Raw genomic sequence first — 44,179 nt, 5'->3', positions numbered from 1 at the left:
GCCGCCGCGCCCGCGCAGCGGGCGGAGCCTGCGCAGCAGGCTCAGGCGCCGGCAACGGCGCCCGGCGGCGGCGCGCACGATCGCCTCCCCACAGCCGTTCCGCCTCTCGTACCGCCTCTACCGTCATCACCAGGTTCCGGTGCGCCAGCATGTCGGCAACGTTCAGGTACGGCGCCGACAGCACGTCGACCTCCGGCAGGTTGCGCGCACTCGCGAAGACGTTCCTGTCCGGCGCCGCCGTCACCAGCAGCGTCGAACGTTGCAGCCCCAGCTTCTCGAACAGCGACACGACCTCCTTCGTGCGCGGCTTCCCCAGCTCCAGGCCTTTCACTACCTGGAGCGATCCGTCCGATGCCTTCGCTGAAAGCACCGAGCGGATCGCCAGCCGTCGCATCCGCTTGGGGATGCGCTGCTTGTAGTCCCGCGGCTTCGGCCCGAATACGACCCCGCCGTGCCGCATCAGGGGCGAACGGATGCTGCCCAGCCGGGCCCGTCCGATACCCTTCTGGCGTCGCATCTTGGCGGTGCTGCCCGCCACCTCGCCGCGGGTCTTCGTGCTCGCCGTGCCCTTGCGCCGGTTGGCAAGCTGCGCCAGCAGCGTCTGGTGCACCACAGCGCCGTTTGGCTCGAGGCCGAACACCGACGCGTCGACCTCGATTCGCTCGACCTCTTTGCCCTCGTTGTCGCGGACCGTCAGCTCCATCTCTCTCTAACGTACCCCTACGATATGCACAGACCTTCGGCCGCTCAGGACGCCGCTTCCCGCGAAACGGCGAGCCCCGCCCATTCCGACGGCTTCTTGCTCGACTTCCGGATCCGAAGGAGGCCGTTCTTCGCTCCCGGCACCGATCCTTCCACAATGAGCAGCCCCCGCGCCGGATCGCTTTCCAGCACCCGTAGGTTGCGTACCGTGACTTGCTCGCTGCCCATGTGTCCCGCCATCCGCAGCCCCTTCAGCACCCGTCCCGGGGACGTTCCCGCGCCGATTGATCCCGGCGCCCGAAGCCGGTCGGACTGGCCATGGGTGCGCGGCCCGCCGCGAAAGCCGTGACGCCTCACGCCTCCCGCGAACCCCCTTCCCTTCGATACGCCCGTCACGTGCACGAACTCGCCCGGACTGAATATCTCAGGGCCCACTTTCTGCCCCACCTCGTACTGCGACGGGTCGTCGACTTCGAACTCCCGTAGATAGCGGAACTCACCCAGCCCCTTCAAGTGACCTTTCATCGGCTCGTTCACCCGCTTCGCCGCGCCGAAGCCGAGCTGCACCGCGCTGTAGCCGTCGCTTTGCCGGGTCTTCACCTGCACCACCGTGCACGGCCCCGCCTCGATCACAGTCGCTGAGTGGACCTCGCCCTTGCGGTCGAAGACCTGGGTCATGCCGATCTTCTTGCCCAGAATGCCCTTAATGCTCACTGTAGTTTTATCTCTATGTCCACGCCCGCCGGGAGTTGCAGCCTCATCAGTGTGTCCACTGTCTTCGACGTGGGTTCCAGGATGTCTATGAGTCGCTTGTGAGTGCGGATCTCGAACTGCTCCCGCGAGTCTTTATCGATAACGGGGGAGCGAATCACCGTGAACTTCTTGATGTCGGTCGGCAGAGGAATCGGGCCGGCCACCGCCGCGCCCGTCCGTTCGGCCGCCTCCACTATCTGGCTCGCCGACTGGTCTAGCAGGCGGTGGTCGTAACCTTTGAGTCGAATCCGGATCTTCTGCTTTGTTGTCATCTTGCGGGTTGATTCCAGGTTGCTGGACTTCCACTCCTCTCCCGTCGCATTTGCCGGATCAAGACCTCACCGGGCGTCTTACCCTCAGCCCCAGCTTCTCGACCACGTTCGGCGGCACCTCCTGGTAGTGGTCGAACTCCATGTTGTGGCTTGCCCGCCCCTGCGTCAGCGAGCGCAGGTCCGTGGCGTAGCCGAAGGTCTCGGCGAGCGGCACCAGTGCGCGCACTATCTGCAGGTCGTCGCGGGCGTCTATGCCAGTAACGCGGCCCCTTCGGCCGTTCACGTCGGCCAGAATATCGCCGAAGAACTCCTCCGGCGTGATGATCTCCACCTTCATTATGGGCTCCAGCAGGATCGGCTCGTCCTGCTCCAGCCCCCGCCGCGTCCCAATCGAAGCCGCCGTCCGAAACGCCAGGTCCGACGAATCGACCTCATGGTAGCTGCCATCCACGAGGTTCACCTTCAGGTCGATAACCGGGTACCCCGCCAGCGGACCATTCTCCAGCGCCTCCCGCACACCCGCCTCGATCGCGGGGACGAACTCGCGCGGGATGACCCCGCCCGTCGTCTTGTCCGCAAACTCGAAGCCCTGTCCGCGATCGTTCGGCACCAGCTCAAGCCAGACGTGACCGTACTGGCCGCGCCCGCCGCTTTGACGGACGAAGCGGCCCTCCGTGCGCACCGGCGACGTTATCGTCTCCTTGTAGGCTACCTCCGGCCTCCCCACGTTCGCCTGCACGTGGAACTCGCGCAGCATGCGGTCGACAATCACCTCGAGGTGAAGCTCGCCCATGCCCGAAATGACAGTCTGGCCTGTCTCGGCATCATAGCGCGTCCGGAAGGTCGGATCCTCTTCCGCCAGACGGTTCAGCGTCTCGCCCATGCGGTCTTGGTCTTCCTTCGTCTTCGGCTCAATGGCGACGGAGATGACAGGCTCAGGAAAGCGTATTGCCTCCAGCACTATGGGGTGCCCTCTGTCGCAGAGCGTATCTCCGGTGAAGGTGTTCTTGAGGCCGACCGCGGCCGCGATATCGCCGGCAAAGACCTCCTCGACGTCCTCGCGATGGTTGGCGTGCATGCGTAGCAGGCGTCCCAGCCGCTCCTTGTCATCGCGGGTCGCGTTGTAGACGGTGGCGCCGCTTCGAAGGTGGCCGCTGTAGACCCGGAAGTAGGCCAGCCGGCCGGCAAACGGATCGGCAACGATCTTGAAGGCGAGGGCAGTGAACGGTTCCCGTTCTTCCGCCTTTCGCTGCACTTTCTCATGAGTCTTCGGGTTGGTGCCGGTCACAGGAGGGACATCGGAGGGGGCAGGAAGGTAGTCGACAACGGCGTTGAGGAGCGGCTGAATGCCTTTGTTCTTGAGGGCGGAGCCGCACATCACGGGGGTGATAGAGCCGGCAAGGGTGGCCCTGCGCAGCGCCTTCTTCAGCTCCGACTTACTTGGCGTGCGGCCCTCCACGTAGCTGATGAGCATCTGGCTGTCCACTTCCGCCAGCTTCTCGATCAGCTCTTCGCGCTGCCGCGCGCACACTTCCGCGAACTCGTCGGGAATCTCGCGAACCTCCGGGTTTTCGTGACGCTCAAGCGGGAAGTACCACGCCCGTTCCTCTATCAGGTCGACAACGCCTTCGAACGAGGACTCGATGCCGATGGGGACCTGAATGGCGACCGGCTTCGCGTTGAGGCGGTCCCGTATTGCGTCGATGGTGCGCTGGAAGTCCGCGCCCACCCTGTCCATCTTGTTGACAAAGCAGATGCGGGGCACATGGTAGCGGTCTGCCTGCCGCCACACCGTCTCCGACTGGGGCTCCACGCCGGCCACGGCATCGAATACGACGACGCCCCCGTCGAGAACGCGGAGGCTGCGCTCCACTTCCACCGTGAAGTCGACGTGACCCGGCGTATCGATGATGTTGATCTGGTGGCCTTCCCAGTGGCATGTGGTGGCGGCGGCGGTGATAGTGATCCCCCGCTCGCGCTCCTGCGTCATCCAGTCCATCACGGCCGTCCCCTCGTGCACCTCCCCGATCTTGTAAGTGCGGCCGGTGTAATAGAGGACGCGCTCGGTGACGGTGGTCTTGCCGGCGTCGATATGGGCAATGATGCCAATATTGCGAATGCGTTCTATCGGAAACGCCCTGTCCATGACAATTGTTCCGGCTGGAACGGTTTCTACGGTCAATGTTCTCAGCTAGTCTATATCTATTCTACAAAGTCCGGCGGCGCCCGGGGTGCACCGGATGCGCCGGAAATCTCCCTACCAGCGGTAGTGCACGAATGCGCGGTTGGCCTCGGCCATCCGGTGGGTGTCTTCCCTCTTCTTGACGGTCGCTCCCTGCCCGGCGGCCGCATCCATTAGCTCGGCCGCCAGCTTCTCCGCCATCGACTTTCCCTTGCGGGCGCGGGCGGAGTTGATGAGCCAGCGAATGGCGAGAGCGGAACGCCTCTCAGGCCTGATATCGACGGGCACCTGGTAGGTGGCGCCGCCCACCCTCCTCGGCTTCACCTCCACCACCGGCGTCACGTTGCGGAGAGCCTGTTCGAAGGTGTCGAGCGGGGCGCGGTGCGTCTGAGCGGCCACGAGGTCCAATGCCCGGTAGACGATGCGCTCGGCGATGCTTTTCTTGCCCTGCATCATCACCTTATTGATGAATTTGGCCACTTCTTCGCTCTGATACTTTGCATCAGGCTGAAGTTCTCTCTTTATCACTTTCGCCCGTCGCGGCATCCTCGTCCTCCGATTGGCCTTAGCCGGCCTTCGCGCTCTTACGAGTGCCGTACTTGCTCCGTCCGCGGTTGCGGCCTTCCACCCCCTGAGCGTCGAGCGCGCCGCGGATGATGTGGTACCGCACCCCCGGAAGGTCTTTGACGCGGCCGCCGCGTATGAGGACGACCGAGTGCTCCTGAAGGGTGTGCCCCTCGCCGGGGATGTACGCGGTGACCTCGATGCCGTTGGTGAGGCGGACGCGCGCGATCTTGCGAAGGGCGGAGTTCGGCTTCTTCGGCGTCATTGTGCGCACCTGAGTGCAGACGCCCCTCTTTTGAGGAGCGCCGTCGCCCCGTTGGACGCGGTTCCTCAAGGCGTTAAAGGTGAACCGAAGCGCCGGCGCCTTCGTCTTCTTGACCAGCTTCTTCCGGCCCTTTCGCACGAGCTGGCTGATTGTCGGCAATAGACTTTCCCCTTCTTCTTCACAGTTGAATTGGATTCGACAGACAACGCAAAAGGTCGAAATCCCTAGGCTGAGCCAGTACGGCGTAGGGCTTGCGCCCCACTTGTGCCGACCGTAGTCACTTTCAGGTCTTTCGACCCTGCGATGGGCTGATTATGGAACGCTCAGCACCAAATGATAAGTTTACTGGAATCAGAAGAGAGATGTCAAGCAAATACGCGTCGCCCGGAAGGATTCGAGCAAGGTCAGGAGGAAGATTGGAGAAGCTCGCGGACAACGGCGTTGATCTCGCGTCCCTCGGCGCGGCCGCTCAGCTCCTTCATCAGCACCGGCATCACCTTGCCGATGTCCTGCGGCCCGCTCGCGCCCGTCTCGGCGATCACCTTGCGGGCGGCCTCCGCTATCTCCTCGCGCGACATGGCCGGCGGCAGGTACTCCTCCAGGACTGCCGCCTCCGCCTCTTCCCGCTCCACGAGGTCGGCGCGGCCTCCCTTGCGGAACTCCTCCGCGCTCTCGCGCCGCTGCTTCGCGTGCTTGCTGATCACGGCAAGCGTCCCCGCATCATCCAGCGGGCCGCCCTTCTCGATCTCGGCGTTGTGGACGGCGGAAAGAAGGTAGCGAAGCGTGCGCTTGCGGACGTCATCGCCTTGCTTCAGCGCCTGCTTGAGGTCGTCGGACAGCTTGTCTCTGAGGGACATGGGCATCCTTGTGTGAGGGAGGAAGGCGTTCCTAGCGCCTGCTCTTGCGCCGCTTGGCGGCAGCCTTCCGCTTTCGCCTGACGCTGGGCTTCTCGAAGTGCTCGCGCCGCCGCGCCTCCGAAAGGATGCCGTGTTGCTGCACCTTGCGGTTGAAGCGCTTGAGCGCTGTCTCGAAGCTCTCGTTCTGGCCTACTATTACCTCTACCACCTGGCGTCCTCGCTTGCGCAGTTACAGGAGGAAGGCGGCCGCGCCCTGAGTCTTCGGGATTATAGTTAAGTCCGCGTTTTCGTGTCAATAATTCTGCCGCCGCCCGCACAGACGAGCCTATTCGTCCGCCCGCCACGCGACCTCGCCGCGAACGATCGTCATCTCGACACCGATGTCCGCGATTTTATCGGCAGGAACGGCTGTCGGGTCCGCGGAAAGGACGACGATGTCCGCGTCGCTCTCCGGCGCCAGGCTCCCGCGGACACCCTCCTCGAACGCCGCTCGCGCCCCCGACAACGTGTGCATTCGCAGCGCTTCTTCCACGTCCACCCCTTCTTCCGGCGAAAGCGCGCGGCCCCCAGCGCTGCGCCTCATGACCGCCGAGGCAACGGAACGGAGCGGAGCAGGCGGCGTGACCGGCGCGTCCGACGAGGCCGCGACCTCGACGCCGGCAGCGCGCAGGCGGGCCAGCGGATAGAGATGCGGCAGGTCTTCCGGCGGGACCTGAGAGAGGTAGCGGTCGCCGCTGAAATGAAGGAACGACGGCTGCGTGACCACGATTACGCCCGCTGCCCCCAGACGGCGCGCAAGCTCCGGCGGACAGACGCTGCAATGCTCGATGCGGTGGCGGTGGTCAGAGCGGTACAAACGGCTGAGCGCCCGCTCGATGGCGCCCAGCGTGGACGCTATTCCCCGCTCGGTGACGGCGTGAACCGCTACCTGCCGTCCGCGACGGTGCGCCTCCCACACCATCTCGTCGATCTCCTGTTCACCGGGATATATCTCATCGCCCAGTTCGCTCAAAGCTATCTTTATGGGGCCGCGTCGCAGCCGCCCGTCGAGCTCTTCCTCGGGCACCCAGCCTAGCGAGTCGATCGATTCCATCAACGTAACGTTGAGGGGAAGATGCCTTTCTCCGATCAGGCTGCGAAAGAGGTGCCACTCGCGGATGCCGTTAGTCGCGGTGGCGTCCTGAACTGAGGTCACGCCCTGCGCGAGGAAGCGGGCGGCCGCCTCCCGCACTCCATGGGCGAGCTCCTCCTCCGAGATCGGGGGCACGACTTCCTCCAGCAGCGAGTCCATTTCGAGAAGGAGGCCCGTCGGCTCGCCGGTCTCGAGATCGCGGTCGATGCATCCTCCGGCTGGCTCCTCCGACTCGATGGTGATTCCGGCGAGCGACAGCGCGAGGCTGTTGAGCACCGATGCGTGGCCACTTTGGTGGACCAAGCGGACAGGGTGGTTGGGCGCCGCGGCATCGAGGTCGCGTCGCGTGGGGTGCCGCTTCTCGGCGAGGGCGGTCTCGTCGTAGCCGACGGCGCGTATCCAGTCTCCCGGCGGCGTCTTCGAGGCGCGGTCGCGAAGAATGCGCTGGATGTCGGCTACGGAGGCGACAGACCGAGGGCTGACGTCAAGCGAGAGGAGAGAGGCGGCGTAGGCGAGCAGGTGGCAGTGGGCGTCGATGAAGCCGGGAATGACAGTGCGGCCGCCGCAGTCGATGACGCGGGTCCCTTCCACCCTGTGCCGCCAAACATCCGCGTCATCCGCGACAGCGAAGATGCGGCGTCCCTGCGCGGCGACCGCCTGAGCCCGGGGCCGCGCACGGTCCATGGTGATAACGTTAGCGTTGTGAAGGATAAGGCTTGCCGGGCGCGCCATCGCCTTTGTCTCAGGTCTACTAGAAAAGTTAGCCCCTCCGGTCGGGAAGGGCGCTACGGAGAGGACTCGACGGTTCGGTTAATCGGCGGAAGGGAGGACTTTGGGCTGCAGGAGCTTCATGGGAGCGCCGCAGCACTCGACTCCGCCCTCGCCCGGCTTGATGCAGAGCACCTCCGTTCCACACTTTTCGCACTGAAAGCGCTTGCCAAGCTGGTTCGCCATCCTGATACCCCCTGCTGCTCTAGCGTTGCTGCATAGGCTGGCCGCAGCAGACGAGCTGCCCTTCGCCGGCCTTGGTGACGATAAACTCCGAGCCGCACTTGGTGCAGTAATAACGCTTGCCCACCTGGTTTGCCACGTCACATCACCCCGAATCTGAGGGAGTCTCCACGAGCAGTTACCCCGAAAAAGTGTAATGCAGCCCGATTCTATTCGTCAACCGAAGAAGACAGAACGGCCCGGTACCGACGCCGCCGCTCAAAGCAACTACGGGGTGCGCTCCAGCCCTTCCCAAAGCGCGGCCGTCTCGCGCGCCATCGCTTCGATGTTCACGGTCTCATAGCCGATGAGGCTCGTCTTCAGGGTGTTGTTGAGGCGTCCCGTCCAGCTCGAGGGGACGTTGCGCGCGCCCAGCATCATCCCCATCAACGAGCCCACGGTCGCCCCGTTGCAGTCGGTGTCGAAGCCGGGCTGGACGGCGCGACAGACAGACTGCCCGTAGTCGCCTTCGCCCCACAAGAGGGCGACGGCGCAGACCATGGTGTTGGAGTTGGCATGGCACCAGTGGTGCGGCAGACGTTCGTCCCACCGCTCATGTATCCGGGCAATCGCCTCGTCGTAGCCGAGGCCGGCGGCGCGCCAGGCCAGCGCCTGCCCTGTATCGGCGTAGAGGCGGCTCGTCGCCGGTATCCCGCGCCGTCCCGCCTCCAGGAGCTCGACCGCGTCTCTGCAAAAGGGCGCGGCGGCGAGCATGGCCGCGACCAGCATCGCGCCGTAGATGCCGTTCTTCACGTGGCTTATCGAGGCGTCGCGCCAGGCGAACTCCGCCGCCCTTTCGGGGTCGCCGGCGCAGACGTAGCCGTAGGCGTCGGCGCGGATGCGCGCCCCTATCCACTCGCGGTAGGAGTTTCGGAAGGAAGCGCTCTCCGGCGGCTGCACCTGCATGGCGAAGTTGCGGTAAGCGACCCGCTCCGCCGTGTAAGTGCGGAGCAGCGGCAAGTTGAGCAGCCAGAAACGCGCCACGTCGGCGGGGGTGAAGGCGGCGCCCTTTCGCTTGAGGAGGAGGGTGCAGGCGACCGTGTAGTCGGTGTCGTCGTCCGACGGCATGTGGTCGAGCGCATCGAGCGCCTTCCTGGCGACGAAGTCGGGGTACGCCGCCGCCGTTCGCGCGTCCACGTCGAGCCGGATGTAGTCGCGAAGGGGCCACTGGCTGGACATCTTGAGGAAGCCCCACAGCTCCTCCGTGCGGGCCCCTTCGACCGGCTTGCCAAGAAGGCAGCCGGCGCACCGGCCCAGCCAGGCGCCGAGCAGCCTGTCCTCCATCTCCGCCGCCGGAAGTGGCCTCTCAATGCGACGCGGCGCTCCCTGCCGCAGCTCCCTTATCTCAGCCAGGCCCGACGGCTCCCGGAAGGGGTAGTCCGGCCGCACCGGCAGCCGCTGCGCCGCGTCCAGAAGCGCGCCCGCCTCCTCCTGCTTAGACGGCGCCGATAGCTCCTCCTCGCCCAACGCGAGGAGCCGCTCGAACTCCGCTCTGACGGACGAGACGTCGCGCCCTTCGTCCTCAAGCTGCATCAGCTCGGTCGTCAAAGCCTCGCGACTCAGCCACAGCCAGAGTTCCCTGATGGCTTCCGCCATCCGTCGGCCTCCTTCCCGCCTCAGGAGCAAGTATACGCGCCGCCCCTCTAACAGCCGAGAAGAGCCGCGCAGCCGGGAACGTGCTAGAATCAGTACGACGCTCGATCCGGAGTGAACAGATGCAGATGGCGATCATCGGGCTTGCCCGCTCAGGGAAGACGACCCTCTTCAACGCCCTGACGCACGGCCACGCGCCTGTCGGCGCCTTCGACGGCGAGGCCGAGCTGCACATCGGCACCTACAAGGTGCCCGACGAACGGCTCGACCGCCTGGCGCCCGTGTTCAAGGCCAAGAAGGTGACCCACGCCGATATCCAGTACGTCGACGTGCCGGGCGGACTGGCGTGGCGCGGCGGACGCGGCGGCGGCCCGTCGCCGCAGGTGCAGGCCGCCCTCGACCGCAGCGAGTCCCTCGTGCACGTGGTGCGCGCATTCCGCAACGAGGCGGTGCCCCATCCCGAGGGCTCCGTCGATCCTCAGCGGGACATCGATACGCTTGACCTCGAGCTGGCGTTCAGCGACCTCGGCGTCATCGAGCGGCGGCTGGAGCGGCTCGACACGGCCGTGCGGTCGGCGCGCGCGGGGGAGCGCGAGGCGGGCGAGCACGAGATGGCGCTCCTGCGGCGCATCAAGGAGGGACTCGAGGCGGGAACGCCCATCCGCGCGCAGCCGCTGACAAAGGAAGAGCTTCGCTCGGTGGCGAACTACAACTTCCTCACCGCCAAGCCGCTGCTCATCCTGCTGAACATCGACGAGGCGGACGTGCCGCAGGCGGCGGCAATCGAGGAGGAGGCGCGCGCGCGGCGCTCCGGGCCGTCGACGGCGGTAGCGGCGGCGTGCGGGACGCTGGAGATGGAACTCATCGATCTGTCGGACGAAGAGGAGCGGGAGTTTCGCGCCGATCTCGGCCTCGGCGAGGCAGCGGCGGAGCGCATCAGCCGTCTCTCCTTCCATCTTCTCGACCTCATTTTCTTCTTCACGGGGAACGAAGACGAGTGCCGCGCCTGGACGGTGCCCAGGGACACGCCGGCGCCCCGGGCGGCGGGAAAGGTGCACTCCGACATGGAACGCGGCTTCATCCGGGCGGAGGTCATCCGCTGGGACGAGTTGATTTCGTACGGCTCGCTGGCGGAGGCGCGGCGTCACGGGGCGCTGCGCGGCGAGGGCAAGGGCTACCACGTGCAGGACGGCGACGTGCTGCACATCCTCTTCAACGTTTAATTTCGAAGAATGCGCGCAAATCCTTGACTCGTTATATCTGCGATGTTAGGCTTTAAGTGCGCATTCGAAAGGCGCAGAGGAGGCAAGCAATGCCGGTGCTAGCAATTGGACCCTTCGGGCTGGGACCGTTTGAGCTGGTCCTGATCCTTGCCATAGTCATCATTATCTTCGGAGTCGGCCGCCTCCCCGAGGTGGGCGGCGCGATAGGCAAAGGGATTCGCGAGTTCCGAAGGGCAAGCAAGGAAGAGGACGAGCCAAAGCAGATTGCCGAGAGCGCGTCCGGCGGCGGGGGTTCGTCCGGAGCCCCCGCGGGCGAAGTATCGTGCTCCAAGTGCGGCACGGTGAACAGTCCCGGCACGCGCTTCTGCTCGAACTGCGGCGCCGCGCTGTAACACAAACAAGACATCAAAGGACTGCCGGGTCTCGAAAGAGCCGGCAGTCTTGTTTCTGCCTGAGGCCGCCGCGTCCGTCCCCCGATTGCCCGCACTCTGCGCCGGCCCGTCCGGCATCGGGCGCCCCTTCCGCCATCCGCTTGTCCGCTTTCCACCCGCTGACGGATTCGCACGCCGCCGCAGTCAGCGCTTGACTTCGCCCCCGACAGGGCTATGATCTGGGTCGGATTCCAGGAAGGAGCCTGCCCGTGCGCCGCCGCGTCTGCATCTTTCCCCTGCTGACCGCCTGCCTGCTCCTCGCCGTCTTCGGGGCGGGACTTCAGTGCACGGCGGGAACGGCGGTGCACGTGGTCGACGGCGACACCTTCCATCTCCGCGTCGACTCGCCCCTCAACTGGGGCGCCGACTGCCCGGTCGTCGCCGGCCAGACGTACCGCGTGCGACTGATCGGCGTGGACACCCCCGAAGTCTACGGCGACGTCGAGTGCTACGGGCCGGAGGCGTCGGCCTACGCCCGGAGCGTGCTGGAGGGACGCGTCGTCTGCCTGATGCGCGACGTCTCGTGCACCGATTTCTTCGGCAGGCTCCTCGCCTACGTCTGGGTCGACACCGATTCGTCGAACCCCGGCTGTGAGACGTTCCTGAACGGCGACCTCGCGTACCGCGGCTACGCGAACGCGGCGTCGTACCCGCCGGATACGCTGCTCCTCGCATCGTTACAGGCATCGGAGTGCGACGCCTACCGGCATGGACGGGGGATGTGGAGCGCCTGTCCCGGCCTCGCGCCACCCCCCGGATGCGCCCCCTGACAGCGCCCGCAATGCCACAGACAGCGGCCGCCATCCGCTTGTCCGCTTCCATCCGTTGACACGCCGACCAGCCACGTCCTAGTGAGGAGCTTTATTCGGCAAGCGACTCCTCTTGACGCTGGTCGCATTGCCGGTTAACATAGTATTACCCCTCCCCCGTGGGTAGGGAGAGGCCGCGGACGGGGTACGACCGTCGCAGGGGTCCAGCCCGGGCGCGGCGGACAACATCAGAGGCAGCGAAGGAGGCCGGGCATGCAGGACTCGGTGCGCGAAAAGGCCCTCAAACGGCTCAACTACATCGACGGCCACCTCCACGGCATCGGACGCATGATCAAGGAGGACGCCTACTGCGTCGATATCCTCAAGCAGTCGTTCGCCGTGCGGCGCGCCCTCGAAAAGCTCGAAACGATCATGCTCGAAGGCCACCTGCGCGACTGCGTCGTCCACGGCATACGGGACGGGCGCGAACGCCAGGTGGTCGACGAGCTTCTAGAACTGTACGAACTCGCCAACAGATAGCGGAGGTGGAGATGATGGACGGGTTTAGCTGGGGCATTCTCGGTTTCATGGCGCTCCTCGCCTGCCCCCTGATGATGGGCGGCATGCTGCTCCTTGGCTGGTTCGCCGTCAAGCGGACTTCCGACGATGAAGGTCACTCCGGCCACAGGATGGGTTGCCATCAGATGATGCGACGCGGCAGCACGGGTCCCGAGCAAAGAGAGGAGCACTCTCGCATCGCCGATGAGCGCTAAGACCGAACGCACGACCATTCCCATCGAGGGGATGCACTGCGCCTCCTGCGTCCTCCGCGTCGAAGAGTCGCTGCGCGCGGTGCCCGGCGTCTGCGATGTCGCCGTGAACCTGGCGACCGAACAGGCGACCGTCCGCTACGACCCGGCGACGCCCGCCGAGAGCCTGTATCGCGCAATCGAGCGCGCGGGCTACCGTCCGAGGCCGCAGACGCTCGCGACGCCCGAAGCCCAGGCCGAGGCGCGCGCCCGCGAGGAGCGGTCGTTGTGGCGCAAGTTCCTCTTCGCAGGCGTCACCGGCGCCCTCTTGCTCCTGCTGAGCCAGTTTCAGCGCATCCCCCTTCTCTCCGACCTGCCGATGGGCGCGGTCAACGTCGCGTCCTTCCTGCTTGCGACGCCCGTCCAGTTCTGGGCCGGCTGGCAGTTCTACACCGGCGCCTGGGGCCGCGCGCGCCACTTCTCCGCCGACATGAACACGCTCATCGCCGTCGGCACCAGCGCCGCCTACTTCTACAGCGTCTTCGCTACCTTCGCGCCCGGCCTCTTCGAGTCAGCCGATCTCACCGCTGACGTTTACTACGACACCGCCGCCGTGATCATCGCCCTCATCCTCATGGGGCGCCACCTGGAAGCGAAGGCGAAGGGACGCACCTCGGCCGCTATCAGGCGCCTCATCGGCCTCCAGGCGAGGACCGCCCGCGTCCTGCGTAACGGACAGGAGACGGACGTCCCGGTCGAAGACGTCATCGTCGGCGACATCGTCGTCGTCCGGCCGGGCGAGAAGATACCGGTGGACGGCGTCGTGCTCGAAGGACGCTCCGCCGTCGACGAGTCGATGATCACCGGCGAGAGCATTCCCGTGGAGAAGAACGCCGGCGACGAGGTCATCGGCGCGACGATAAACAAGACGGGGAGCTTCCGCTTTCGCGCCGAGCGCGTGGGGAAGGACAGTGTCCTGGCGCAGATCGTTCACCTCGTTGAAGAGGCGCAGGGCTCGAAGGCGCCCATCCAGCGCCTCGCCGACGTGGTGGCGGGCTACTTCGTCCCCGCCGTGATCGGCGTCGCCGCCGCAACGTTCGTCATCTGGGCCATCTGGGGGCCGGCGCCCGCCCTCACCTTCGCCCTGCTGAACGCAGTGGCCGTGCTGATCATCGCCTGCCCCTGCGCCCTCGGGCTGGCCACTCCCACCGCGATCATGGTCGGCACCGGCAAAGGTGCCGAGAACGGCATACTTATCCGTGGCGGCGAAGCCCTCGAGACCGCCTACAAGATCGACGCCGTCATCCTCGACAAGACGGGCACCGTCACCTCCGGCGCGCCCGCTCTCACCGACATCGTCGCCGGCGACGGCTGGCGCGAAGACGACCTGCTGCGGCTGGCGGCGAGCGTGGAGCGCAGCTCCGAGCACCCGCTGGGCGAAGCGGTCGTCGCGGCGGCGCAGTCGAGGGGCGTCCAGATGGTGGAGGCGCGGGAGTTCGCCGCCCTCCCCGGGCTCGGCGTCCAGGCCGAAGTCGACGGCAGGACGGTGCTGCTGGGCAACCTGAAGCTGATGCGCGAAAGCGGACTCTTGACCAGCGCTTCCACGGATAGCGACGGCATAGAGCGCGCGGGGGAGCGGCTCGCCTCCGAGGGCAAGACATCGATGTTCGTCGCCGTCGATGGGCGGCCCGCCGGCGTCATCGCCGTCGCCGACACGGTGAAACCGGGCGCCGCCGAAGCCGTCGCGCGCATGAAGGCGATGAGCCTCGAGGTGGCGATGCTCACCGGCGACAACCGGCAGACCGCGGAAGCGGTCGCCCGCCAGGTGGGGGTCGACCGCGTGCTGGCGGAGGTGCTGCCGCAGGACAAGGCGCGCGAGGTGCGGCGCCTGCAGGACGAGGGCAAGCTCGTGGCAATGGTCGGCGACGGCATAAACGACGCCCCCGCCCTCGCTCAGGCGGATGTTGGCATCGCCATCGGCACGGGGACGGACGTCGCCCTCGAAGCGTCGGATATCACCCTCATACGCGGCGACCTGGCGGGCGTCCCGACGGCGCTAGCGCTGAGCCAGCGCACGATGCAGACCATCAAGCAGAACCTCTTCTGGGCCTTCTTCTACAACATCATCCTCATACCCGTTGCCGCGGGCATCCTTTACCCACTGCTGTCGCGCACGGGCGTGCCGGCGCCGCTGGAGCCCTTCTTCGGCGAGTACGGCTTCCTCAACCCGGTCCTCGCCGCGGGAGCGATGGCACTGAGCTCGGTCTCGGTCATGACGAATTCGTTGCGGCTGAGGGGGTTCCGGTTAGACTCTCATAAACAGTAGACTAGTAAACAAGGAGAGGGCGGCAATCGTCCGATGAGCCCGCAGTTGCTGCCCGTTTTTCGCCATGAGAACGTCGATTCCGCTCGTGCGGCTAATGGGGGTGCCCATCCGCCTGAACCTGTCGTGGTTCATCACTTTCGGCTTTGTCATCCTGCTGCTGTCGAGCCAGGTGTACCCGGAGTGGCTGCCTGGCGTAAGCGCGCCCGTTCACTGGCTGCTGGGTGTTGCCAGCGGACTCCTGTTCTTCGCCTGCATCCTCCTCCACGAGCTCGCTCACAGCCTTGTGGCGCGCGCCTACGGCATTCCCGTCAAAGGCATAACGCTCTTCGTCTTCGGCGGCGTGGCGCAGATAAGCAAAGAGGCGGGCAGGCCGCTGGTCGAGTTTCTGATGGCGCTCGCCGGCCCGGCGATGAGCATGGCGCTGGCAGCCGTCTTCCTGGGCACGGGCCTGCTCATCGGCCTGGAAGGCGAAAAGCCTTTCACCGTTATGTGGGAGTGGCTGTTGCTGATGAACGTGGGCGTCGCCCTGTTCAACATGGCGCCCGGCTTCCCGCTCGACGGTGGCCGCGTGCTTCGTTCCGTCCTCTGGGGCGTTATCGGCGATTACCGGCGCGCTACCTTCTTCGCCTCCTGGTGCGGCCGCATTATGGCCTACGCCCTCATCTTCGTAGGACTCATCTCCATCTTCCGGGCCGGCTGGCTCTCGCCGGGGGCCGGGCTCTGGTTCATGTTCCTCGGCATCTTCCTGGAGGGGGCGGCCCGTCAGAGCTGGCAGCAGACGCAGGTGCTCGACTTCCTCCGGAACCACAAGGCGGCGAACATCATGTCGCGCGACATCACAGCCGTGCCGCCGTGGCTCTCGCTCGATGAAGCGGTGCGGCGGAACGGCGAGAATCTTGCCTCGATGTGCCTCTTTGTGACCGAGAACGAGCGGGTGGTCGGCATCCTCTGCCAGGAGCAGCTCCGGCGAGTGCCGCGCGACCGCTGGCAAGAGGTCACGGTCCGGGCGGCCATGAAGCCCTCGGAGGAGGTCGTGACCGTCGACCGGTGGGCGGACTGCGCCGCCATGGTGCAACTGATAGATGCGGAGGAGCAACGACACCTGCCGGTGGTGGAGCAGGGACGCCTGGTGGCCGTGGTCAGCCGGGAGGCGATATTGCGGCTGCTGCTGGCGAAGCGCGTCCTTCGCTGACGGCATTGGATAGACAAATGCCGCGTCCTTCAGGGCGCGGTCCCGTAAAGTCCGGGCGACGACGTGTGGTTCATGACCCCCCGGATCGCAGCGCCACAAGGCCGAAGGCGTCATCGTCAGGGGGAGTCGCCGCGGACGGGAGCGCCGCCGTGTCCGTAACCCCCAGAACAGTGGCCGCGATATGGGCCGGCAAGGCGGCGGGAGCAGCGAGCCGCATCCTGCGCAGGGGCGGCGGCACCGCTCTCCCCGGCCTCGTCGCCGAGAGGCTCGACCCGCGCCTCGTCGAGCGCCTCGGCGGACAGCTCGGGCTGGGCTCCGTCATCGTCACCGGCACCAACGGCAAGACGACGACCGCCCACATGCTGAGCAGCGTCGCGCGCGCCGCCGGGTACCGCCCTCTGCACAACCGCACCGGCTCCAACCTCATGCGCGGCATCGCCACCGCCCTTCTCGCAGACGCGGGCCTCGCCGGTTCGCTCCCCGACGCCGACAAACGGTTGGGCGTGTTCGAGGTCGATGAGGCGACGCTTCCACAGGCCGTCGCTGCCCTCTCCCCGCGCGCGCTCGTCTTCACCAATCTCTTCCGCGACCAGCTCGACCGCTACGGCGAGGTCGATTCCATTGCCGCCCGCTGGCGCGCCACCCTCAAGGCGGCGCCGCCGTCGACCACCGTCGTCCTCAACTCCGACGACCCGTCCGTCGCCGCGCTGGAGGCCGTGGCGCGTGGCCCCGTGCTGCTGTACGGCGTCGAAGACGCGGCCGCCGCCCTCTCCGAGCCGGAGCACGCCGCGGACTCCCGCTGGTGCGCCGGATGCGGCCTCGAGTACCAGTACGAGATGGTGTTCTACGGTCACATCGGCCACTGGCGCTGCCCCGGCTGCAGCCTCCTCCGGCGCGAACCCGAAGTGCGCGCGGAAAGCGTCCGCTTCGACCCCGCGGGCGAGACCACGCTCGAAGCCGCGACGCCGGCCGGCCGCGCGACCCTCGTCTTCAAGCTGGGCGGACTCTACAACGTTTACAATGCCCTCGGCGCCGTCGCCGCCGCCCTCGCCCTCCACCTCCCCCTCGACGCCGTCGAAAAGGGGATCGCTCAGGTGGCCGCCGCCTTCGGCCGTCAGGAGCGCTTCGAAGTCGACGGCAGGCAGGTGCAGGTGCTGCTGGCCAAGAACCCGACGGGACTCAACCAGGTGCTGCGCATGCTGGCGGCGCTTCCCGGCGGCAAGCACGTCCTCCTTCTCCTGAACGATGACATCGCCGACGGCCGCGACGTCTCCTGGATATGGGACGCCGACTTCGAGCTGATGACGGCGGATACGGTCTGGACGGTCGCATCAGGAAGACGGGCGGAAGACCTGGCGCTGCGCCTGAAATACGCCGGCCTCCCGCACGACCTGCCGGTGGTGAAGGACGCGGAGGACGCGCTCGACCTGGCCCTCAGGGAGATGACACCGAAAGATACCCTGTACGTGATACCCACGTACACGGCGATGCTGGAGGTGCGCGAAATCCTGGCAAAGCGGGGCCGGACCGGCCACTACTGGGAGGAAAACGGGTGAAGCTCTACGTCGCGCACCTCTACCCCCGGCTGATGAACCTCTACGGCGATCGCGGCAACATGATCTGCCTGCGCCATCGCTGCCGGGAGCGAAGGATCGATCTGGAGGTCGACGAGCTGGACCTGGGGGACCGGCTCGACCCGAAGCGGTACGACCTCATCTTCATGGGCGGCGGGCAGGACCGCGAACAGCGACGGGTCGCGCCCGACCTGCTTAACGTGAAGGGGGAAGCGATACGCGAGGCCGTCGAAGAGGGAGTGACAGCGCTCGCCGTCTGCGGCGGCTACCAGTTGTTTGCCCGCTACTATCACCCGGCAAGCGGCGACGACCTGCCCGGCCTGGGCATCTTCGACGCCTGGACGGAGCACCCGGGCGAGGACGCCCCCCGCTGCATCGGCAACGTGGTAGCGGAATGGCGGGGCGGGACGCTCGTCGGCTTCGAGAACCACGGCGGACGCACCTACCTGGGCGCGGGCGCCGAGCCGCTGGCGCGCGTGAGGGTGGGGTTCGGGAACAACGGCGAAGACGGGACGGAAGGGGCGGTATACAAGAACGCGCACGGCACCTATCTCCACGGCTCGCTCCTGCCCAAGAACCCGCGCTTCGCCGACCACCTGCTGCTGCTGGCGCTCAGGCGGCGTCACGGCGAGGTGGAGCTTGCGCCCCTGGACGATTGTCTGGAGGAGGCCGCGCACGCAGCGGCGGTGCGGGTGGCTTCAGCGCGGCGATAGGGCGTGAGGCCCGGATGCGCGTTGCTTCTAGGGGAAGAGCAGAGTCAGCAGCCAGCCGAGGCCGAAGCAGACGGGGAACGTAAGTATCCACGCCATCACGATGTTCTGGGCGATCCCCCAGCGCACCGCCGAAAGCCGTCTCGTGGCGCCCACGCCCATAATCGCCGAGCCGATGGTGTGCGTTGTGCTCAAGGGAATGCCGAAGCGGGCGCTTACCGTAATCGTCAGGGCGGCGGACGTCTCGGCTGCGAAGCCGTGCACGGGCTGGAGGCTGGTGAGCCGCATGCCGAGTGTGCGGATGATGCGCCAGCCGCCGAGGGCCGTGCTCAGTCCCATCACCGTCGCGGCCAGCAGGATGACCCAGATGGGCACGGTGAATTCCCTATCGTAGTAGATAGCGAGGGCCATCGCCATCACGCCCATGGCCTTTTGGCCGTCGGCGGTGCCGTGGCTCCAGGCCATGAACGCGGCGGAGAAGATCTGCATCGGGCCGAAGATGCGCCGCGCCAGCCATGAGCTCGACCGGCGGAGCAGCCAGAGAAGGAGGGTCATCATCAGGAAGCCTCCGAGCGCGCCCGCTATCACAGCTGCGCCGAGACCGGTGAACACCTTCTGCCAGCCGCTCCATAGCAGCGCGTCGACTCCCGCCGTCGCCATGCCCGCGCCGGCGATGGCGGCAACGAGGCCGTGGCTCTCGCTCGTGGGGAGACCGAAGTACCAGGCGAAAGTGCTCCAGATGACAACCGCGAGCGCCGACGCCGCCACCGTCTCCAGCGTCACGACCTGGATGTCCACGATCCCCGAGCCGATGGTCGCCGCTACGGCCGTCCCCGAGAGGGCGCCGACAAGGTTGAAGACCGCGGCCATAGCCACAGCCGCGATGGGATGGAGGACGCGGGTCGAGACTACGGTCGCGATGGCGTTGGGCGCGTCCGTCCAGCCGTTCACGGCCTCGAACAGCATGATTATTACCATCGTGAAGACGAGGAAGCCAAAGGTATCAGTCACAACGCTCTTTCCTTAAACATGGACCGGACGTAAGAAAGGAGCCTCACCGGCTCCTCTTCCCCCCGTCCGCTGTTGCTTGTCTAAGCATGCCTCAACACAATCCCCTCGAGGACGTTGGCGACGTCCTCGGCGCGGTCTGTCGCCTCTTCGAGCTGGTCATATATCTCGCGCCACTTGATGATCTCGACCGGCGTGACCTCGTCCTCGAACAGTTCGGCGGTGGCCTTGCGAAAGATATCGTCGGCCACGTTTTCCAGCCGGTTGATTTCGACGCAGTAGGGCAGGATCTCCCGGAGTCCGCCCCGCTTGCCCAGCCGGTTGATCGCCTGCTCCACGTTGACCGCCATCAGCCGGATAATGTCCGCCATATCGACGGCACGTTGCGTCGGCTCCTTGATATTGTAGAGGCACATCGCCATGCCCGCGCCCTCGACGAAGTCCATCACGTCGTCCATCCGCTCGGCGAGCAGGGCGATATCCTCCCTCTCGATCGGGGTGACGAATGTCTTGTGCAGCAGTCTGACGATCGAGTGGGTGATGTTGTCGCCGTTGTGCTCCAGCTCCGCGAGGTGACCGGTCTTCATCTCGACGTTCTGGAAGTGCTGCATGAGGTCGACGAGCGCTTCCGCGGCCACGAGCAGGTTCCTAGCGCTGTCGTGGAGCAGTTCGTAGAAGCGTTCGTTCCGGGGAATGAAGGGGATTCTAGGCATGGCCTTCGTCACGAAACTAGCACAGCGGGGACATCAAGTCAACCGCGCGAGGTCGCCGGTAACGTTGTCTTTTCCGGCGCGACCGCCTCTGCTATACTCTCCGCGGGTGAGATGAATTCCTGACGACCCCAACACTGAGAAAGGAGAACCCCCGACGGCGTCGGGGTAAATTATGCCAGCGCTCGTAGTCATCGGCGGCCAGTGGGGCGACGAGGGGAAGGGCAGGACGATCGACCTCCTGGCGCAGAACGCAAGTATCGTTGCCCGCTATTCGGCCGGGAACAACGCCGGACACACCGTTGTCAACGAGAAGGGGACGTTCCGCCTCCACCTCGTGCCCGCCGGCATCTTCTACTCCGATAAGGTGTGCGTCATCGGCAACGGCGTGGTCATCGACCCCGCGGTGCTCCTGGAGGAGATCGCCGAGCTGCAGTCGAAAGGCGTCAGCACCAAGAACCTGTACGTGAGCGACCGCGCCCACGTGACCATGCCTTATCATATCCTCATCGACCGCGCCGACGAGGAGCTGCGGGGGCCCGCCGCCATCGGCACGACGTTCCGCGGCGTCGGCCCCGCCTTCGTCGACAAGGTCGGACGCATCGGCGTGCGCATCGGCGACCTCATCGACCCCGATGCCTTCCGCGAACGCCTCTCCCTCGTCCTGCCCTACAAAAACGCCGTGCTGACAAAGCTCTACGGCCTGGAGCCGCTCGATTTCAAGGAGGTGTACGAGAAGTACAGCGAGTACGGCCAGCGCCTGGCGCCGTTCGTCATCGACACGGCGGTGGTGGTGCAGGACGCCCTCGCCCGCGGCGACACCGTCCTCCTCGAAGGGGCGCAGGGCAGCTTGCTCGACCTCGACGCCGGCACCTACGAATACGTCACGTCGTCCGTGCCGTCGTCGACGGCGGCTGGCGCCGCGCTCGGCATCGGCATCGGGCCGACGCAGATAGCGCGCGTGGTCGCCGTCTACAAGGCGTACACGACGCGCGTGGGAAACGGCCCCATGCCCACGGAGCTCAAGGACGAGACGGGCGAGGAGCTGCGCGAGAAAGGGCAGGAGTACGGCGCCACTACCGGCCGGCCGCGGCGCTGCGGCTGGTTCGACGCCGTGGCCGCGCGTTACACGGCCCGCCTGAACGGCATCGACGCCGCGGTCATCACCCGCCTCGACGTCCTCGACACGTTTGCCTCCATCAAGGTCTGCACCAGCTACCACATCGACGGCACGCCGGTCGAGACGTTCCCGGCGCGGACGCGGGAGTTGGAGCGCTGCGAGACGATCTACGAGGAGATGCCGGGGTGGCAGGAGCCGACGACGGATGTGCGGCGGTTCCAGGACCTACCGCGTCGGGCGCGCGACTACGTGAAGCGGCTGGAGAGCCTGCTGGGGTGCCCGGTAGCGATCGTGTCCGTAGGGCCGGAGCGCGACCAGGCCATCATCGTCAAACCCATCCTGTAGGGGCAAAGCCGGAACCCGTGGGGCTGGTTGGATACAAAGCCCCGACCGTACCGGATGTGGGCGGACTGGCAGGGTATAGAGCCCCGCCTTGCTCAGTCGGGTCGGTCAGGGACAAGCGACTGTGGCGGTCTGGTGAAATGTAGCGGAGGGCTTTAGCCCTTCACTTCGTTTTTTCGAGCGGCCTTATCGACAGGATTCCGCTTGTCGGCTAGGCCTTTTGGGCGACGACCTGGAGCCAGTTCCGAGTTACGTAGCTCAACTGCATGTCACGGAACGCGTCCGCAGCCGCCCGCTTCAGGCAATCGACGGCGACGGCCAGCGGCACCCCCGGCAGGGCGCCCTTCGCAAACAGCTCGTACTGGCTGATGTCCTCGAACCCCTCCAGCGGCAGCGGCACAGGGCACAGCTCTATGTGACGCAGCGCGAACCCCTCTTCCTCCAGCAGCGTCCGGTACTCCTCGGGCGAGAGCTGCTTGCGCGCCTGCGTCTTCTCTTCCTTCTCGCGCCGCACCTCGGGGTAATCGTCGCGGAGGATGCGCAGCGCCCGACGCACCCAGTTGAGGTAAAAGGGGAACGTATCTTCCGGCTGGGCGCCCTCGAAGAAGGCGCTGTTGAAGGCGAAGAGACCGCGCTCCCGCAGACTCGCCGACACCTCGCGCATCACGCGCCGCTTGTCCTCAACGAGATGGATGGCGTTGCAGAAGACGACGGCATCCGCCGTCCGCTTGACGAGACGCGACAGGCTCTCCGCCTGCCCGCTCACAAAGCGCACCACCGCGCCCCAGCGCTCCTGGAGGTCGCGGCGCGCTATCTCCAGCGCCGAGGGCGAAGGGTCGACGGCAAGCACCTCGCCGTCTTCCGGGCGCATCTCCTCCAGTATCAGCTCCGTCACCGCCCCCGTGCCGCAGCCGAGGTCGACGACCTGCTGGGAGGAGCGCAGCGAGCACAACTCAACGAGACGGCGGTTCATGGCCACGTAGAAGGGGTGGCGGGCAAACCGCTTAAGGGAGAAGTCGTCCAGCGTCATTTGAGGCGTCCTTACCCTGGTATCGCCAGGTCGATCCTCTGGCGGCGGACCTCCGCCATTATCTTCTCGGCGGCCGCCTCCGTCGGCTCGCAGAGGGGCAGCCGCACGCCGCCGACTCCGAACCCGATCTGGTTCAGCGCGTACTTGATGGGGATCGGGTTGCTGGCGGCGGTCATCAGCGTCGACATGAGCGGGAGCAGGCGCCGGTGTATCTCTGCCGCTTCCCCCACCTGTCCCGCCAGGAACTTCTCGATTATCTCCCGCATCTGCAGGCCGACGAGGTGCGAGACGACGCAGATGACGCCGTACCCGCCGACCGAAAGTATGGGCAGCGTGTCGGAGTCGTTGCCGCTCCAGATGCGAAAGCCCTCACGCGAGCCGGCGATTATGCGCGCGATCTGCTCCAGGTCTCCGCTCGCCTCCTTTACGCCGACAATGTTCGGGATGTGCGAGAGCCTTATCGCCGTGTCGGCGGTCATGTTGATGCCGGTGCGTCCGGGGATGTTGTAGAGAATGCAGGGAAGGCGAGTAGACTTCGCGAGCACCTGGAAGTGCTGGAAGATCCCCTCCTGCGTGGGCTTGTTGTAGTAGGGCACCGTGAGCAGGAGGCCATCGACGCCCGCTTCTTCGGCCTCGCGGCAAAGCTCCTCGCTCTCGGCGGTGTTGTAGTTGCCCGTGCCCGCGACTACGGCGCCGGCCTCGCCCACGGCCTGTTTGACTTCGCGGTAGAGGCGGACCTTCTCGTCGTGCGTAAGCGTCGGCACCTCACCGGTCGTGCCGGTGACGACCACGCCGTCGCTGCCGGCGCGGAGCAGCGCCAGCGCAAGCTGCTGCGCCTGACGATAATCGACCGATCCGTCCGGCTTGAAAGGGGTGACCATGGCCGTAAGCAAGCGGCCGATCTCTGCCATAGCGAATACCTCCCCTGCCTGGCTAGACGAGGTTCCGGTTGATGACCTCTTCAGCTATCTGAATAGCGTTAAGCGCCGCTCCCTTGCGCAGGTTGTCGGAGACGACCCACATGGCGATCCCGTTGGGGTGCGAGGCGTCCTGGCGTATCCTGCCCACGAACACGTCGTCCTGGCCGGCGGCGGACCACGGCTGCGGGTAGAGATTGACGGAAGTCTCGTCCTGCACGGTGACCCCCGGCGCCTCGGCGAGGATATCGCGCACTTCGTCCGCACTCATGGGCCGCGTCAGCTCGACGTGCACGGCGGCGCTGTGCGAGACGAGCACGGGCACGCGGACGCAGGTGGCGGAGACGGCGATCGAGTCGTCGTGCATGATCTTGCGCGTCTCGTTCACCATCTTCCACTCTTCTTTGGTGTAACCGTTGTCAAGGAAGACGTCGATGTGGGGCAGCAGGTTGAACGCGATCTGGTGCGGGTAGACGTGCGGCAGCGTGTCCTTTCCATCGAGGACCTGCGCCGTTTGCGTGTTGAGCTCGTCGACGGCGGCCTTGCCTGTGCCGGAGACGGACTGGTAGGTGTCGGCGATGACGCGTTTGACGGGGTTCACGCGATGGATGGGCCAGAGGCACATCACAATGGGGGTCGTCGAGCAGTTGGGGATCGAGATGATGCCCTGGTGCCAGTCCACGTCGTCGGCGTTGATCTCGGGCACGACGAGGGGGACTTTGGGGTCCATGCGCCACGCCGAGCTGTCGTCGATCGCTATGGCGCCCGCCTGGGCAGCGAGGGGACAGTACTGCCGCGAGGCCTCGCCGCTGGCGGAGATGAAGACGAAGTCGGCGCCGGCAAAGGAGTCATTCGTGGTAATCTCGACCTCGATCTCCCTCTCGCCGACGAGGATCTTGCGCCCGGCGGAGCGCTGAGTGGCGAGAAGCCGCAGCGACTTCACGGGGAAGTGCCGTCGCACCATTATGTCGAGGAACACGCGGCCCACCATGCCCGTGGCCCCGACCACCGTCACGTTGTATTGCTTGTTAGGCGCCATCTATCCTCATCTCCACGCTTCGGTTTTCGCTTCGCTGCGGCGGTACAACCATGAATGATATCGTAGCGGCTGCGACAGGTTCAACCCTACTTCCCCCTCGACCCTCGTCTGAAGGCGGGAGCATGAGTTTGCCGGCCTGGCCTCCAGGCAGGACAAACAAGAAATGCTCCGGGGAAAGCCCGCAGCCCGTCACTGGAGGGCGCCGGGACCGCCCGCGGAAGGACAGACTTCTAGACGAGGCCGATGAGGGCGTCGAGGCCGCGCACCATCTCGCTGCGGTTCATGACCTCTTTGATGGCGAGAAGGATTCCCGGCATGAAGGAGTCGCGGCCCGTGGAGTCGTGGCGGATGATGAGCGTCTGCCCCTTGCCGCCGAAGATGACCTCCTGGTGCGCTACCAGCCCCGGCAGACGCACGCTGTGGATGCTGACGCCGTCGAGGGCGCCGCCGCGTGTTCCCGCCACCGTCTCCTTCTTCGTCGGCGGAAGCTCGAAGGGACGGCCGCGCGCCGCCACCATCGCCTGCGCCGTCGCAATCGACGTGCCGGAAGGGGCGTCCGCCTTCTGGTCGTGGTGGAGCTCGATGATCTCAACGTTGTCGAAGTACTTCGCCGCGACTCTGGCAAGATGCATCATCAGCACGGCGCCGATAGCGAAGTTGGAAGCGACGACGGCCCCCAACTGCTTCTCGCGGCAAGAGCCTTCGAGGTCTTTCAGCAGATCGCTTGAAAGCCCCGTCGTGCCGATGACGAGACGGGCGTTCGCTTCCAGCGCCGCCTTCACAACGTGCGGCGTCCATTCCGCGTTCGAGAAGTCGACGACGACGTCCGGCCGGGCGCGGGCAAGGAGCGCCTGTGGCTCCTTGTCGAGGTGGACGAGGCCCGAGCCGTCGGGCAGCGAGAGGTACTCCTCGGCGGAGAACTTCTCGAGCACACCGACCGGCTCCAGATCCGGGTCATTGCAGACCGCCGCCAGTATCTCCTTGCCCATCTTCCCCATGCCGCTTACGACGACTCGTATCTTTTCCACGGTCTCTCCTTTTCGGTTCGCCGCCCCCGCCGGCTACCATCGCCTGCCGAACGGCGGCTTCGGCGGGCCGCCGGGGCCCTCGGGACGCTGCTCGGGGCGTCGCTGCCCGAACGGGCGGCGCGAGCGCTGGCCGCCATCAGGACCGCGGGGCTGTCCGCCGTCCGGACCGCGCCGCTGACCGCCCTGGGGACGGCCGCCGCCGACTCGCCTTCGGGGAGCGCCGCCGCGGTCGCGGGGGCTTCCGCCTCCGGGCACGGGGGCCCTTTCTCCCTCCGCGCGCTCGCCCGGCGCGGTCCCTTCCAGCACCGCGCGCCGCGACAGGTTGATGCGTCCCATGTTGTCGATCTCCGTTACCATCACCATAATCTCGTCGCCGATCTGGACCACATCCTCTACGCTCGGAACGCGGTAGTCCGCGAGCTCGGATATGCGGACGAGCCCCTCCTTGCCGGGCATGATCTCGACGAAAGCGCCGAAGTTGGTGATGCGGGTCACCTTGCCGTTATAGATTGCGCCCACCTCCGCTTCCTTGGTCAGCCCCTGGATGATCTCGATGGCGCGGTTTGCCATCTCCTCGCTGGTCGAGCCGATGAGCACCGTGCCGTCTTCTTCGATGTCGATGGTGCACTTCGTCTCTTCGGTGATGGAGCGGATGACGCGGCCGCCGGGGCCGATAACGGTGCCGATCTTCTTCTGGGGTATCTGGATGCGGTACATCCGCGGGGCGTAGCGCGACAGCTCGGGCCGGGACTCTGCGATCGTCTCCCGCATTTTGTCGAGGATCGTGAGCCGCGCCTGCCGTGCCTGGTCCAGCGCTTCGCCCATGATCTCGACGGTGATCCCTTTTATCTTGATGTCCATCTGAAGGGCGGTGATGCCGGCGGCAGTGCCCGCGACCTTGAAGTCCATATCGCCCATGGCGTCTTCCAGGCCGGCGATGTCGGTGAGCACGGCGTGCCTGCCGTCTTCGCCCATCATGAGGCCCATGGCGATCCCGGCGACCGGCGCTTTGATGGGGACGCCTGCGTCCATGAGGGAAAGGGTACCGCCGCAAACGCTCGCCATCGATGTGCTGCCGTTGCTCGAGAGCACTTCGGTGACCAGGCGGATTGTATAGGGGAACTCCTCCTCGCTGGGGATAACGGGCTCGATGGCGCGCTCGGCGAGGGCGCCGTGCCCGACGTCGCGCCGGCTGGGCGAGCCCAGTCGCCGCACTTCCCCCACCGAGAAGGGCGGGAAGTTGTAGTGGTGCAGGAAGCGCTTCGTCTCTTCAGGCGAGAGGGTATCCAGGCGCTGCTCTTCTCCCGCCGAGCCGAGGGTGGCGATGGTCAGGACCTGGGTGGCGCCGCGGCTGAACAGACCGGAGCCGTGCGTGCGCGGCAGGATGCCCACTTCCGCGCTCAACGGGCGGATATCGGTGAGGCCTCTTCCGTCGGGCCGCACTCCCTTGTCCAGGATCTCGCGCCTTATCTCTTGTTTCACGCGGTCCTGGAATGCGGTGAGGATCTGCTCGGCGGCGTAGGTCTCTCCCAGCCGCTCCAGCAACTCCTCGCGGCGCTCCCCGAGGGCGCGCTCGCGCTCCTCCTTGTTCACCGCCGCGAATATCTCGGCGAGTTTGCCCTCCACGAAGCCGGCGACCGCCTGGCGGACTCCCTCCTCGACCTGCACCAGGATGGGTGTCCTCTTGGGACGGCCAACATCGGCGACGATTTCGTCCTGGAGAGCGATGAGTTCGAGGTTGGCCTCGTGCCCAAAGCGTATTGCGCCCAGTATCGTCTCCTCGGAGACTTCCGTCGCGCCCGCCTCCACCATGACGACGGCATCGCGGACGCTGGAGACAACGAGGTCGAGCGTGCTTTCCTTCAGTTGGGCGTACGTTGGGTTGAGCACGTACTCGCCGTTGACGTAGCCGACGCGCGATGCGCTGACGGGGCCTTCGAAGGGGATATCCGAGATGGAGAGCGCCGTAGACGAGCCCAGGGTCCCCAGGACGTCGGGGTCGTTCTCCTGGTCGGCGGAGAGGACGGTTACGACGATCTGCACGTCGTTGCGCATACCCTTGGGGAAGAGAGGACGCAGCGCGCGATCGGTGAGGCGCGCGGCGATGACGGCCTCCGTTGTCGGGCGACCCTCGCGACGGAAAAAGCTGCCGGGTATCTTGCCGGCAGCGTACAGTCGCTCTTCGTAGTCGACGGTGAGGGGGAAGAAGTCGATCCCCTCACGCGGCTGGTCGCTCATGCAGGCGGTGACCAGCACGACCGTTTCGCCGTACTGGATAGTGACGGCGCCGTCCGCTTGCTCCGCCACCTTCCCGATCTCGACGATCAGGGGACGGCCGGCCAGGGTTCTTTCATACTTGCGTGACATTAATAACCTCCATAAGTCCCTACCATGGGACTGTCACATCTTCTTCAAAATTATTGCCGGTTGCTTCAACTTCGGAAGGACTCAAACTCCATCACAGGGCCCAGCTTACCCCGCGGGGAAACGGGGCAAACTGCATCAACAGGTGGGACCGCCGAGGAAGCCGTTCGAACGTATCGAGGTTCTATCTTCTTCTTCTCTACACATTAAAGAAAGGCTCCGCAGAGGGATGCTACTTGCGGAGGCCAAGTTTGGAGATGATGGAGCGGTAGCGTTGCACGTCCTTCTTGTTGAGGTACGCCAACTGTCTCCTTCTCTGTCCGACCATCTTCAGCAGGCCGCGTTGCGAGTGGTAGTCGTGCTTGTGAACCCTCAAATGCTCAGTGAGCTGGTTGATCCGTTTTGTGAGGAGGGCTATTTGCACTTCAGCGGAGCCTGTGTCTTCGGCATGTGTGCCGTGTTCCGCGATGAGCCCCTGCTTCTCTTCCTTCGCGAGCATCCCTTCGATAACCACCTTCTATCTTACGGAGATTGTACCATCACCTGTCCGGCTGCGCAACGACCCGGCCAGCAATGCACACCGAAGGCGCGTATGATATCCTTTAGTAAGTCCCCACCGACTTCCTTTTTAGGGAGAGAAAGGGAAAGCGGGGTTCGCGATGAGAAAGGTGGCTGTTGTCACCGACAGCGCCGCCTCGATCCCTCCGGCGCTGGCCGCCGAATACGAGATCGAGGTAGTGCCGCTCAACCTCGTGCTGGAGGACCGTTCCTACCCCGACAGCGTCGACGGCAATACGCAGGAGTTTTACCGCTCCCTCAAGTCGGCGCGCCATCTTCCCACCACCGCCGGCGCTTCCCCCGGGGCGCACATGGAGGCTTTCCGGCGGGCAAGCGCGCGGACGGGCTCCGTTCTGTACGTCAGCATCTCTTCGCAGTTCAGCGGCACCCACGCCTCGGCCATCACGGCCGCCGAGACGCTCAGGAGCGAGAACCCCCGCCTGCAGATCGAGGTGATCGATTCGGGGACGGCGGCGATGGCGGAAGGGTTCGTCGCCCTCGAAGCGGCGCGCGTCGCCGCAGAAGGCGCCGACCTGCCGGCCGTCGTCGCGCGCGCACGGGGGGTCATGCCGCGCGTGGGCATCGTCGCCATAATCGACACGCTCGAATACCTGGCCAGGGGCGGGCGCGTCCCGAAGGTCCAGGCCTGGGCAAGCGCGCTCCTAAGCGTGAAACCGATCCTTGAGCTGCGACAGGAGGAGGTGCGCCTGCTCACGCGCACGCGGACGAAGCAACGCGCCGTTCCCCAGCTTATCCCCGTCCTGGAGCAACGGGGCTACCGGGGAGAAAAGCTCCATCTCTGTGTGCAGCACACAAATGCCCCCGAGGAGGCAAGGGAGCTGATGGAGGAGGCGCGGGAGCGCCTGCAACCCGGCGAGCTCCTGATGAGCGAGTTCACGCTGGTGATGGGCGCGCACATCGGGCCCGGGATGCTCGCGCTTACGTACTACATGGAACCCTGACCGCTCTCCGCCCCCGTCACCATCCCCATGACCGAGCGTGACTCACTCCAGACCGACGTAGATGTCATCCTTGCCGCGCTGGGACCCCGTCTCCCCCGAAGACGCCGCCCGGCCCTCGTCCTCATCGTCGGCCTGCCGGGGACGGGGAAGTCATCCTTCGCGGCTCAGCTAGCGGCTCGCACGCGCCTCGTCATCCTCGAAAGCGACGCGCTGCGGAGACTGATCTTCCCCAACCCCAGGTACTCCGCGGCCGAGAGCAGCCGGCTGTTCGCCGCCGTCCACGCCGCCATCGACCGCCTGCTCGCGAAAGGGACCCCCTGCCTTCTCGACGCAACGAACCTGACTGAGGCGCACCGACAGCCTCTATACGACATCGCCGACGCGCGGGGCGCGAAGCTTGTCATCGTCGAAGTTGTCGCGCCGAGGCAGGTCGTTCATCAGCGGCTGAAAGATCGGGTGCGGCAGGGCTCAGCCAACTCCGAAGCCGACATCCTTGTCTACGAAAGGATGCGGCGCCAGCGAGAGGAAATCTCGCGGGAGCACATCGTGGTCGACACGTCGCAAGACGTGGCGCCGGCGGTCGAAGAGGCGGCCCGGGCGGTCGAGGACCCTTGAATCGACAGGCTGGTAAGAGGGGGTCAGGTCGCGCAGGCGTTAACGGGCGTCTTCAGTCCCAGCAGCCGCCCTATAGCTGAGTACCCCCAGCACTGCATGGCGAGAGCGCCTGCGAGCCCCAGGAGAGCGACGGCCACTCCGACGGGGGCGTCGAAGATGTAGTGGTTGCCCGTGCTGACCACGGCGAAGAACTGGGAGATCGGCAACAGCACGGCAGCGACCCAGAGCAGCTTGTTGCGGGTGGCGGCGATGACGCCGATGGCCAGCAGGACAGGCCAGCCAACGTGCAGGCTGGGCACCGCCGCATACGGGTTAACGAACGGCTGCGCCTGCTGCGCCTGGTAGCTCAGGTGGCTGTAGACGGCCATCGTGTCGACGAAGCCGAACTCAGGCAGGAAGCGCGGCGGCGCCACCGGGAACAGGTGATAGATGATGAGCGCTATCCCTCCCGAAAGGAGCATGGCGTCGCGGGTGAGGGTGTACTGGCGCCGGTGCCGGAAATAAAGCCACAGCCCGACGACTATTATGAGCGGGAAGTCAAGCCAGAAGTAGATGAAGTTGAACATCGAGACCAAGAACTTACTGCTGAGGATAGCCGTCTGTAGCTCGATCTCCCAGAAAAAGCCCAGCTCGCGCTCGAGGTCGATTATCTGGAAGCCGCGTCCCAGGGCCTCCGCCGTCCTATCGACAACACTGCCGCGAACGACGAAGTAAAGTAGAAAAGCGAGTATCACAAGGGATATCTCGCTTACGTGCCGGAAGATCGGCCTGTCCGCCAGTATTTCGGCAATCCTTCTTGGCGAAACCGGTAGCCGAGAAACTGCCAGCGACATCTCCTTATGCCCTCCGGACCCGGTCTCTCATATACATTGAACCACACGCCCGCCCGTCTTTCAAGCGGGCGATACCAGGCGCCATATGTGTATTCGGCAATACCGGCTCAGGCCTGTTGCCTTCTCAATACCGGCACGTGGAGCCGGTACCCCTGGAGCAGAAACGCTAGCTTGATCGACAGCAGGACGATGAAGGAGCCGGCCAGCATATCGAATATGAAGTGGTTGGCGGTGAGGACAATGGCGAAGAACATGGCGGCGGTGCTGACGACAGCGAAGAGCCTGATCGGCAACGAGCGGTCGACATCGAAGAGGGCGATGCAGATGAGAAGCGCCCAGCCGAAATGCAGACTGGGGACGGCGGCATAGTGGTTGACGAAGAAGCCGGGCTGCATGTCGTAGTTCTCACGGGTCAGGTTGGCCACCGTGTCCACGAAGCCCCACTCCGGCAGCAGGCGCGGCGGAGCCACAGGGAAGAGCCCGTAGCTGAGCAGGCCGATGACGGCGGAGATGAGCAACGCGTTGCGGTAGATGCGGTAGCGCTCGCGGTTGCGAAGGTATATCCAGACGGCGGCGAAGATGAGGACGGGGAGATGCCCCCAGACGTACGTCCAGTTCGCCAGCTTCATCAGGGGAATGCTGTCGACTATCTGTTCCTGCCACTCCAGCTCGACGAATATGCCCAGCCGTTGCTCCAACTGGATCAACTGGTTCGCCCGGCTGAAGGCCTCAGCGGCGCGCTCCGGCAGACCGCCGCGCACGAGGAAGTAGCCTATCATCGCCGCGAACAAGAAGAGAGCTTCGCGCAAGAAGCCCACCATCTCCTGTCTGAAGCCCGTCTGCCTGACTGCTAAGCTCGGCTCAGCTCTCATCGGAGGTAGTCCTGTGCAGCGGCCGGCGCACCCCCTGATTGCCCCTAGGAAAAACTCATCCTAGGATACAATGCAATTATAGCAAATGCCAAAGCCAAAAACATCCTCCAACAAGGAGCGCACCACGATGATAAACGTACAACAGGGCAACGTCGTCGACTCGACGGCGAAGGCGATAGTCATATCCGTGACGCAGGACGGCGCCCTCTCAGGGGCGACAGCCGCGGTCGACCAGGCGCTGGAGGGCGCGATTTCCCAACTCATCGCGGACGGCGAGGTGCGCGGCAAGGAGGGCGAGCTTACGCTAATCCACACTCTGGGACGCATTCCCGCTCCACGCGTCCTCGTGCTCGGTCTGGGGAAAGCGGAGAGCTTCGACCTCACCACGCTGCGGAACGGCTTCGCGGCGGCGGCGCGGCTCCTCCGCAAGGCGGGAGCCAACACCATCGCCACCGTCCCCCTTGCCGCCGGCGGTCTGGGACAGGATACCGCTGCCTCGGCGCAGGCGATTGTTGAAGGAGCAATACTGGGGCTTTACACCTTCTCCCGCCACAAGAAGCGCGACGAAGACGAACGAGAGATCGAGGAGCTAACGATCATCGAATCGGACGCGGCGAAGCTGGAGGCCGTGCGCGCCGGCGCCGAGAAGGGGCGTATCCTCGCCGAGGCGACGAACCGCGCGCGCGACCTCGCGAACGAGCCGGCCAATTACCTGACGCCGACGGAGCTGGCGTCGCAGGCGCGGTCGCTGGCGGAAGAAGTGGGGCTGACGTGCCGGGTGCTCGAACGGAAGGACATGGAAGAGCTGGGCATGAACGCCCTCCTCGGCGTCGCCAAGGGGAGCCACGAGCCGCCCAAGCTGATCGTCGTCGAGTACCGGGGCGCCGGTGAAGGCGCTCCCACGCTCGGCCTCGTGGGCAAGGGGATCACGTTCGACACCGGAGGCATCTCCATCAAGCCGGCGCAGGGGATGCAAGAGATGAAAGGCGACATGGCGGGAGCGGCGGCCGTGATTTCGGCGATGGGCGCCATCGCGCGGCTGAAGCCGAAGGTAAACGTCACCGCCCTCGCGCCCGCCACCGAGAACATGCCGGGCGGCGGCGCCCAGCGCCCGGGCGACGTAGTGCGGGCGATGAACGGCAAGACTATCGAGGTGGTGAACACGGACGCCGAAGGCCGCCTCATCCTCGCCGATGCGCTGGCCTACGCCCGCCGGCTCAACCTCTCGCCGGTGATCGACGTCGCGACCCTCACGGGTGCGATCATCATCGCCCTCGGCCGAGCGACGATGGGGGCGATGACAAACAACGCGGCGCTGCTCGACAGGGTGCGGTCGGCCGCGGCGGCGGCGGGCGAGAAGCTGTGGGAGCTGCCCCTGCTGGACGAATACAAGGAGCACATCAAGAGTGAGGTGGCCGACATCAAGAACGTAGGTAACCGAGAGGCGGGGTCGATTATCGGCGGGCTGTTCCTGAAGGAGTTCATCGAGGACACGCCGTGGGTGCACCTGGACATCGCGGGGGTGGACCTGGTGGAGAAGGAGAAGGGGATTCTGGTGAAGGGGTCGAGCGGTATCCCGGTGCGTACGCTGGTGAACCTGGCCCTCAGCCTCGCGGAGCAGCCGCTAACGTCGGGCGCGGCGCTTGAGTAGAGGCGCGACACGGTCGAATATGCGGTGCGCGACCTCGTACTTGCTAAGCAAGGGCAGCTTCTCGGCCTTTCCCGACTTGTCGATGATCGTCACCTGATTCGTTTCGCTGCCGAACCCAGAGCCCGGCGCCGTAATGTCGTTGGCCACGATGAGGTCCAGCCCCTTGCGCCGGAGCTTGTCGGCCGCGTTCTCCTCGAGCTTCTCGCTCTCGGCCGCGAATCCCACGCGCAGAGGGCCCTTCACCTCTCCCAGGATGTCGGGCGTGCGCACCAGTTCGAGCGACAGCCCTTCCTTCGCGCGCTTGATCTTCTGTTCCGCAGCCGAGGCCGGACGGTAGTCGGCGACGGCGGCCGCCATCACCAGCGCGTCGGCGTCCGCGCACGCGCGCACCACGGCGTCGCGCATCTCCTCCGCCGTCCGCACGGAGACCACCTCAACGCCGTACGGCGCCGGCAGCGAAACGGGCGCGCTCACGATGACGACCTTCGCCCCCCGGTCGCGCGCCGCCTCGGCGACGGCGTAGCCCATCTTGCCGGACGAGTAGTTGCTCACGTAGCGCACCGGATCAATCGGCTCCTGAGTGCCGCCTGCGCTCACCACCACCTTGCGGCCCGCGAGGTCGCCGTTGCGCCCCAGCGTCTGCCGAAGGGCCCCCAGCAGCGTTTCCGTATCGACGAGGCGTCCAGGGCCCCTGCGGCCGGTCGCCAGCCGCCCCTCTTCCGGGCCGACGATAGTCATGCCGCGCTCTCTTAGCAGCGCCAGGTTCGCCTGCGTTGCGGCGTTCTCGTACATCTGCGAGTCCATCGCCGGCGCAAGGAGCACAGGCGCCTTCGTCGCCAGCACCGTCAGGCTGAGGAGGTTATCGGCGAGGCCGTGCGCGATCCGGGCGATGGTTGTGGCGCTCGCGGGCGCGATGAGGACGGCGTCGGCGCGGCGCGAGAGCTCCACGTGGGAGATCTGCAGCTCCGCTTTCACTTCGAAGATATCGGTATACACCTCGCGGCCGGTCAGGCTGTGGAAGGTCATGGGCGTGACGAACTGCTGCGCCGACTCTGTCAGGACCACATCGACTTCCGCCCCCGCCTGCGCGAGCTTGCTTACCAGGTCGGCGGCCTTGTACGCGGCGATGCTGCCCGTGACGCCAACGACGATTCTTCTACCCTTAAGCATGGCTCACCGTCCCGGTCCGCGGTTCGACTCGAAGATAAGATGGAGACCGATCAGCGTGAGGTCGAGGTTTACGACGTCGATCATTTTCGTCTCGCGCGCGATGAGCGGCGCCCAGCCGCCCGTCGCAACCACCTTTGCCGCCGGGTCGAGCTCTTCCTTCATGCGGGCGATGATGCCCTCGACCAGGCCCACGTAGCCGAACACGAGGCCCGACTGCATGGCGCCGACGGTCGTCTTGCCGATGGCGGCGCGGGGTCTCTCGAGCTCGATGCGCGGCAGCTTGGCCGTGCGTTCGAACAGCGCCTGCGCGGAGATGCCGATGCCGGGCGCGATCGCCCCGCCCACGTAATCGCCCTCCTTCGATATGGCGTCAAACACCGTCGCCGTCCCGAAGTCGACCACGATCAGCGGCGGGCCATAGAGCTTGCTTGCGGCCACGGCGTCGACCACGCGGTCGGCGCCCACGTCGCGGGGACTGTCGTACAGGATGCGCACGCCGGTCTTCACCCCCAGGTCTACCGTCAGCGGCGTCACAGAGAAGTAACGGCGCGAGACCTCGTGAAAGACAGGGGTGAGCGAGGGGACGACGCTGGCCAGTATCGCCTCCGTGATGTCCTCGCGCTTGAGGCCCTCCGTTTGCAGCAGGTTCAGCAGCAGGATGGCGTACTCGTCCACCATGTTCTCCACGTCGGTGGCGATGCTCCAGCGCGCGCGAAGGCGGTCGCCGTCGAAGACGCCGATGGTGATCGCGGTGTTTCCTATGTCGAGCGCCAGCAACATATTAGTACTCGAATGGCGAATCTGCCCGCTGAATTATAGTGGACGGCCTTTCCGGGCCGCAACCAAGGGGCCCGATGCGGCGCCGTCTCACGGTGAATGACGCGTCGCCTTCTGCCTCCGGCCTGGGTCGCCGGATCGTTGCGGAAGACCTGGCCCTGAGCGACCTTCTTTGCGTTTTGCGAAAGGGACACATTTTTCTTCGGCAGTAGTCATAAAAGGCTTGACCCTCTTCGCGGCCCGTTGCTATGCTCGCGGCAAGTGGGCCATCCTCCCGTCCGGTCATGGCCGCAGTAAGCGGGGGCTGTCGATCCTCCTTCCACCCTACCCAGACAGCCTGCGGTCAGGGCCACGACCAACCGGTAGACTCACAGCAGTGTTGTTGCGCTGAACGCTATCAGCGTCACTGGGGTATGTCTGTCTCTTTCGCAAGTGAACGCCTGCTGGGCACGGCTGATTGAGGGAGCATCCATGCGGGAAATCAACGCCAGGACCTTGTGGGAGGCAGCGCTCGGGCAGCTCCAGTTGCAGGTGACGCGGCCCAACTATGAGACCTGGCTGAGGAACACCGTAGGTCTCAGTCTGGAAGACGGCGTCCTCACCGTGGGCGCTCCCTCGCAGTTCGCGGTCGAGTGGCTCAGCGCCCGTCTCCAACCGCTGATCGCGAAGGCCATTTCCAGCATCGCCGGCAGGCCGATCCAGCCCGCCTTCATCGTCACCGCGCCGGACCCCCAGGCCGGGATAGACAGCCGTTCCCCCGCCTCCCCCCTTTTTCCCGCCTCCCCCTCCCCTTCGTTCGCAAGGAGCCGGCTCAACCGGCTTTACACCTTCGACACCTTCACCGTTGCCGACTGCAACCGGCTCGCCCACGCGGGAGCCCTTCACGTCACCCAGAACCCCGGCGAGGCCACTCATAACCCGCTCCTCGTCCACGGCAGCAGCGGCCTCGGCAAGACCCACCTCTTGCAGGCCGTCACCCACGAATTCCTGCGAAGCGAACTGAACGCACTCTATGTGACGGCGGAGCAGTTCACTTCCGAGTTCGTGCAGGCAGCGAGACAGCGGCGCATGGACGACTTTCGCGCCCGCTACCGCCACCTGGACGCCCTGCTTGTCGACGACGTCCAGTTCCTCGCCGGCAAGACCCAAACGGAAGAGGAGTTCTTTCATACCTTCAACGACCTCCACGACGCGGGAAAGCAACTGGTGCTCAGTTGCGACAACCCCCCACACGCGCTGGCCCTCTCCGACCGGCTGCGTTCCCGTCTTCACTGGGGGCTCACCGTCGACCTCAAGCCGCCGCCCTTGGCCGCCCGCCTTGCCCTCCTCTCCGCGAAGATCGAGCGCCTTCGCGCCGACGTCTCCCCTGACGCCGTCGACTACCTCGCCCGCATTCCCTGCGCCAACGTCCGCGAGCTGGAGGGAGCTCTTAACCGACTCCTCGCCTACGCCCGCCTCACAATGCAACCCGTCACCCTCGCGCTGGCGAAGGATGCCCTAGAGACCGTGCGGCCCGCCACCGACCGGTCTCCACCCGACCCGGACGCCGTTGTCCAGGCTGTGTCCTCCCATTACGGCGTGCCAGCGCACGCCCTCAAAGGGCCCAGCCGCGCCAAGCGCGTCGCCATCGCCCGGCACGTTGCCATGTACCTGCTCCACCACGATTCCTGCCAACCGCTTGCCCGCATCGGCACGTTGTTCGGCGGCCGCGATCACACCAGCGTCCTCTACGCCTGCCGCAAGATCGAACGCGAGACATCCGTTGTCCCTGAGACAGCGCAGGACATCGCCGCCATCCGCCAGGCCCTTTCCGCGGGCGAACGGTGATCTTCGCACATCGCCTCGTTTGCTCTACGCCTCGCGCCGTCAATAACTCTGTTCTTTACGTGGATTATGCCGCCCTCATTACGTTACCCTCTGTCAGTTCTCCCTCCGACAGTCCCTTTCCTCAGTCCCGCCTCGCCGTTTCTTCACAGCGACATGCCTCTCCTGCTATCGCCAACTCACCCTTTCCGCAGTTCCCCGTGTCAAACACTACTGTCCTTTCCCCATTTCCCATCCCAGGGCACAATGCGGGTAATCCCGTTCCTAGGAGTTGTGAGAGGGGCCGTTATAATAGGGTGCGAGGACGCAGATGATAGACCAGGTACGGATACGAGTGGAAGCCGGCGACGGCGGTGATGGCGTGGTGAGCTTCCGGCGAGAGAAGTACGTGCCCCGCGGCGGCCCTGATGGCGGGGACGGTGGTAACGGGGGGAACGTCGTGCTGGTGGTCGACGCCGGCATGCGAACGCTGTCGGACTTCCGGCACCGGAGAGTCTACAGAGCAGAGCGGGGCGAGAACGGCCAGGGGGGCAACAGGCACGGCAGGAACGGCAGCGATCTGGAGATCCGCGTGCCGCCGGGGACGATCGTACACCGTGTGGAGGGCGAGGACCGATCGCTCCTCGGCGATCTGACAGAGGGGGGCCAGCGGCTGATCGCGGCGCACGGGGGAAAGGGAGGGCGCGGAAACGCGCGCTTCGCGACATCCGTCAACAGGGCGCCGAGGATAGCGGAACGAGGCGAGGAAGGGGAGAAGGCAGACCTCGTCCTCGACCTGAAGCTCATGTCCGACGTGGGGATAACGGGACTGCCGAACGCCGGCAAGTCGACGCTGCTGCAGGCGATATCGTCGGCGCGGCCGAAAGTGGGCGACTACCCGTTTACCACGCTCGAGCCGGTCCTGGGCGCGGTCGATCTGGGATACGACACCATTGTATTCGCCGACATACCGGGTCTCGTTAAGGGCGCCCACGCCGGCCACGGTCTGGGGCTCGAGTTTCTCCGGCACATCGAGCGGACGCTGGTGCTGGTCCACCTCGTCGACGGCAGCAGGCCCGACCCGGCGGAAGATATCGACGCGCTGAACCAGGAGCTAGCGGCGTACAGCCCGGCCCTGGCGTCGAAGCGACAGGTAGTGGCGGTGAACAAGGTCGACCTGCCGGAGGTAAGGGAGCGGCGAGAGTCGATACGGGAAGCGATTCGCGCTAAGGGGTACGACCCGCTGTTCATCTCCGCGATCTCGAAGAAGGGCGTGCGGACGCTGCTCGACAGGGTGGCGGCGCTGCTGGCAGAAGAACGGCGGACGGCGGCGGAAGAGAAAGCACTACCGGTGTTGCGGCCGGCCCCGATAACGCCGCGGTTCGTCATAAGCAGGAAGGACGAGCTTTTCGAGGTGTCGGGGCGTACGGTCGAGAGGGTGGTGCGACGGCTCGGCCTCGAGTCGGAAGAGGCGCGGGCGGAGGTGCGGCGCCGACTACGCCGCATGGGGCTCGGCGCGTCGCTGCGGCGGGCGGGCGTGAAGGCAGGCGACCGCGTCGTCATCGGCGGGACGGAGATGGAGTGGGAAGGGTGAAGCTGGGCATACTCGGCGGCACGTTCGACCCGCCCCACGTCGGGCACCTGTCGCTGGCGCGGGCGGCGCTCGAGCACCTGTCGCTGGACGAGGTGCTGTTCGTGCCGGCGGGGCAGCCGTGGCGGAAGGAGTCGCGCGACATCACGCCGGCGGAGCACCGGCTGGCGATGGTGCGGCTCGCCATCGAGGGGATGGACCGCTTCACGGCGTCCGACATCGAGATCAAGCGGCCGGGCCCGTCGTACATCGTCGACACGCTGGCGGAGCTGCTGGGCGTGCACGGGCCGGAGACGGAGCTGTACCTCATCTTGGGCGAGGACGCGCTGATGGACATGCCGACGTGGAAGGAGCCGCAGCGGATTGTCGCGCTGGCTTGGCTGGCGGTGGCGTTGCGCTCGCGGGCGCGGGAGCTTGACCTGACGGAGGTGGAGGCGGCGATCCCGGGCGTTTCGCGTCGGCTCATCGTGCTGCCGATGTCGTTCGTGGACGTGAGCGCGACGGCGATACGGGCGTGGGCGTCGAAGGGGGCGTCGTTGGAGGGGCTTGTGCCGCCCGCCGTCGAATCCTACATCCGCACGAACGCCCTGTACGTATTAGGCGGGAGCAGTTGACAGAGCGCGGCACGATGTGCTTATCTCAAGTGAATCTCGTAAGAGTTGTGCAAAAGAAGGGCAAGGGGAAAATTGGCGCGGGGCGTTGATCGATTCCGAGGTGAACCGTGGCGTCGACGCTTATTCTTGCCTGCTTACACTGTGGCCGATGCTGCACGTTATGCTGGTACCCATCCGCAGACGGTCGCCTATTGGCATTATGGTGGGGGAAAGCTTGGGCCTGCGCTTCCTGGAAAGGAAAGACGTAGGCCCCTCTCGTATCTCCAACTCGTTGAGATAGCCTTCGTCGCTACGTTCCGGCGCCTGGGCGTGTCCCTTCAGCGCATTCGAAAGGCGAGAGATTATTTGGCCCAAAGGTTTCAGTCGGAATACCCGTTCGCAGAATACCGGCTGGCGACCGAGGGCGTTCACGTGTTGATGGATTTTCAGCAAGTGGAGCCGGACTCAGAACTCCGAAGGCTTATCGTGGCAGATTCAAGTGGTCAGGTGGCTTGGCGCGAGTTGATTGGACAGAGATTGGCTCAGTTCGAGTACGAGGATGAGCTCGCCGTTGTTTGGCACTTGGCGGGGGACGAGTCGCCTGTGACGATTGATCCTAGAGTCGCCTTCGGTGCCCCCACCGTACGGGGGATCCCTACGTGGGTGATCAGGGGGCGATGGGAGGCTGGCGAGGGCATTGAGGAGATCAGATCAGACTTCGCGCTCGAGGAGTGGGAGGTTGAAAGTGCGCTTGCGTTCGAGGGAGCAAAGAAAGCGGCGTGATCCTGTTCTTCGACAGAAGCGTGGGTAAGAGCATCCCGCAGGCTCTGTTGCTTCTAAACGCGCCTGTTGGAGTCGTCTACCACCAGCAGGTGTTCCCTCCAGACGAGAAGGATGACCAATGGCTACCCACAGTCGGTGGTAGGGAGTGGATAGTCATTGGCCAAGACTACAAGTACCATCGCATGCCGAACGAACTAGCTGCCCTGAAGCAACACAAGGTAGGCTGCTTCTATCTGTGGGGTGCCACAGCTCGAAGATGGGAAACCATGAGAGTCTTCGCGAAAGCCTTCGATCGCATCATCGAGGCAGCCGGAACGACCGAGAGGCCCTTTGTCTATCGTGTCAGTAAGCAGGGGCGAATCACAGCGGTTCCGCTGCAATAGGCCGGGAACGGGCTACACGTCCAGGTTGCGGACCTGGGCGGCGTGCGCCTGGATGAACGCTTTCCGCGGCGCTACTTCTTCCCCCATCAGCGCCGTGAATAACTCCTCCGCCTTCATCGCGTCCTCCACCGTCACCTGCAACAGCGTGCGACGCTCCGGGTCCATCGTCGTCTCCCAGAGCTGCTGCGGGTTCATCTCGCCCAGGCCCTTGTAGCGCTGGATGTTCACGTTCTTGCCGTCGTGCACCCGCTTCAGGTAGTCGTCCTTCTCCTTCTCGGAGTAGATCCAGACGTGGTCGCGGCCCTTCGAGATGCGGTACAGCGGCGGCTGCGCGATGTAGAGGTGCCCGAGGCGGATGACATCGGGGATCTGGCGGTAGAAGAAAGTGAGCAGCAGTGTGCGGATGTGCGCGCCGTCGACGTCGGCGTCGGTCATGATGATGACGCGGTGATAGCGCAGTCGGGCGGGGTCGAAGTCTTCGCCGGCGCCGGCGCAGAGGGCGCGGTAGATGGCGGCGATCTCGGCGTGGCCGAATATCTTGTCGGGGCGGGCCTTCTCGACGTTGAGGATCTTGCCCCTGAGCGGCAGTATGGCCTGGAAGCGGCGGTCGCGGCCCTGCTTGGCGGAGCCGCCGGCGGAGTCGCCCTCGACGAGGTAGAGCTCGCAGAGGGAGGCGTCGCGCTCCGAGCAGTCGGCTAGCTTTCCGGGCAGGGTCGTCCCGTCGAGCAGCCCCTTGCGCACGACGAGGTCGCGCGCCTTTCGCGCCGCTTCGCGCGCCCGCGCTGCCGTGATGCACTTCTCGATGATGCGGCGCCCTTCCTGTGGGTGCTCCTCCAGGTACTGGCCCAGCTTCTCGGCCACCGTCGTCTCCACCTGGGCCTTGACCTCGGGGTTGCCGAGTCGCGTCTTCGTCTGCCCCTCGAACTGGGGCTCGGGCAGGCGGACGCTTATCACGGCCACGAGCCCTTCGCGGACGTCCTCGCCCGCAAGGTTCGCGTCGTCTTCCTTAAGGAACTTCTGCTTGCGGGCGTAGTCGTTGAAGACGCGGGTGAGGGCGCTGCGGAAGCCGGTGAGGTGGCTGCCGCCGTCGATGGTGTTTATGCAGTTCGCGAAGCTGAACGTGGCCTCGGTGAAGCCGTCGTTGTACTGGATGGCCGCCTCGACCGCGGTGCTGTCGAGCTGGTTCTCGATGTAAATGGGGAGCGGCTGGAGGACGGTTCGCTCGCGGTTGAGGTGGCGGACGAAGCTCTTGATGCCACCCTCGAAGCAGAACGTGACCTCGTCGTCTGTGCGCTCGTCGACGAGGCGGATCCACACCCCTTTGACCAGATACGCGCACTCGCGGAGGCGCTGGGCGATGGTCGTGAAATCGTAATCGAGCTCGGCGAAGATCTTGCGGTCGGGAAGGAAGCGAATGGTTGTGCCGTTCACGAACGCCGGCAGCTGGCCTGTGACCTGCCAGAACGAGCGGTGGCGCGTCTCCTCCTGCCGGCTCACGTCTGCGACGGGGATCCCGCGCCGGTACTCCTGGCAGTGGATCTTGCCGTCGCGGCGCACTTCCACCCACATGCGCTCCGACAGCGCGTTCACTACCGAGGCGCCTACGCCGTGGAGTCCGCCGGAGACCTTGTACACCTGCCCGCCGAACTTGCCGCCGGCATGCAGGTAGGTCATGACGGTCTCCAGCGCCGAGCGGCCCGTCTTCTCGTGGACGTCGGTGGGGATGCCGCGGCCGTTGTCCCAGACGCTGACTTCGCCGTCCTTGTGGATGACGACCTCGATGCGGCTGCAGAAGCCGGCCATCGCCTCGTCGATGCTGTTGTCGGCGATCTCGTAGACGAGGTGATGGAGGCCGCGCTGATCGGTGCTGCCGATGTACATGCCGGGCCGGCGGCGAACGGCTTCGAGCCCGCCGAGCACCTGGATGTCGCGCGCGGTATAGTGAGAGGCGTCCTCCCGTTCCGTCTTTCCGGCGGTGCGGGACGCTGCGCGGCCCTTCGACGCCTTGTCGCTCTTTGTTTTCGTCGTCATTCCTTTGTCTGCTGACTGATCGGGCGGTCGGCCGGGAGAGAGGCCGTCTCGAAAGCCGGGGGGAGTCGTACCGCCGGAAGTGGCGCCGGCTTCCGTATCTGTTGTGATTCTGTCACTGCTTTTACAGTCTAGCACATTTGCCCCTTTCGGGGAATCTGGAGGCACCCGGTGCGCGCTGCTTGGCCGCGGCGCGGCTCTATGCTAATCTCTTCTGAAGACCCGCTTCGAGACGCTCCCATGCTCTTCTGGAACCGGTTCAAGCAGCTCCTGGAGTGGATCGGGCTCCTGCCGCAGCAGGTCGTGCCCTCTGAACCGGTGTCCCTCCGGCCGATCGGCGTCGTGCGCAATTGGGTGACCGAGCCGCGCATGGAAGGCTGGGAGGACGTTACATCCGACATCATCTTCAGGCGGGAGCTGGAAGGCGCACTCGACGGACTGGAAGGCTTTTCGCACCTGCTTGTCCTGTTCTATCTCCACGGCGTGACGGATGAGCAGCGCTCGCGCACCCACTGCTTTCCCCGCGGCGACCCGCGCTATCCTCTTCAGGGCGTGCTCGCGACGCGCACGCAGCACCGGCCGAATCCCATTGGGGCGAGCGTCGTTCGCCTGTTGAAGCGGCGCAAGAACGTATTGCGCGTCGGCGGTCTGGACGCCATCAACGGGACGCCGGTAATCGATGTCAAGCCTTACATCCCCCACTACGATGCCCCTTCCGAAGTGCGGCTGCCCGAGTGGATAACGCAGCCGCTGCCCTCGGAATAGGCGCTCTGCCCGAGATGCAATACCCCCTCCTCGACCTCTACAAGCGGCTGCTCGCGGCCTACGGGCCGCAGCACTGGTGGCCGGGCGACCAGGAGCCGTTCGTCGTCGTTGTGGGGGCGATCCTCACGCAGTCGACGGCGTGGGCGAATGTAGAGCGGGCGCTCGCCGGGCTGCGCGCCGAAAGGCTGCTTTCGCCGCAGGCGATACTGACGGCGCCGGAAGAACGCCTGGCAGCGGCGATACGGTCATCCGGGTACTTCCGGGTGAAGGCGCGACGGCTCCAGGCGTTCGCGCGCGTCCTCGAGGAGCGGTTCGAAGGCAGTTTGGAGCGGCTGTTCGCGCTACCGGTCGAGAAATTGCGGGGGGCGCTGCTGGAGATCGACGGCGTCGGCCCCGAGACGGCGGACGACATCATTCTCTATGCCGCGCGCAAGCCGGTCTTCGTCGTCGACGCTTACACGCGGCGGGTGATGTCGCGTCTGGGGGTGCGGCCCGCCTCCGACAGCTACGAACGCTGGCAGGCGCTGTTCATGGACAATTTGCCCCACGACGCCGCGCTGTTCAACGAGTACCACGCTCTGCTCGTGCGCCACGCGAAGTCGGTCTGTCGCAGGACGCCGCGGTGCGGCCGGTGTGCGCTGCTGGCAGTCTGTCCGACGGGTCAGGCGATGGTGGGCGGGGAGGTATCTGTCAACGGATAGAAAACGGATAAGCGGATGGCGCTCGGCCGCCTTACTCCGGCAGGGTCGGGCGTCCCTGCCCGACCAGCCGAGCTGCCTGTCAATGGAGAACCAATGAGCGGATGTGGCGGGCGCCGCTTCAGCCTCCCCGGCAACGTTCAAACTCGGGGTGACGCTGGGCGCGCGGCTGCGCGCCCCAAGAAGGTTACCGGTCGACCTGCTGAAGCGCCGCCCGGCCGCAAGCGACTTTCGTCGCGGCCTGCGCGGCACCGGCGGGCAAGATGCCCGCCCTA

The 44,179-nt window shown here is 65.6% G+C and carries 45 protein-coding genes and 1 pseudogene; 21 read left to right on the top strand and 25 right to left on the bottom strand.

Annotation, left to right across the window (positions count from 1 at the left end):
• From rplD to QME71_06685, 12 genes are all read right to left on the bottom strand, one after another.
• Nucleotides 1–703, bottom strand: a 703-nt coding sequence (gene rplD, locus QME71_06740; GenBank protein MDI6857995.1) for a 50S ribosomal protein L4, incomplete at its 3' end; no start/stop codon positions are given.
• A 44-nt stretch (nt 704–747) separates the two neighbouring features.
• The gene (rplC, locus tag QME71_06735; protein MDI6857994.1) at nt 748–1,410 is read right to left on the bottom strand and encodes a 50S ribosomal protein L3; all 663 of its coding nucleotides are present in this window, start codon (nt 1,408–1,410) and stop codon (nt 748–750) included.
• A gap of 2 nt (nt 1,411–1,412) precedes the next feature.
• A complete protein-coding gene (gene rpsJ / locus QME71_06730; protein MDI6857993.1) occupies nt 1,413–1,727 on the bottom strand; it encodes a 30S ribosomal protein S10 in 315 nt (104 codons plus the stop codon).
• Between the two features lie 58 nt (nt 1,728–1,785).
• A complete protein-coding gene (fusA, locus tag QME71_06725) occupies nt 1,786–3,873 on the bottom strand; it encodes an elongation factor G (GenBank protein MDI6857992.1) in 2,088 nt (695 codons plus the stop codon).
• A gap of 111 nt (nt 3,874–3,984) precedes the next feature.
• Nucleotides 3,985–4,455, bottom strand: coding sequence for a 30S ribosomal protein S7 (gene rpsG / locus QME71_06720; protein ID MDI6857991.1), 471 nt, complete (start codon nt 4,453–4,455; stop codon nt 3,985–3,987).
• 19 nt (nt 4,456–4,474) lie between these two features.
• Nucleotides 4,475–4,897 carry a 30S ribosomal protein S12 gene (gene rpsL, locus QME71_06715; GenBank protein MDI6857990.1) on the bottom strand — a complete coding sequence of 141 codons (423 nt, stop codon included), beginning with the start codon at nt 4,895–4,897 and terminating at the stop codon, nt 4,475–4,477.
• Between the two features lie 245 nt (nt 4,898–5,142).
• A complete protein-coding gene (locus QME71_06710) occupies nt 5,143–5,595 on the bottom strand; it encodes a GatB/YqeY domain-containing protein (GenBank protein MDI6857989.1) in 453 nt (150 codons plus the stop codon).
• 31 nt (nt 5,596–5,626) lie between these two features.
• A complete protein-coding gene (gene rpsU, locus QME71_06705) occupies nt 5,627–5,803 on the bottom strand; it encodes a 30S ribosomal protein S21 (protein ID MDI6857988.1) in 177 nt (58 codons plus the stop codon).
• Between the two features lie 117 nt (nt 5,804–5,920).
• Entirely contained in the window at nt 5,921–7,318 is a 1,398-nt protein-coding gene (locus QME71_06700; GenBank protein ID MDI6857987.1) for an amidohydrolase, read from the bottom strand.
• 219 nt (nt 7,319–7,537) lie between these two features.
• The gene (locus QME71_06695) at nt 7,538–7,681 is read right to left on the bottom strand and encodes a hypothetical protein (protein ID MDI6857986.1); all 144 of its coding nucleotides are present in this window, start codon (nt 7,679–7,681) and stop codon (nt 7,538–7,540) included.
• A 19-nt stretch (nt 7,682–7,700) separates the two neighbouring features.
• A complete protein-coding gene (locus QME71_06690) occupies nt 7,701–7,817 on the bottom strand; it encodes a desulfoferrodoxin FeS4 iron-binding domain-containing protein (protein ID MDI6857985.1) in 117 nt (38 codons plus the stop codon).
• 128 nt (nt 7,818–7,945) lie between these two features.
• A complete protein-coding gene (locus tag QME71_06685) occupies nt 7,946–9,313 on the bottom strand; it encodes an ADP-ribosylglycohydrolase family protein (GenBank protein ID MDI6857984.1) in 1,368 nt (455 codons plus the stop codon).
• A gap of 119 nt (nt 9,314–9,432) precedes the next feature.
• Between QME71_06685 and QME71_06680 the strand changes: the two genes are divergently transcribed.
• From QME71_06680 to QME71_06635, 10 genes and pseudogenes are all read left to right on the top strand, one after another.
• Nucleotides 9,433–10,533: a DUF933 domain-containing protein gene (locus tag QME71_06680; protein MDI6857983.1), complete on the top strand. Its 1,101-nt coding sequence runs from the start codon at nt 9,433–9,435 to the stop codon at nt 10,531–10,533.
• Nucleotides 10,534–10,622: 89 nt separating this feature from the next.
• Nucleotides 10,623–10,787: pseudogene (gene tatA, locus QME71_06675) on the top strand (twin-arginine translocase TatA/TatE family subunit).
• Nucleotides 10,788–10,796: 9 nt separating this feature from the next.
• A complete protein-coding gene (locus tag QME71_06670) occupies nt 10,797–10,925 on the top strand; it encodes a zinc-ribbon domain-containing protein (GenBank protein MDI6857982.1) in 129 nt (42 codons plus the stop codon).
• A gap of 248 nt (nt 10,926–11,173) precedes the next feature.
• Nucleotides 11,174–11,734, top strand: a complete 561-nt coding sequence (locus tag QME71_06665) for a thermonuclease family protein (protein ID MDI6857981.1) — start codon at nt 11,174–11,176, stop codon at nt 11,732–11,734.
• A gap of 252 nt (nt 11,735–11,986) precedes the next feature.
• Complete coding sequence (locus QME71_06660; GenBank protein ID MDI6857980.1) at nt 11,987–12,253, top strand: metal-sensitive transcriptional regulator; 267 nt, start codon at nt 11,987–11,989, stop codon at nt 12,251–12,253.
• A 14-nt stretch (nt 12,254–12,267) separates the two neighbouring features.
• Entirely contained in the window at nt 12,268–12,486 is a 219-nt protein-coding gene (locus tag QME71_06655) for a hypothetical protein (GenBank protein ID MDI6857979.1), read from the top strand.
• A complete protein-coding gene (locus QME71_06650; GenBank protein MDI6857978.1) occupies nt 12,476–14,788 on the top strand; it encodes a heavy metal translocating P-type ATPase in 2,313 nt (770 codons plus the stop codon). Before QME71_06655 ends, QME71_06650 begins: the two co-directional genes overlap by 11 nt.
• Nucleotides 14,789–14,852: 64 nt before the next feature.
• Nucleotides 14,853–15,980 (top strand): site-2 protease family protein, encoded by a 1,128-nt coding sequence (locus tag QME71_06645; GenBank protein MDI6857977.1) that lies wholly within the window; start codon nt 14,853–14,855, stop codon nt 15,978–15,980.
• 149 nt (nt 15,981–16,129) lie between these two features.
• Nucleotides 16,130–17,536 (top strand): MurT ligase domain-containing protein, encoded by a 1,407-nt coding sequence (locus QME71_06640; GenBank protein ID MDI6857976.1) that lies wholly within the window; start codon nt 16,130–16,132, stop codon nt 17,534–17,536.
• Complete coding sequence (locus tag QME71_06635; protein ID MDI6857975.1) at nt 17,533–18,267, top strand: glutamine amidotransferase; 735 nt, start codon at nt 17,533–17,535, stop codon at nt 18,265–18,267. The genes QME71_06640 and QME71_06635 overlap by 4 nt, the downstream gene beginning before the upstream one ends.
• Before the next feature lie 27 nt (nt 18,268–18,294).
• Here the strand turns inward: QME71_06635 and QME71_06630 are convergent, their stop codons facing one another.
• Entirely contained in the window at nt 18,295–19,242 is a 948-nt protein-coding gene (locus QME71_06630; GenBank protein ID MDI6857974.1) for an inorganic phosphate transporter, read from the bottom strand.
• A 113-nt stretch (nt 19,243–19,355) separates the two neighbouring features.
• A complete protein-coding gene (locus QME71_06625) occupies nt 19,356–19,985 on the bottom strand; it encodes a DUF47 family protein (GenBank protein ID MDI6857973.1) in 630 nt (209 codons plus the stop codon).
• A 172-nt stretch (nt 19,986–20,157) separates the two neighbouring features.
• Between QME71_06625 and QME71_06620 the strand changes: the two genes are divergently transcribed.
• The gene (locus QME71_06620; protein ID MDI6857972.1) at nt 20,158–21,447 is read left to right on the top strand and encodes an adenylosuccinate synthase; all 1,290 of its coding nucleotides are present in this window, start codon (nt 20,158–20,160) and stop codon (nt 21,445–21,447) included.
• 208 nt (nt 21,448–21,655) lie between these two features.
• Here the strand turns inward: QME71_06620 and QME71_06615 are convergent, their stop codons facing one another.
• The 6 genes from QME71_06615 to rpsO form a co-directional block, all read right to left on the bottom strand.
• Nucleotides 21,656–22,474, bottom strand: coding sequence for a class I SAM-dependent methyltransferase (locus QME71_06615; GenBank protein ID MDI6857971.1), 819 nt, complete (start codon nt 22,472–22,474; stop codon nt 21,656–21,658).
• An 11-nt stretch (nt 22,475–22,485) separates the two neighbouring features.
• Nucleotides 22,486–23,385: a 4-hydroxy-tetrahydrodipicolinate synthase gene (dapA, locus tag QME71_06610; GenBank protein MDI6857970.1), complete on the bottom strand. Its 900-nt coding sequence runs from the start codon at nt 23,383–23,385 to the stop codon at nt 22,486–22,488.
• A 22-nt stretch (nt 23,386–23,407) separates the two neighbouring features.
• The gene (locus QME71_06605; protein ID MDI6857969.1) at nt 23,408–24,430 is read right to left on the bottom strand and encodes an aspartate-semialdehyde dehydrogenase; all 1,023 of its coding nucleotides are present in this window, start codon (nt 24,428–24,430) and stop codon (nt 23,408–23,410) included.
• Nucleotides 24,431–24,660: 230 nt separating this feature from the next.
• On the bottom strand, nt 24,661–25,458 hold the full coding sequence (gene dapB, locus QME71_06600; protein ID MDI6857968.1) for a 4-hydroxy-tetrahydrodipicolinate reductase: 798 nt from the start codon (nt 25,456–25,458) through the stop codon (nt 24,661–24,663).
• 33 nt (nt 25,459–25,491) lie between these two features.
• A complete protein-coding gene (locus tag QME71_06595; protein MDI6857967.1) occupies nt 25,492–27,825 on the bottom strand; it encodes a polyribonucleotide nucleotidyltransferase in 2,334 nt (777 codons plus the stop codon).
• 229 nt (nt 27,826–28,054) lie between these two features.
• Entirely contained in the window at nt 28,055–28,321 is a 267-nt protein-coding gene (gene rpsO / locus QME71_06590; GenBank protein MDI6857966.1) for a 30S ribosomal protein S15, read from the bottom strand.
• Between the two features lie 160 nt (nt 28,322–28,481).
• Between rpsO and QME71_06585 the strand changes: the two genes are divergently transcribed.
• Complete coding sequence (locus QME71_06585) at nt 28,482–29,342, top strand: DegV family protein (GenBank protein ID MDI6857965.1); 861 nt, start codon at nt 28,482–28,484, stop codon at nt 29,340–29,342.
• 27 nt (nt 29,343–29,369) lie between these two features.
• Nucleotides 29,370–29,957: an ATP-binding protein gene (locus tag QME71_06580; GenBank protein ID MDI6857964.1), complete on the top strand. Its 588-nt coding sequence runs from the start codon at nt 29,370–29,372 to the stop codon at nt 29,955–29,957.
• Between the two features lie 23 nt (nt 29,958–29,980).
• Here QME71_06580 and QME71_06575 read toward each other — a convergent pair whose 3' ends face one another.
• Both QME71_06575 and QME71_06570 read right to left on the bottom strand, forming a co-directional pair.
• A complete protein-coding gene (locus tag QME71_06575; GenBank protein MDI6857963.1) occupies nt 29,981–30,790 on the bottom strand; it encodes a phosphatase PAP2 family protein in 810 nt (269 codons plus the stop codon).
• A gap of 107 nt (nt 30,791–30,897) precedes the next feature.
• Entirely contained in the window at nt 30,898–31,662 is a 765-nt protein-coding gene (locus tag QME71_06570; protein MDI6857962.1) for a phosphatase PAP2 family protein, read from the bottom strand.
• Nucleotides 31,663–31,789: 127 nt separating this feature from the next.
• Here QME71_06570 and QME71_06565 point away from each other — a divergent pair, with 127 nt between their 5' ends.
• Nucleotides 31,790–33,313 carry a leucyl aminopeptidase gene (locus tag QME71_06565; GenBank protein ID MDI6857961.1) on the top strand — a complete coding sequence of 508 codons (1,524 nt, stop codon included), beginning with the start codon at nt 31,790–31,792 and terminating at the stop codon, nt 33,311–33,313.
• On the opposite strand, the gene coaBC is transcribed toward QME71_06565, so the two are convergent.
• On the bottom strand, nt 33,287–34,483 hold the full coding sequence (gene coaBC / locus QME71_06560) for a bifunctional phosphopantothenoylcysteine decarboxylase/phosphopantothenate--cysteine ligase CoaBC (GenBank protein ID MDI6857960.1): 1,197 nt from the start codon (nt 34,481–34,483) through the stop codon (nt 33,287–33,289). The genes QME71_06565 and coaBC overlap by 27 nt on opposite strands.
• A gap of 3 nt (nt 34,484–34,486) precedes the next feature.
• Entirely contained in the window at nt 34,487–35,263 is a 777-nt protein-coding gene (locus tag QME71_06555; GenBank protein MDI6857959.1) for a type III pantothenate kinase, read from the bottom strand.
• A gap of 468 nt (nt 35,264–35,731) precedes the next feature.
• On the opposite strand from QME71_06555, the gene dnaA reads away from it, so the two are divergent.
• From dnaA to QME71_06530, 5 genes are all read left to right on the top strand, one after another.
• Nucleotides 35,732–37,087, top strand: a complete 1,356-nt coding sequence (dnaA, locus tag QME71_06550; protein ID MDI6857958.1) for a chromosomal replication initiator protein DnaA — start codon at nt 35,732–35,734, stop codon at nt 37,085–37,087.
• 307 nt (nt 37,088–37,394) lie between these two features.
• The gene (obgE, locus tag QME71_06545; GenBank protein ID MDI6857957.1) at nt 37,395–38,657 is read left to right on the top strand and encodes a GTPase ObgE; all 1,263 of its coding nucleotides are present in this window, start codon (nt 37,395–37,397) and stop codon (nt 38,655–38,657) included.
• On the top strand, nt 38,654–39,268 hold the full coding sequence (gene nadD / locus QME71_06540) for a nicotinate-nucleotide adenylyltransferase (GenBank protein ID MDI6857956.1): 615 nt from the start codon (nt 38,654–38,656) through the stop codon (nt 39,266–39,268). Before obgE ends, nadD begins: the two co-directional genes overlap by 4 nt.
• A 345-nt stretch (nt 39,269–39,613) precedes the next feature.
• On the top strand, nt 39,614–40,030 hold the full coding sequence (locus QME71_06535; protein ID MDI6857955.1) for a DUF433 domain-containing protein: 417 nt from the start codon (nt 39,614–39,616) through the stop codon (nt 40,028–40,030).
• Entirely contained in the window at nt 40,027–40,413 is a 387-nt protein-coding gene (locus tag QME71_06530) for a hypothetical protein (protein MDI6857954.1), read from the top strand. Before QME71_06535 ends, QME71_06530 begins: the two co-directional genes overlap by 4 nt.
• Nucleotides 40,414–40,425: 12 nt before the next feature.
• Here the strand turns inward: QME71_06530 and gyrB are convergent, their stop codons facing one another.
• Entirely contained in the window at nt 40,426–42,444 is a 2,019-nt protein-coding gene (gene gyrB / locus QME71_06525) for a DNA topoisomerase (ATP-hydrolyzing) subunit B (protein ID MDI6857953.1), read from the bottom strand.
• 198 nt (nt 42,445–42,642) lie between these two features.
• On the opposite strand from gyrB, the gene tsaA reads away from it, so the two are divergent.
• Nucleotides 42,643–43,206 (top strand): tRNA (N6-threonylcarbamoyladenosine(37)-N6)-methyltransferase TrmO, encoded by a 564-nt coding sequence (gene tsaA, locus QME71_06520; GenBank protein MDI6857952.1) that lies wholly within the window; start codon nt 42,643–42,645, stop codon nt 43,204–43,206.
• A gap of 14 nt (nt 43,207–43,220) precedes the next feature.
• A complete protein-coding gene (locus QME71_06515; protein MDI6857951.1) occupies nt 43,221–43,907 on the top strand; it encodes a hypothetical protein in 687 nt (228 codons plus the stop codon).
• The last annotated feature ends 272 nt before the right edge of the window (nt 43,908–44,179 follow it).

The organism is Dehalococcoidia bacterium, from assembly GCA_030018455.1.
Classification (GTDB): Bacteria; Chloroflexota; Dehalococcoidia; order DSTF01; family JALHUB01; genus JASEFU01.
Note: the sequence above shows the minus strand (reverse complement) of the source record. Positions and strands in the feature narration are given on the sequence as shown.

Coding starts and splice junctions, on each gene's coding strand:
- fusA (MDI6857992.1), bottom strand. CDS start 3,873: ATGGACAGGGCGTTTCCGATAGAACGCATTCGCAATATTGGCATCATT.
- QME71_06680 (MDI6857983.1), top strand. CDS start 9,433: ATGCAGATGGCGATCATCGGGCTTGCCCGCTCAGGGAAGACGACCCTC.
- QME71_06575 (MDI6857963.1), bottom strand. CDS start 30,790: ATGTCGCTGGCAGTTTCTCGGCTACCGGTTTCGCCAAGAAGGATTGCC.
- QME71_06605 (MDI6857969.1), bottom strand. CDS start 24,430: ATGGCGCCTAACAAGCAATACAACGTGACGGTGGTCGGGGCCACGGGC.
- QME71_06710 (MDI6857989.1), bottom strand. CDS start 5,595: ATGTCCCTCAGAGACAAGCTGTCCGACGACCTCAAGCAGGCGCTGAAG.
- rpsO (MDI6857966.1), bottom strand. CDS start 28,321: ATGCTCGCGAAGGAAGAGAAGCAGGGGCTCATCGCGGAACACGGCACA.
- QME71_06615 (MDI6857971.1), bottom strand. CDS start 22,474: ATGACGCTGGACGACTTCTCCCTTAAGCGGTTTGCCCGCCACCCCTTC.
- gyrB (MDI6857953.1), bottom strand. CDS start 42,444: ATGACGACGAAAACAAAGAGCGACAAGGCGTCGAAGGGCCGCGCAGCG.
- QME71_06625 (MDI6857973.1), bottom strand. CDS start 19,985: ATGCCTAGAATCCCCTTCATTCCCCGGAACGAACGCTTCTACGAACTG.
- QME71_06555 (MDI6857959.1), bottom strand. CDS start 35,263: ATGTTGCTGGCGCTCGACATAGGAAACACCGCGATCACCATCGGCGTC.
- dnaA (MDI6857958.1), top strand. CDS start 35,732: ATGCGGGAAATCAACGCCAGGACCTTGTGGGAGGCAGCGCTCGGGCAG.
- QME71_06655 (MDI6857979.1), top strand. CDS start 12,268: ATGGACGGGTTTAGCTGGGGCATTCTCGGTTTCATGGCGCTCCTCGCC.
- tsaA (MDI6857952.1), top strand. CDS start 42,643: ATGCTAATCTCTTCTGAAGACCCGCTTCGAGACGCTCCCATGCTCTTC.
- QME71_06645 (MDI6857977.1), top strand. CDS start 14,853: ATGAGAACGTCGATTCCGCTCGTGCGGCTAATGGGGGTGCCCATCCGC.
- obgE (MDI6857957.1), top strand. CDS start 37,395: ATGATAGACCAGGTACGGATACGAGTGGAAGCCGGCGACGGCGGTGAT.
- QME71_06685 (MDI6857984.1), bottom strand. CDS start 9,313: ATGGCGGAAGCCATCAGGGAACTCTGGCTGTGGCTGAGTCGCGAGGCT.
- QME71_06580 (MDI6857964.1), top strand. CDS start 29,370: ATGACCGAGCGTGACTCACTCCAGACCGACGTAGATGTCATCCTTGCC.
- QME71_06570 (MDI6857962.1), bottom strand. CDS start 31,662: ATGAGAGCTGAGCCGAGCTTAGCAGTCAGGCAGACGGGCTTCAGACAG.
- QME71_06515 (MDI6857951.1), top strand. CDS start 43,221: ATGCAATACCCCCTCCTCGACCTCTACAAGCGGCTGCTCGCGGCCTAC.
- QME71_06620 (MDI6857972.1), top strand. CDS start 20,158: ATGCCAGCGCTCGTAGTCATCGGCGGCCAGTGGGGCGACGAGGGGAAG.
- rpsG (MDI6857991.1), bottom strand. CDS start 4,455: ATGCCGCGACGGGCGAAAGTGATAAAGAGAGAACTTCAGCCTGATGCA.
- QME71_06585 (MDI6857965.1), top strand. CDS start 28,482: ATGAGAAAGGTGGCTGTTGTCACCGACAGCGCCGCCTCGATCCCTCCG.
- QME71_06650 (MDI6857978.1), top strand. CDS start 12,476: ATGAGCGCTAAGACCGAACGCACGACCATTCCCATCGAGGGGATGCAC.
- QME71_06660 (MDI6857980.1), top strand. CDS start 11,987: ATGCAGGACTCGGTGCGCGAAAAGGCCCTCAAACGGCTCAACTACATC.
- QME71_06695 (MDI6857986.1), bottom strand. CDS start 7,681: ATGGCGAACCAGCTTGGCAAGCGCTTTCAGTGCGAAAAGTGTGGAACG.
- QME71_06595 (MDI6857967.1), bottom strand. CDS start 27,825: ATGTCACGCAAGTATGAAAGAACCCTGGCCGGCCGTCCCCTGATCGTC.
- dapA (MDI6857970.1), bottom strand. CDS start 23,385: ATGGCAGAGATCGGCCGCTTGCTTACGGCCATGGTCACCCCTTTCAAG.
- coaBC (MDI6857960.1), bottom strand. CDS start 34,483: ATGCTTAAGGGTAGAAGAATCGTCGTTGGCGTCACGGGCAGCATCGCC.
- QME71_06630 (MDI6857974.1), bottom strand. CDS start 19,242: ATGGTAATAATCATGCTGTTCGAGGCCGTGAACGGCTGGACGGACGCG.
- QME71_06565 (MDI6857961.1), top strand. CDS start 31,790: ATGATAAACGTACAACAGGGCAACGTCGTCGACTCGACGGCGAAGGCG.
- rpsJ (MDI6857993.1), bottom strand. CDS start 1,727: ATGACAACAAAGCAGAAGATCCGGATTCGACTCAAAGGTTACGACCAC.